The organism is Leucobacter manosquensis (genome assembly GCF_018304845.1).
GTDB lineage: Bacteria > Actinomycetota > Actinomycetes > Actinomycetales > Microbacteriaceae > Leucobacter > Leucobacter alluvii.
This window is the reverse complement of the sequence record NZ_JAFEVO010000001.1, coordinates 2,703,396-2,760,112: the sequence shown is the minus strand read 5'-3', so window position 1 is coordinate 2,760,112 and position 56,717 is coordinate 2,703,396. Positions and strand designations below refer to the sequence as shown.

55 protein-coding genes (2 of these 55 cut by a window edge) are annotated in these 56,717 nt (G+C 67.2%); 15 read left to right on the top strand and 40 right to left on the bottom strand.

Annotated features, from left to right (window positions below; translation table 11 throughout):
• From JSQ98_RS12910 to JSQ98_RS12880, 7 genes are all read right to left on the bottom strand, one after another.
• Nucleotides 1-228 carry the 5' portion of a cupin domain-containing protein gene (locus JSQ98_RS12910; RefSeq protein WP_211650029.1) on the bottom strand. The gene continues 135 nt to the left of window position 1, outside the view, so the window shows 228 of its 363 coding nt (coding positions 1-228); its start codon is at nt 226-228; the stop codon falls past the left edge of the window.
• 26 nt (nt 229-254) lie between these two features.
• On the bottom strand, nt 255-1,625 hold the full coding sequence (locus JSQ98_RS12905; protein ID WP_211650027.1) for an NAD(P)/FAD-dependent oxidoreductase: 1,371 nt from the start codon (nt 1,623-1,625) through the stop codon (nt 255-257).
• A 67-nt stretch (nt 1,626-1,692) separates the two neighbouring features.
• Nucleotides 1,693-2,709: an ATP-binding cassette domain-containing protein gene (locus JSQ98_RS12900; RefSeq protein ID WP_090146577.1), complete on the bottom strand. Its 1,017-nt coding sequence runs from the start codon at nt 2,707-2,709 to the stop codon at nt 1,693-1,695.
• On the bottom strand, nt 2,693-3,499 hold the full coding sequence (locus tag JSQ98_RS12895; RefSeq protein WP_090146575.1) for an ABC transporter permease: 807 nt from the start codon (nt 3,497-3,499) through the stop codon (nt 2,693-2,695). Before JSQ98_RS12895 ends, JSQ98_RS12900 begins: the two co-directional genes overlap by 17 nt.
• The gene (locus JSQ98_RS12890) at nt 3,499-4,380 is read right to left on the bottom strand and encodes an ABC transporter permease subunit (RefSeq protein WP_090146573.1); all 882 of its coding nucleotides are present in this window, start codon (nt 4,378-4,380) and stop codon (nt 3,499-3,501) included. Before JSQ98_RS12890 ends, JSQ98_RS12895 begins: the two co-directional genes overlap by 1 nt.
• Before the next feature lie 11 nt (nt 4,381-4,391).
• Entirely contained in the window at nt 4,392-5,510 is a 1,119-nt protein-coding gene (locus tag JSQ98_RS12885) for an ABC transporter substrate-binding protein (protein ID WP_090146571.1), read from the bottom strand.
• 49 nt (nt 5,511-5,559) lie between these two features.
• On the bottom strand, nt 5,560-6,138 hold the full coding sequence (locus JSQ98_RS12880; protein WP_090146569.1) for a helix-turn-helix domain-containing protein: 579 nt from the start codon (nt 6,136-6,138) through the stop codon (nt 5,560-5,562).
• Between the two features lie 369 nt (nt 6,139-6,507).
• Here JSQ98_RS12880 and JSQ98_RS12875 point away from each other — a divergent pair, with 369 nt between their 5' ends.
• Entirely contained in the window at nt 6,508-7,806 is a 1,299-nt protein-coding gene (locus JSQ98_RS12875; protein WP_090146567.1) for an MFS transporter, read from the top strand.
• Between the two features lie 60 nt (nt 7,807-7,866).
• On the opposite strand, the gene JSQ98_RS12870 is transcribed toward JSQ98_RS12875, so the two are convergent.
• From JSQ98_RS12870 to JSQ98_RS12855, 4 genes are read right to left on the bottom strand one after another with little or no spacing between them, the layout of a single operon-like run.
• The gene (locus JSQ98_RS12870; RefSeq protein WP_090146566.1) at nt 7,867-9,048 is read right to left on the bottom strand and encodes an ABC transporter ATP-binding protein; all 1,182 of its coding nucleotides are present in this window, start codon (nt 9,046-9,048) and stop codon (nt 7,867-7,869) included.
• A 5-nt stretch (nt 9,049-9,053) separates the two neighbouring features.
• Nucleotides 9,054-9,839 carry an ABC transporter permease gene (locus tag JSQ98_RS12865; protein ID WP_090146565.1) on the bottom strand — a complete coding sequence of 262 codons (786 nt, stop codon included), beginning with the start codon at nt 9,837-9,839 and terminating at the stop codon, nt 9,054-9,056.
• On the bottom strand, nt 9,839-10,756 hold the full coding sequence (locus tag JSQ98_RS12860; protein ID WP_090146563.1) for an ABC transporter permease: 918 nt from the start codon (nt 10,754-10,756) through the stop codon (nt 9,839-9,841). Before JSQ98_RS12860 ends, JSQ98_RS12865 begins: the two co-directional genes overlap by 1 nt.
• Before the next feature lie 5 nt (nt 10,757-10,761).
• Nucleotides 10,762-11,892: an extracellular solute-binding protein gene (locus JSQ98_RS12855; protein ID WP_090146561.1), complete on the bottom strand. Its 1,131-nt coding sequence runs from the start codon at nt 11,890-11,892 to the stop codon at nt 10,762-10,764.
• Between the two features lie 305 nt (nt 11,893-12,197).
• Here JSQ98_RS12855 and JSQ98_RS12850 point away from each other — a divergent pair, with 305 nt between their 5' ends.
• Together JSQ98_RS12850 and JSQ98_RS12845 are read left to right on the top strand one after the other, a co-directional pair.
• Nucleotides 12,198-13,433, top strand: coding sequence for a flavin monoamine oxidase family protein (locus tag JSQ98_RS12850; RefSeq protein ID WP_211650026.1), 1,236 nt, complete (start codon nt 12,198-12,200; stop codon nt 13,431-13,433).
• A gap of 64 nt (nt 13,434-13,497) precedes the next feature.
• Entirely contained in the window at nt 13,498-14,658 is a 1,161-nt protein-coding gene (locus JSQ98_RS12845; RefSeq protein ID WP_211650025.1) for a PucR family transcriptional regulator, read from the top strand.
• A 21-nt stretch (nt 14,659-14,679) separates the two neighbouring features.
• Here JSQ98_RS12845 and JSQ98_RS15565 read toward each other — a convergent pair whose 3' ends face one another.
• Nucleotides 14,680-14,799, bottom strand: coding sequence for a hypothetical protein (locus JSQ98_RS15565; protein WP_488153839.1), 120 nt, complete (start codon nt 14,797-14,799; stop codon nt 14,680-14,682).
• Nucleotides 14,800-15,028: 229 nt separating this feature from the next.
• Here JSQ98_RS15565 and JSQ98_RS12840 point away from each other — a divergent pair, with 229 nt between their 5' ends.
• Both JSQ98_RS12840 and JSQ98_RS12835 read left to right on the top strand, forming a co-directional pair.
• Nucleotides 15,029-16,789: a phospho-sugar mutase gene (locus JSQ98_RS12840; RefSeq protein ID WP_211650546.1), complete on the top strand. Its 1,761-nt coding sequence runs from the start codon at nt 15,029-15,031 to the stop codon at nt 16,787-16,789.
• On the top strand, nt 16,786-17,709 hold the full coding sequence (locus tag JSQ98_RS12835; protein ID WP_211650024.1) for an ADP-dependent NAD(P)H-hydrate dehydratase: 924 nt from the start codon (nt 16,786-16,788) through the stop codon (nt 17,707-17,709). Before JSQ98_RS12840 ends, JSQ98_RS12835 begins: the two co-directional genes overlap by 4 nt.
• Nucleotides 17,710-17,761: 52 nt before the next feature.
• On the opposite strand, the gene JSQ98_RS12830 is transcribed toward JSQ98_RS12835, so the two are convergent.
• Nucleotides 17,762-19,069: a thymidine phosphorylase gene (locus tag JSQ98_RS12830; protein WP_211650023.1), complete on the bottom strand. Its 1,308-nt coding sequence runs from the start codon at nt 19,067-19,069 to the stop codon at nt 17,762-17,764.
• 71 nt (nt 19,070-19,140) lie between these two features.
• Nucleotides 19,141-19,383 carry a hypothetical protein gene (locus tag JSQ98_RS12825; RefSeq protein WP_211650022.1) on the bottom strand — a complete coding sequence of 81 codons (243 nt, stop codon included), beginning with the start codon at nt 19,381-19,383 and terminating at the stop codon, nt 19,141-19,143.
• 293 nt (nt 19,384-19,676) lie between these two features.
• Between JSQ98_RS12825 and JSQ98_RS12820 the strand changes: the two genes are divergently transcribed.
• Nucleotides 19,677-21,470, top strand: coding sequence for a sigma-70 family RNA polymerase sigma factor (locus tag JSQ98_RS12820; protein WP_211650021.1), 1,794 nt, complete (start codon nt 19,677-19,679; stop codon nt 21,468-21,470).
• Here the strand turns inward: JSQ98_RS12820 and JSQ98_RS12815 are convergent.
• The 6 genes from JSQ98_RS12815 to kdgD all read right to left on the bottom strand — a co-directional run bounded on the left by JSQ98_RS12815 (nt 21,436) and on the right by kdgD (nt 27,200).
• Nucleotides 21,436-22,419: a YihY/virulence factor BrkB family protein gene (locus JSQ98_RS12815; RefSeq protein WP_211650019.1), complete on the bottom strand. Its 984-nt coding sequence runs from the start codon at nt 22,417-22,419 to the stop codon at nt 21,436-21,438. The two genes, JSQ98_RS12820 and JSQ98_RS12815, sit on opposite strands and share 35 nt — an antisense overlap.
• Nucleotides 22,420-22,456: 37 nt before the next feature.
• Complete coding sequence (locus tag JSQ98_RS12810) at nt 22,457-23,224, bottom strand: succinate dehydrogenase iron-sulfur subunit (protein ID WP_090146545.1); 768 nt, start codon at nt 23,222-23,224, stop codon at nt 22,457-22,459.
• A gap of 3 nt (nt 23,225-23,227) precedes the next feature.
• Nucleotides 23,228-25,060: a succinate dehydrogenase flavoprotein subunit gene (sdhA, locus tag JSQ98_RS12805; protein ID WP_200330208.1), complete on the bottom strand. Its 1,833-nt coding sequence runs from the start codon at nt 25,058-25,060 to the stop codon at nt 23,228-23,230.
• Nucleotides 25,061-25,105: 45 nt separating this feature from the next.
• On the bottom strand, nt 25,106-25,549 hold the full coding sequence (locus tag JSQ98_RS12800) for a succinate dehydrogenase hydrophobic membrane anchor subunit (RefSeq protein WP_090146540.1): 444 nt from the start codon (nt 25,547-25,549) through the stop codon (nt 25,106-25,108).
• 17 nt (nt 25,550-25,566) lie between these two features.
• A complete protein-coding gene (gene sdhC / locus JSQ98_RS12795) occupies nt 25,567-25,983 on the bottom strand; it encodes a succinate dehydrogenase, cytochrome b556 subunit (protein WP_336662772.1) in 417 nt (138 codons plus the stop codon).
• A 287-nt stretch (nt 25,984-26,270) separates the two neighbouring features.
• Nucleotides 26,271-27,200, bottom strand: coding sequence for a 5-dehydro-4-deoxyglucarate dehydratase (gene kdgD, locus JSQ98_RS12790; protein ID WP_090146537.1), 930 nt, complete (start codon nt 27,198-27,200; stop codon nt 26,271-26,273).
• Nucleotides 27,201-27,386: 186 nt separating this feature from the next.
• Between kdgD and JSQ98_RS12785 the strand changes: the two genes are divergently transcribed.
• On the top strand, nt 27,387-28,280 hold the full coding sequence (locus tag JSQ98_RS12785; protein WP_200330213.1) for a LysR substrate-binding domain-containing protein: 894 nt from the start codon (nt 27,387-27,389) through the stop codon (nt 28,278-28,280).
• A gap of 11 nt (nt 28,281-28,291) precedes the next feature.
• On the opposite strand, the gene JSQ98_RS12780 is transcribed toward JSQ98_RS12785, so the two are convergent.
• From JSQ98_RS12780 to JSQ98_RS12765, 4 genes are read right to left on the bottom strand one after another with little or no spacing between them, the layout of a single operon-like run.
• Complete coding sequence (locus JSQ98_RS12780; RefSeq protein WP_211650017.1) at nt 28,292-29,944, bottom strand: M24 family metallopeptidase; 1,653 nt, start codon at nt 29,942-29,944, stop codon at nt 28,292-28,294.
• Nucleotides 29,945-29,979: 35 nt separating this feature from the next.
• Nucleotides 29,980-30,762, bottom strand: coding sequence for an ABC transporter ATP-binding protein (locus JSQ98_RS12775; RefSeq protein ID WP_211650016.1), 783 nt, complete (start codon nt 30,760-30,762; stop codon nt 29,980-29,982).
• 25 nt (nt 30,763-30,787) lie between these two features.
• Nucleotides 30,788-31,831 carry an ABC transporter substrate-binding protein gene (locus JSQ98_RS12770; protein ID WP_211650015.1) on the bottom strand — a complete coding sequence of 348 codons (1,044 nt, stop codon included), beginning with the start codon at nt 31,829-31,831 and terminating at the stop codon, nt 30,788-30,790.
• A gap of 55 nt (nt 31,832-31,886) precedes the next feature.
• The gene (locus tag JSQ98_RS12765; protein ID WP_211650014.1) at nt 31,887-32,756 is read right to left on the bottom strand and encodes an ABC transporter permease; all 870 of its coding nucleotides are present in this window, start codon (nt 32,754-32,756) and stop codon (nt 31,887-31,889) included.
• Nucleotides 32,757-33,123: 367 nt separating this feature from the next.
• Between JSQ98_RS12765 and JSQ98_RS12760 the strand changes: the two genes are divergently transcribed.
• The 3 genes from JSQ98_RS12760 to JSQ98_RS12750 all read left to right on the top strand — a co-directional run bounded on the left by JSQ98_RS12760 (nt 33,124) and on the right by JSQ98_RS12750 (nt 36,372).
• Nucleotides 33,124-33,615, top strand: a complete 492-nt coding sequence (locus JSQ98_RS12760; RefSeq protein ID WP_211650013.1) for a RidA family protein — start codon at nt 33,124-33,126, stop codon at nt 33,613-33,615.
• Nucleotides 33,616-33,713: 98 nt separating this feature from the next.
• A complete protein-coding gene (locus JSQ98_RS12755) occupies nt 33,714-35,237 on the top strand; it encodes an aldehyde dehydrogenase (NADP(+)) (protein WP_211650012.1) in 1,524 nt (507 codons plus the stop codon).
• A gap of 4 nt (nt 35,238-35,241) precedes the next feature.
• Nucleotides 35,242-36,372 carry a mannose-1-phosphate guanylyltransferase gene (locus JSQ98_RS12750; protein WP_211650011.1) on the top strand — a complete coding sequence of 377 codons (1,131 nt, stop codon included), beginning with the start codon at nt 35,242-35,244 and terminating at the stop codon, nt 36,370-36,372.
• Between the two features lie 13 nt (nt 36,373-36,385).
• Here the strand turns inward: JSQ98_RS12750 and JSQ98_RS12745 are convergent, their stop codons facing one another.
• A complete protein-coding gene (locus JSQ98_RS12745) occupies nt 36,386-37,126 on the bottom strand; it encodes a PDC sensor domain-containing protein (protein ID WP_211650010.1) in 741 nt (246 codons plus the stop codon).
• 36 nt (nt 37,127-37,162) lie between these two features.
• Nucleotides 37,163-37,969: a GntR family transcriptional regulator gene (locus tag JSQ98_RS12740; protein ID WP_090146520.1), complete on the bottom strand. Its 807-nt coding sequence runs from the start codon at nt 37,967-37,969 to the stop codon at nt 37,163-37,165.
• Nucleotides 37,970-38,144: 175 nt separating this feature from the next.
• On the opposite strand from JSQ98_RS12740, the gene JSQ98_RS12735 reads away from it, so the two are divergent.
• From JSQ98_RS12735 to JSQ98_RS12720, 4 genes are all read left to right on the top strand, one after another.
• On the top strand, nt 38,145-39,206 hold the full coding sequence (locus tag JSQ98_RS12735; protein ID WP_200330228.1) for an ABC transporter ATP-binding protein: 1,062 nt from the start codon (nt 38,145-38,147) through the stop codon (nt 39,204-39,206).
• Nucleotides 39,207-39,256: 50 nt separating this feature from the next.
• A complete protein-coding gene (locus JSQ98_RS12730) occupies nt 39,257-40,432 on the top strand; it encodes an extracellular solute-binding protein (RefSeq protein ID WP_200330230.1) in 1,176 nt (391 codons plus the stop codon).
• Between the two features lie 84 nt (nt 40,433-40,516).
• On the top strand, nt 40,517-41,401 hold the full coding sequence (locus JSQ98_RS12725; protein ID WP_090146515.1) for an ABC transporter permease subunit: 885 nt from the start codon (nt 40,517-40,519) through the stop codon (nt 41,399-41,401).
• 22 nt (nt 41,402-41,423) lie between these two features.
• Nucleotides 41,424-42,233, top strand: a complete 810-nt coding sequence (locus tag JSQ98_RS12720; protein ID WP_200330232.1) for an ABC transporter permease — start codon at nt 41,424-41,426, stop codon at nt 42,231-42,233.
• Between the two features lie 36 nt (nt 42,234-42,269).
• On the opposite strand, the gene resB is transcribed toward JSQ98_RS12720, so the two are convergent.
• From resB to JSQ98_RS12665, 11 genes are all read right to left on the bottom strand, one after another.
• Nucleotides 42,270-43,937 (bottom strand): cytochrome c biogenesis protein ResB, encoded by a 1,668-nt coding sequence (gene resB / locus JSQ98_RS12715; protein WP_211650008.1) that lies wholly within the window; start codon nt 43,935-43,937, stop codon nt 42,270-42,272.
• Nucleotides 43,921-44,694 (bottom strand): cytochrome c biogenesis CcdA family protein, encoded by a 774-nt coding sequence (locus JSQ98_RS12710; RefSeq protein ID WP_211650007.1) that lies wholly within the window; start codon nt 44,692-44,694, stop codon nt 43,921-43,923. The genes resB and JSQ98_RS12710 overlap by 17 nt, the downstream gene beginning before the upstream one ends.
• A 2-nt stretch (nt 44,695-44,696) precedes the next feature.
• The gene (locus JSQ98_RS12705; RefSeq protein WP_090146505.1) at nt 44,697-45,323 is read right to left on the bottom strand and encodes a TlpA family protein disulfide reductase; all 627 of its coding nucleotides are present in this window, start codon (nt 45,321-45,323) and stop codon (nt 44,697-44,699) included.
• A complete protein-coding gene (locus JSQ98_RS12700; RefSeq protein WP_200330244.1) occupies nt 45,320-45,964 on the bottom strand; it encodes a histidine phosphatase family protein in 645 nt (214 codons plus the stop codon). The genes JSQ98_RS12705 and JSQ98_RS12700 overlap by 4 nt, the downstream gene beginning before the upstream one ends.
• 85 nt (nt 45,965-46,049) lie before the next feature.
• Entirely contained in the window at nt 46,050-46,976 is a 927-nt protein-coding gene (locus JSQ98_RS12695) for a carbohydrate ABC transporter permease (protein WP_090146500.1), read from the bottom strand.
• An 11-nt stretch (nt 46,977-46,987) separates the two neighbouring features.
• A complete protein-coding gene (locus JSQ98_RS12690; protein ID WP_346728795.1) occupies nt 46,988-47,854 on the bottom strand; it encodes a carbohydrate ABC transporter permease in 867 nt (288 codons plus the stop codon).
• A gap of 217 nt (nt 47,855-48,071) precedes the next feature.
• Nucleotides 48,072-48,983: a phosphodiesterase gene (locus tag JSQ98_RS12685; RefSeq protein ID WP_249290833.1), complete on the bottom strand. Its 912-nt coding sequence runs from the start codon at nt 48,981-48,983 to the stop codon at nt 48,072-48,074.
• Nucleotides 48,984-49,007: 24 nt separating this feature from the next.
• Nucleotides 49,008-49,775, bottom strand: coding sequence for a tyrosine-protein phosphatase (locus JSQ98_RS12680; protein WP_211650004.1), 768 nt, complete (start codon nt 49,773-49,775; stop codon nt 49,008-49,010).
• Complete coding sequence (locus tag JSQ98_RS12675) at nt 49,775-51,133, bottom strand: extracellular solute-binding protein (protein ID WP_211650003.1); 1,359 nt, start codon at nt 51,131-51,133, stop codon at nt 49,775-49,777. The genes JSQ98_RS12680 and JSQ98_RS12675 overlap by 1 nt, the downstream gene beginning before the upstream one ends.
• 76 nt (nt 51,134-51,209) lie before the next feature.
• Nucleotides 51,210-52,373, bottom strand: a complete 1,164-nt coding sequence (locus JSQ98_RS12670) for an ABC transporter ATP-binding protein (protein ID WP_211650002.1) — start codon at nt 52,371-52,373, stop codon at nt 51,210-51,212.
• A 135-nt stretch (nt 52,374-52,508) separates the two neighbouring features.
• Entirely contained in the window at nt 52,509-53,372 is an 864-nt protein-coding gene (locus tag JSQ98_RS12665) for a MurR/RpiR family transcriptional regulator (RefSeq protein ID WP_211650001.1), read from the bottom strand.
• Nucleotides 53,373-53,498: 126 nt separating this feature from the next.
• Between JSQ98_RS12665 and aspS the strand changes: the two genes are divergently transcribed.
• Nucleotides 53,499-54,842 (top strand): aspartate--tRNA(Asn) ligase, encoded by a 1,344-nt coding sequence (aspS, locus tag JSQ98_RS12660; RefSeq protein ID WP_336662759.1) that lies wholly within the window; start codon nt 53,499-53,501, stop codon nt 54,840-54,842.
• Nucleotides 54,843-54,897: 55 nt separating this feature from the next.
• Here the strand turns inward: aspS and JSQ98_RS12655 are convergent, their stop codons facing one another.
• The 3 genes in view from JSQ98_RS12655 to JSQ98_RS12645 are tightly spaced (at most 24 nt apart) and all read right to left on the bottom strand, a layout consistent with a single transcriptional unit that may run on beyond the window.
• The gene (locus JSQ98_RS12655) at nt 54,898-55,479 is read right to left on the bottom strand and encodes a hypothetical protein (RefSeq protein WP_211650000.1); all 582 of its coding nucleotides are present in this window, start codon (nt 55,477-55,479) and stop codon (nt 54,898-54,900) included.
• Entirely contained in the window at nt 55,479-56,660 is a 1,182-nt protein-coding gene (locus JSQ98_RS15145) for a signal peptidase I (RefSeq protein WP_249290832.1), read from the bottom strand. Before JSQ98_RS15145 ends, JSQ98_RS12655 begins: the two co-directional genes overlap by 1 nt.
• A 24-nt stretch (nt 56,661-56,684) precedes the next feature.
• Nucleotides 56,685-56,717, bottom strand: the 3' portion of a protein-coding gene (locus JSQ98_RS12645; RefSeq protein WP_211649998.1) for a SipW-dependent-type signal peptide-containing protein. It continues 642 nt past the right edge of the window; only the last 33 of its 675 coding nucleotides appear in the window; the start codon falls outside the window, past its right edge; the stop codon is at nt 56,685-56,687.

Sequence of the window (56,717 nt, the reverse complement as noted above, 5' to 3'; positions counted from 1 at the left end):
GCGACCCGAGAGGATGGTGCAGATCTCGGTGTACCCGAGTCGCTCGGCGGTGAAATCACCGACGGTGCACTCCCACAGTCCGGTCGAGATGCGCCCGTCGTCCCAGACCTCCGTCGAGGCCTCGGTCTGGTCGGGCGTGAGCGCGGTCGGTTTCGGTCCGTGCGGGCCGAGCACGAGCGCGTCGGTGCCGTGTGCTGAGTAAGTGCGGACAGTGCTGGTGGTGCTCATGGATGATGCTCCAAACGTGTGCTGCGTCAGTGCCGGCCGGTGACGACGTCGGCGATGTGGGCGATGGGCGAGGTCTGCTTGCGGCCTGCGAGTTCCGAGCGGTCGGCGAGTCCGTACGCCGCGTACAGCCCCTTGGTCGCGAGCCAGCGCAACGGCTCCGGCTCCCACTTGCGCACGCGGTGATTGACCCACGGAAGCCCCGTGATCTCGCTGTCGTTGCCGAGAATCAGGTCGGCGATCGTGCGGCCCGCGAGGTTCGTCGAGGTGACTCCGGTGCCGACGTAGCCGCCGCCCCAGGCGATCCCCGTCGAGCGGTCGAGCCCGACCGTGGCCGCCCAGTCGCGCGGCACCCCCAGAACCCCCGACCACACGTGGTCGATCGCCGCCCCGCGCGTCAGCGGGAAGAAGCGGTGCAGGATCTCGCTGAGCGTCTCCACCGTCACCTCGGGCGTGCGGCCATCCGTGTCGGTCTTCGACCCGTACTGATAGGGCACCCCGCGCCCGCCGATCGCGATGCGGTCGTCTGCGGTGCGCTGGGCGTACATGTAGACGTGCGCGAAATCGCCGAGCACCTCGCCCTGGTTCCAGCGCAACTCGTCCCAGACCTCGGAGCTGAGCGGTTCGGTCGCGATCAGCGACGAATTCATGGGCAGCCAGAGCCGGTGCAGGCCCTTGAGGTTCGCGGTGAAGCCCTCGGTCGCGCGCACCACGTATTCCGCGGAGACCGTGCCGTGCGTCGTGTGCACCCGGTGCGGAGCGATCTCGACGACGCGGGTGCGCTCGTAGATCTCCACACCGAGGCGCTCTGCGGCGGCCGCGAGACCGGCGACGAGCTTGGCGGGCTGGATACGGGCCGCGTGGGGATGCCAGACGGCTCCCAGCGTGTGGGCGACGTTGATCTTGGCCTGCGCCTCCGGCCGTTCCAGGAGCTCGAGATCAGTGTGCTTCCAGCGCTGCTCGGACGCGGCGAACGCCCGCATCCGGGCCTCCTGCGCCGGGGTGTAGGCGACCCCGAACTCGCCGCCCCGCTTGATGTCGGCGTCGATCCCCTCGGCCTCCGTCACACGGATCACCTCGTCGACCGTCTCGTTCATCGCGCGCTGGAAGCGCTCGACGGCGTCACGGCCGTGGGTCTTCTCGTACTGCTCCCGGCCCCCGGTGATGGAGTTCGTGAGCCAACCGCCGTTGCGACCGGATGCGCCGTAGCCGGCGTGCCGCTGCTCGACGACCACGACACGGAGCTCCGGACGCTGCTGCTTCAGGTAGTACGCGGTCCACAGTCCGGTGTACCCGGCCCCGACGATCGCGACGTCGGCCGTCAGGTTGCCGGGGAGTTCCGCTCGCGGCGTCGGTGCGCCGATCTGCTGCCACCAGTGGGAAACGTTGCCGTTGATCATGAATATCGGTCTTTCTGCCTCGTCGGGCGATGGGGTGCGTGATGTGGCGGCCGCGGCCGCGGGCTTGTCAGACGGCGAAGACCGAGGCCGCTCCCGGGTTCCAGCTCAGCCAGGCCGACTCGTTCTCTCCGTGCAGCCAATCGAGCCCTCGCGTGCCGCGGACGACACCGGTCGAGCCGTCGGGCAGCACGACCTCGTACTTCCAGCCGGACCCCAGGTAGATCGCCTGGCGCACGGTGACGGGGACCGTCGGGTGACCCGCGCTCGCGCCGTCGGGCGTCGCGTGGAGCTCGCCGTGCTCGGGGCGCACCACGGTGATGTTCCGCCCATCGTCGCTCACGACCTTCGTGGATTCGCCGATGAAGCCGGCGACGAAGAGCGACGCCGGGCGCTCGTACAGATCCTCGGACGTGCCGACCTGCTCGATCCGCCCCTCGTTGAACACGGCGATGCGATCGGAGAGGGTGAGCGCCTCCTCCTGGTCGTGGGTGACGAAGACGAAGGTGCGCCCGACCTCGCGGTGCACGCGGCGCAGTTCGAGCTGGAGGCGCTCCCGCAACTGCTTGTCGAGCGCGCCGAGCGGCTCGTCGAGCAGGAGCACTTTCGGTTCGAAGACGAGTGCTCGCGCGAGTGCGACGCGCTGCTGCTGACCTCCCGAGAGCTCCTTGGGATGGCGATCCTCATATCCCTCGAGACCGGCGGTGACGAGCGCCGCTCGAGCGCGCTCGGCCGCATCGGCCCGAGCCACCTTGCGCTGCTTGAGCGGGAAGAGCACGTTGTCGAGCACGGAGAGGTGCGGGAAGAGCGCGTAGTGCTGGAACACGATGCCGAGTCCCCGCTTGTGCACCGGCACATCGTCCATGCGGCGGCCGTCGATCTCGACATAGCCCTCGGTGAGATCGGTGAACCCGGCGATGAGGTTGAGGGTCGTCGTCTTCCCGGATCCCGACGGGCCGAGGAAGGTCATGAATTCGCCGGCCTCGACTCTGAGCGAGACGTCGTCGAGGGCGATGGACTTCGGATAGTGCTTCGAGACCCCTGCGAGCAGGATCTCGGCACCGCGCTGGTTACGCTCGTCGGGCACGATTTTTCCTTCCGGTCAGCACCAGCGCGCCGATGACGAGCACGGTGGTGAACACGAGAATGACGGTCGCGGCTGCGGCGAGCGTCGGGTCGGTATCGCGAGTGACACTCGCGTACATGAGCACAGGGAGGGTGTTGAGGTACGGACTCTTGATGAACAGCGAGAGCACGACCTCGTCGAACGACGTCACGAACGCGAAGAGCGCCCCCGAGACGATGCCGGGGATGATGTTCGGCAGCGTCACCGTGAGGAAGGTCTTCAGCCGGCTCGCGCCGAGACTGAGCGCCGCCAGTTCGAGTCGATCGTCGAAGCCGGCAAAACCAGCGGTGATCGCGATGACGGTGAACGGCAGCGCGAGCACCGTGTGGGCGAGCACGAACCCGACGACCGTGCCGACGAGCCCGAGCTTCAAGAAGACGGCGTAGATGCCGATGGCGACGACGATGCCGGGCACCACCATGGGCGCGAGCAGACCGATGCGAAGCGTCGTCGACATCCGCTTGTTCGTCAGCGCCCGCAGCCCGAGAGCCGCGAGGAGACCGAGCACGGTTGCGAGCAGCGCGACCAGCAGACCGACGAGCAGCGAGTTCGAGAGCGCGGAAGTCCAGGCGCGGTTCGAGAAGAACGACTCGTACCACTGCAGCGACCACGTCTCCGGGGGGAAGGCGAAGGACGCCTTGCCCGTGAAGCTCAGTGGAATCACGACCAGGGTGGGCGCGATGAGCCAGAATGCGACGAGCACGCTGAACGCCCAGAGCACCACGCGGGTGACAGGGTGGATCTTGATCATCAGAACACCTCCACGGCAAGGCCTTTACGGCGCGCTGAGCGCACGATGAGTCCCACGATCGCGAGGAGGAGGAACGTCGCGACCAGCAGGATCACGCCGAGCGCACCGCCTCTGCCCCATTCGAGCAGGCTGCTCACCTGCGCGTAGATGGCTTGCGCGAGCATGCTGTCGGACGGCGAGCCGAGCAGGGCCGGGGTGACGTAGAACCCGAGCGACTGGATGAACACCATCAGCGAACCCGCGGCGATACCCGGGATCGAGAGCGGCAGGAAGACCCGGAGGAACGCGATCGACGGGCGGGCGCCCAGTGAGCGCGCTGCGGTGACGAGCCTGCCGTCGATCCCGCTCATGACCGCGTAGAGCGGCAGCACCATGAACGGCATCAGCACCTGGCTCAAGCCGATCAGCACCCCCGTGTTGCTCCGGAGCAGCTGGAAGGGCCCGAGACCCAGGAACTCGAAGAACGAGTTCACGACGCCCGAATCCTGCAGCAGCACGATCCACGCGAACGTGCGGATCATCAGCGACGTCCAGAACGGAATCAGCGAGATGACGACGAGTACGACGCGGGCGCGCGGCCCGACCACCGTCATCAGGAAGGCGTACGGATACGCGAGCAGCAGGCAGATGACGGTCGCGAGGAACGCGTTGCCGAACGTGCGGCCGAGGATCTCGAGGTTCTGGGGGTTCTGCAACGCCCAGGTGTAGTTGCCGAAGCCGAGCTCGGGCTCGGTGACGCTGCGCCACATGCTCTCGAACACCGGATACGCGAAGACTCCGACGAGCAGGGCGTAGGCGGGGAGCAGGAGCAGGAGCGCCCGGGCGGGTGCGCGCCGCGAGGTGTTCGCGGCGCGCACCACGGGGAGATTCGTGGTGGTCACGGGGTATCAGCTCATCCCTGCAGCCACGCCATCCAGCGCTCGAGCTCCGCGTCGTAGTTCTCCGCCCACCAGGCCGCGTCGGTCGGGACCATCTGGTCGGCGATCGCGGGGTCGGTGACGAGGAACTCCTGTCCGAGTTCGTCGAGCGCGGGCTGCGCCTCATCGTGGACGGGCGAGTAGGAGGTGAGCTCGGTGAGCTTCTCCTGCTGTTCCTTGCCCAGGTAGTAGTTGAGGAAGGCCATCGCAGCGTCGGGGTTCGCCGCGCCCTTCGGCACGCCGAGCGCCTCGACGATCTGCAGCGACTCGTTCCAGATCGGCTTGTAGTTCGCGCCGTTCTCGACGGCCGCGTACCCGCGACCAGACCAGACGAGCGCCATGTCGGCTTCACCGGACTCGATCATCTGCTGCGACTCGGCTCCGGTCTTCCAGTAGATGAGATCGTCGCGGATCGTGTCGATCCGGTCGTACGCCCGGTCCATGTCGAGCGGGTACAGCTCGTCGGCCGCGACGCCGTCGGCGAGCAGTGCGCCCTCGTAGACCCCGGGTCCGACATCCTCGAAACCGGCGATGGCGCGCTTGCCGGGGAACGCCTCGGTGTCGAAGAAGTCCTTCCACCCGGTCGGCGCCGTCGGGTATGCGTCGGCGTTGTAGAGGATGACGTAGCCGTACTGCATCGCCGGAACGTAGCAGTCGCCGACCAGGCCCTCCGGCACGTGGGAGGTGTCGACGATCGATGTGTCGATGTCCATCAGCAGGCCGTCTTCACCGCACTGCTTCTGCGCCCAGATGATGTCGGTGTCGACGACGTCCCACGTCACGGCGTTGTTGTCGACCTGCGCCTTCACCTTCGCGTACTCGGTGGGTCCGTCCTCGAGCACATTCGCGCCCGACTCCTCGGCGAACGGCGTGCCGATGGCCTCCATCTGGCCCTCCTGGAACACGCCGCCCCAGGAGACGAAGGTGAGGTTCAGCCCGTCGAGCGCGCCCTCCTTCACGACACCGGCTTCCGCCGGGCCGCTGCCCAGGTCGATCTCCGCGGCGGGTCCTGCTGCCGAGCAGCCTGCGAGCAGCGCCCCGGCCCCCAGGAGTGCCAGGCCCGACGTCAGTGTGCGGGCGGTTCGTCTCTTCATGATGCGTCCTCTCCATTGATGGTCAAACATGATGCGATGGCGGGTTCGGTCAGCCGACGTGGACGTCTTCGACCGGGGTCGGCGGGCTGTTGATCCACATCACGCTCGCGGGTGCGTCCGATTCGTTCGCCACCCGGTGCGGCACCGAGCTCAGGAACTCGATCGAGTCGTCGGTGCGCAGCGTGTAACGGTCGTCGCCGAGCTGGAGCATGATCTCGCCCATCGTCACGACGAGCATCTCCTGCGATTGCCCGTGCGTGTAGAGATCGGATCCGGTCGAGCCTCCGGGCTCGAAGTGCCCGGCGTACACCTCGAGATTGCGCAGCGGCGGCAGCGACAGCACGTACTTGTCGGCTCCCTCGAGTGGCAGCGTCGGCCGATCGGCAGCGCGGAGCACGCCCCTCGTGTGCACGAGCTTGTCGTCGAGCAGCTGCGCGGGCGAGACGCCGAGCGCGACGGCGATCTTTCGCAGCGATGCGACGCTCGCATTCGTGCGGGCGTTCTCGAGCTGGCTCAAGAAACTCGAGCTCACGCCCGCGGCTGCGGCGAGCGCGCGCAGGCTCATCCCGCGCACCTCGCGAAGCGCGGCCACCCGGCGTCCGAGTTCCAGCGCATCATCTGCCGACATGGGTTCCTCCTCGAACCGCTGTACCGCACGAGTGCGGATACTGAACAAAGTGTTCAGTGGATGTAGACCCACCGTACAGTTGCCGCTTCGATCCCGCAACGAGCGATACATGTTCGTGACCTTTCCTCTCGAAGCTCCCGCACGAGATCATGGTGGTCGGGCGCTCACACATGATCCGCGCCCGAAGTGAAATCGGCGCGGATCCTGCGTATTATTACGGGGTCTGCCACAAGCGGTCACGCCCGACGTCGCGCACTGAGCCCGATCCGGGTTTGAGTTGCTCGCACACACGCAATCCTTTTCGAAAGCCGCACTGTGTCAGCCACCACTTCCCTCCCATCGACTCAGCCTCGCAACTCGCGCTCACGCGTGATTCTCGCGAGCCTCGTCGGCACGACCATCGAGTTCTACGACTTCTACGTCTACGCGACCGCAGCCGTGCTCGTCTTCCCTCACCTCTTCTTCCCCTCTGAGAACGAGACGACCGCGCTACTCGCGTCGTTCGCGACCTTCGGCGCTGCCATGCTCGCGCGACCCGTCGGCGCGATCTTCTTCGGCCATCTCGGCGATCGCCTCGGCCGCAAGACCACGCTCGTCGCCTCGCTCCTCACGATGGGCATCGCGACCTTCGCGATCGGCCTATTACCGACGCATTCGCAGATCGGCGTGTGGGCGGCCGTGTTGCTGCTCGTCATGCGACTCGCGCAGGGCTTCGCACTCGGCGGAGAGTGGTCCGGCGCCGCGCTCGTCGCAACCGAGAACGCTCCGGCTGGCAAGCGCGCCTGGTACGGCACGTTCCCGCAGCTCGGCGCCCCCATCGGCTTCATCATCGCGAACATGCTCTTCTACGTGATCAACCACGTGCTGGCCGATCCGGCGAACCCGGGTCAGCCTTCGGCGGCCTTCCTCGAATGGGGATGGCGCATCCCGTTCCTCTTCTCAGCGCTGATGGTGATCGTCGGCCTCTGGGTGCGTCTCAAGCTCGTCGAGTCGCACGCCTTCGAGCAGGCCAAGCAGTCGGGCGGAGTGAAGCGCATGCCGATCGCGGAAGCGTTCCGGTTCCACTGGAAGGGTCTGATCCTCGGCACCTTCGCGATGCTCGCGACGTACGTGCTGTTCTACCTCATGACCTCGTACACGCTCACGTACGGAACGCGTCCGACCGACGCGGAGGTGCCCGGGGCCGGCTACACGTACAACGCCTTCATCCTGATGCTGGTCTTCGGCGTCGTGTTCTTCGGCATCTTCACGCTCGTCTCCGGCCCGCTCGCCGACCGCTTCGGCCGCCGCAAGACCCTGCTCGTCGTGACCGGCGCGATCGTCCTGTTCGGTCTGCTCTTCGTGCCGATGCTCGGCGGCGGCAGCACACCGATGGTGATGTTCTTCCTCGCGCTCGGCTTCACGCTCATGGGCCTGACGTTCGGACCGATGGGCGCGTTCCTCCCCGAGATGTTCCCGACGAACGTGCGCTACACCGGCTCGGCCGTGGCGTACAACGTCTCGTCCATTCTCGGCGCCGCGCTCGCTCCGATCGTCGCCGTGTGGCTCTGGGGCCTCGCCGACGGCAGTCCGCTGCTCGTCGGCCTGTACCTCTCAGGTGCCGGCCTCGTGACGTTCGTGTCACTGCTGCTCACGAAGGAGACGAAGGACGTCGACATCGACGCCTGACGCTCGCTCGTCGACGCCCGCGCGCACCCGGTTTCCCGAGTGCGCGCGGGCGTTCGCGATTCATGTCGTCGATTCGCCGGCATCCCCCGTGTCGATGAGGAGGACGCCAGAGGCGACCTCCCACATCATCGCGACCTCGTCTCCGCGATTGTGAATACGCGCCTCCTGCCCGAGCCGCACCGCGCCCTCGCTCCCGTCGGGCAACCGAACACTGTATCTCCGCGAGGCGCCGAGGTACGTCACATCGATGATCGTCACCGGAATCGCGTTCTGCGACTCTCCGGGAACCGTGCCGACGGGCTCGAGCCGGAGATTCTCGGGTCGGATCAGGATCGCGAGATCCTCGTGTCGCGATTGCCCGTCTGCGACGACACGATGGCCGGCGACCTCGATCGCCGTCTGGCGCTCCCCCACCGCGATCCCCTTGCCGAGCAGCACGGTCGATTCTCCGAGAAAGCGACCGACGAAGAGCGTCTGAGGCGCCTCGTAGAGGTCTTCCGACGTGCCCACCTGCTCGAGCCTGCCGTTGTTGAAGACCGCGATGCGATCCGACATCGACAGCGCCTCCTCCTGATCGTGGGTGACGTAGACGAACGTCGACCCGACCTCGCGATGGATGCGCTTGATCTCGGTCTGCAGCCATTCGCGCAGTTTCTTGTCGAGCGCGCCGAGCGGCTCGTCCATCAGCAGGACGCGCGGCTCGTAGACGAGCGCTCTCGCGAGCGCGACACGCTGTTGCTGCCCGCCTGAGAGTTCCGACGGATAGCGGTCGCCGAACTCCCCCATTCTCACCATTCCGAGCGCCGCGGCGACCTTCTCCTTCTGCTGCGCTTTGCTCAGCTTGCGTCGTTGCAGCGGATAGGCGATGTTCTCCTCGACGGTCTTATGGGGGAACAGCGCGTAATTCTGGAACACCATGCCGATGTCGCGTTTATGCGGCGGCAGCTTCGCGACCGGTTTGCCGTAGATGTGCAGGTGCCCCTCGGTGACGGAGGTGAACCCCGCGATCATGTTCAGCGTCGTGGTCTTCCCCGAGCCCGACGGGCCGAGAAAGGTCATGAATTCGCCGGGTTCGATGACGAGGTCGATCTCGTTCACCACCGTGCTCTCGCCGTAGCGCTTCGTCACGCGATTCAGACTGATGCCCGCCTCGCCGATCGAGTGGATCGCCGAGGTGTTCAAACCGACGGCGCGCAGCTCCTGCTCGTGCCCGTCGGGCACCGGGATCTCACTGTGGGTCATAGCGTTCACGAGACTGGTCGCTTTCTCTTCCGTGTGGCGAATTGAGCAATGAGCATCACGATCACCGACGTGAGCATGGTGATCACGGCGACAGCGGCCACCGTCGGGTCGTTGGTCTGCGTGACGCTGTTGAAGATCTTCACCGGCAGCGTCTGCAGTGAGGGGGATTGGATGAACAGGGAGAGAATCACCTCGTCGAAGGAGGTGACGAAGGCGAACAGGGCGCCGGCTGTCACTCCGGGAGCGATCAACGGCAGGATGATGCTGAAGAACGTGCGCATCTTGCCCGCGCCCAGGCTCGCGGAGGCTTGTTCGAGCCGCGGGTCGAGCCCTTGCAGCGACGCCATCACGTTCGTGATGACGAGCGGCATCGAGACGATCGTGTGCGCCAGCACGAAGCCGGGCAGGGTGCCGAGCAGGTCCAGGCGCAGGAACAGCGAGTAGAGGCCGACCGCGAGCACGATTCCGGGCACGATCAGCGGGAGCAGGAAGTACCCCTCGACGAGACCCTTTCCGCGGAAACGCACTTTCGAGAGGCCGAGTGCGGCGAGCACTCCCACCGCCGTCGCCACGATCATCGTGATCACCGCGACCTGGAGCGAAGAGAACAGCGCCTTCAACCAGCTCGGATCGGTGAAGAAGTTCTCATACCAGCGAGTCGAGAACCCCTTGGGCGGGAAGTTGAACGAGGAGGCCTCGTTGAACGACATGGGCACGATCACGAGCGTCGGCACGATCAGCCAGATCACGATCAGCACGGCGAACACGCCGAGAACACGCTTCGAGGTCATCAGCGGTCCACCCCCGGAAACAGGCTGCCGTGCTTGTTGAACCGCGACACGATGACGAGGATCAGAATGGTGCAGAGCAGGAGGAAGACACCGAGCGCGGTGCCCTGTCCCCACATCAGGAACACGCTGATCTGCTGCTGGATGAGCGCGGAGATCATGATCTCTTTCGACGATCCCAGCAGCGCGGGGATGATGTAGAAGCCGAGGCCGAGGATGAAGACCGTGACGCTGCCGGAGAAGATGCCCGGCCGCGAGAGTGGCAGGTACACGGTGAAGAACGCCGTGACCGGATTGGCGCCCAGGTTCGCTGCGGCGGGCAGCAGGCGCTTGTCGATCTTCGCCATCGAGGAGTAGAGCGGCAGCACCATGAACGGCAGCAGAACCTGCGACATGCCGAGGGCCACGCCGAACGTGGTGCGGATCAGCGGAATCGGCCCCAATCCGAAGAGCGATTCCAGCAACCCGTTGATGGGGCCGGTATCTTGCAGCAGCACCATCCACGCGAGCGTGCGCACGAGGATGGAGGTCCAGAGCGGCATCATGATGAACAGCTGCAGCAGATTGCGCGTGCGGTCGGTCACGATGGTCATCAGGTAGGCGTAGGGGTACGCGAGGAGCAGGCACACGAAGGTCACGAGGATCGCGGTGCCGAAGGTGCGCATGACGACGTTCAGGTTCGCTTCGGTCGTGAAGAGCCACTGGTAGTTCTGGATTCCCGGCACCGGGTCCGTCACCGAGCGGATGAACACGTCGACGAGCGGCGCGAGGAAGAAGAGCGTGACGATCACGAATGCCGGGACCAGCAGCAGCAGCGGGCGCCAATTTCTCGGCCCCCGCTGCTTCGGCCCGTCGACATCCGCGCCGGGGGCGGCGGTCAGCGCTGCTGCGACGCCCCCGGCGACGGTGGTTTCAGTCATGATGATCAGTTACCGGTGGCCCAACCGGCCCAGGCGGCCGCGAGGGCGTCGTAATTCTCGACCCAGAAATCGACGTTGGGGGCGATCCCCGTATCGAGATGCTCGGTCGTCATCCACTCCGCCAGCTGATCGTCCACCTCGGGCTTGGCGTCGATGTTGACGCCGCCGTAGGAGGTGAGCTCGGTCATCTTGGCCTGCTGCTCCGCGCCGATCGAGTAGTTGACGGCGGCGAAGGCAGCCTGCTTGTCGGTGACGCCCTTCGGGATCCCGTTCGAATCGACCATGATCATCCATTCGTCCCACATCGGGGCGACCGGGGCTCCTGCGGCAGCCGCTCCGTATCCGCGGCCCGACCAGACGAGCCCCATGACGGCTTCACCCGCTTCGAGCTGCTGCTGAGCCTGGGCGCCCGTGGTCCATCCGATGCCGTCGTCGCCGAGCTCGCGATACATGTCGAACGCGCCTTCGATGTCTTCGGGGGTGATGTTCTGCACATCCTTCCCCTGTGCCGTGAGCGCGAATTCGACGGTTTGCGGATCGACGTAGGTCGACTGGCTCACGGTGCGCTTGCCCGGATACTTCTTCGTGTCGAAGAAATCGGCCGCGCTGGTCGGAGGATCATCGCCGAATTCGTCCGTGTTGTACACGACCACGAGGCCGTACAGGATTTGAGGCACCATGCACTTGTCGGTGATCGTGCCCTCGGGGATCTTCGAGATGTCGATCTGGTCGTAGTCGTACTCCTCGTAGAGCGTTCCGCACCCGCGCGCAGTATCGAACTGGGTCGTGTTCACGATGTCCCAGCTGACGTTGCCGCTGTCGACCATGGCCTTCAACTTGCCCGCGTCGAACGCATCTTGATTGACCGTGGCTCCCGACGCCGCGGCGAACGGGTCCCAGAGCGCCTCGGTCTGACCGTCCTGGAACACACCGCCCGACCCTGCGAACGTCAAAGTGGCGCCGTCGAGCGCGCCCTCCGCGATCTCCCCCGCAACCGGAGTACCGAGGTCCCGCTCCGGCGGGGGCTCCTGGTCGGCGCCGCCGCCGCTGCACCCGATCAGTGCGAGTGCGAGCGCGGCCGTACCCGCGACGACGGCGACTCCTCGCCGCGTTCGGGCATTCTTCAGAATAGTCATTTCGTTCCTCACTTCATCGTGACGGGTCCCCGCGTCCGAAGCATGTGCTTCCGAATCGTGCGAGTCGTGCACGAATCCGGGCTCGGCGGGTCTTCCCGAAGGTAGCCGCGGCGGTGCGCCGATGACGCTTGCTGTTACCCCTTCGTTACCGCGATCGCGAAGTTTCATAGCATCGTACGGATCGGCGCATCTGCATCGTACGAACCTAAGGAGTTGGCCTGATTCCGCTGCTCGACTTCGCATCTTCGAAGGCTCGATCCTACGATGGGGGAGGTACATCGCTCGCTGTTCAAGGAGGAACGCGCATGGACGTCGTCGTCATCGGAGCTGGGCTCGCCGGTCTCACCGCCGCTTGGGAGCTCGGCAAGGCCGGGCATCGGTGCACCGTTCTCGAGGCCCGAGACCGGGTCGGCGGCCGCACCTGGTCGCAACGGCTCGGCAATGGCGAGATGACCGAGCGCGGCGGCGAGTACATCTTCCCCACAGAGTTCCCCATCCGCCGACTCTCGGCGGAAGTCGGGGTGCCGATCATGTCCCACAACGTGCGCTACGGCCGACGCACGGTGAATGGCCGGGTCATCACCTTCGCCGAGCTGAACGACACCGTCGCGCGGGTGCAGGAGGTATTGCGCTCCATGCTCGCCGATGGCGAAGTCGGCGTATCGCTCGAGCGCGTGTTCGCGGAAACCCTGGGAACCGGCTACCGGCTCGATCCGGTGTATCGGCGCACCACCACGTCAGCCGCTGCGGATCCGAGCCTCGTGAGCGCGGAGGCCGTGCTGCTCCACGAATCGTCGACCGCCAACGGGTACATCGAAGACGGCGGGCGATTCGTCGGGGGCAATCAGTCACTGTCGATCGAGCTGGCGCGCAGGCTCGGCGATCGCGTGCGGCTCGAGCATCCGATCACCGGTGTCGACCAGTCCGGGATGGGCGTGCAGGTCCACTTGAACGATGGCTCTCGCCTCGACGCCGACGCGGCCGTCATCGCGGTCCCGCTCCCGCTCCTGCGGGAGCTGGACCTCGGGTTCTCGCTGCCGGAGCAGCAGCAGCGCGCGCTCGACCACCGGTTCATGGGGGTCGCCGCGAAGCTGGGGGTGCCGCTCGCTCGCGTCGATGCAGACATCGCGTTGCAGAACGCCGATCACACCTGGTGGTCCTGGCGCTCTCTCTCCGTCGACGGTGAGCATCGCATCAATGCGCTGTCGTCCTTCGCCGGCGGGCCCGCCGCACTCGGCGCGTTGAACGTCGCGGACGGGCCAGAGGGATGGACGCGCGCGCTGCGCGGCATGAGACCGGAGCTCGAGATCGACGGCGAAGTTCTCCTGACCACTTGGGCCGACGATCCGTGGGCGCGCGGTTCGTACTCGGCCGCGAACCTGGATTGGGAGACGGGCGACGCCCGGGCGTTCGAGCAGCCGGCCGGACGCGTCGCGATCGCGGGCGAGCACACGGGGACCGCGCAATCGCTGTCGGGCGCCGTCGCGTCAGGGTACCGAGCGGCAGAGGCGATTCTGACCGCCATGATCCCTCCGAGATGATGCCCCGGTCGCGAGCTGCTGAACGAGGGCCGGGCTCGCCCTCGCCGAGGTGCGAGCAGACGCCATGACATTCACGGTCGGGTCTCTCCTTGCGCTTCGGGCGATCGGAACGTCGTCGCTCACGCCGGGTGTCGGAGAAGATCGGCCGGTGTCATGGGCCCACGTCTGCGAGTTGGCCGACCCCTGGCGCTGGTTGGGCCCGGACACTCTCGTCATGACGACCGGCATCGCAGTTCCCGGCGGTGACACCGAGCAGTGCGCGTACCTCGACGGCATGTACGCCGCGGGTATCGCCGCGATCGCCGTCGATGCCACGATGATGCGGGCGCCGTTCAACGCTGCTGCCCTCGCGCACGCCACCCAGATCGGCTTCCCGGTGCTCGAGACCGCGCACGACGTGCGATTCAGCATGGTCGCCCGGGTCGTCGCGAGCGCCGCCCTCGGCCTCCCCGCAGCGGATTCCAAGCAATTCGAGCAGTTGCACGGAGCGCTCCTCCTCTCCGAGCTCTGCGACGGGACGGTGCCCTCGACGGCCGCAGCGCGCCTCCTCTCCGGCTTCGGGGTGGGAGCGCCGTTCATCTGCGCCGTTGCACAGCCGAAGGATCCGCGGGCTGCGCTCGCCGAAGCGCAGTCGCTCTTCGCCGCAGCCGAGACCGCGATGCTCGCCATCGTGCGCGATGGCCAGCTGCTCCTCCTCGTGGAGTCGGGTCCCGAACCGCGCGCGGTGCTCGAGGCCCTCGCAGAGCGCAATGGAGGGATCGGTGCGAGCGCCCGCTTCCATCTGATCGACGAGCTTCCCGTCGCCGTGCAGCAGGCTCGCCGCGCGCTGATCCGCAATCATGAAGCCGGTCGGCTGCTCGCATACGCCGAGCACGACGCGACGTCGCTGTTCTTGCCGAGCGACCCCGATCAGCTCCGACGCATCGCGCGGCAGGTACTCGGTCCGCTGCGCACCTACGACGAGCAGCGCGGCACGGCACTGACGCAGACGCTCAGAACATTCCTCGAGGAGAACCGAAGCTGGGTCCGCGCGTCAGAGCGGCTCTACGTGCATCGCCAGACGCTGATCGCGCGCATCTCGCGCATCGAGAAGATCATCGATCGCAATCTCTCCTCGATGGAGGACGCGGCGGAATGCTGGCTCGCGATCCAGGCAGCGATCGGGTGCGGTGATCTCGAGCCGTCCGACGACTCGATCAGCGAGCCCAGCGCCGACCTGACGTGAGCGAGAGCAGACGCGCGACCGTTACCGCTCGCAGGTGCAGAGCTGATCCTTCTCGAACCCGGCGAGCGCCTCTTCGATGTGCAGGCCGCACCCGGTCCACGTCACTCTGTTGCACGTGGAACAACGAACCGGTGAGCACATAGGACTTTCCCCTCGACGCAGGTGCATTCGCAGTTCGAACGCGCACACCATCATCGCACGGCGGCATGGCTCCAGCCCGAGAGTGGTAGCTTGAAACGGGCATGACCAGGGGAAGGGAGACGCCGCGATGGCATCATCCGAAACACACTCTCCGCGGAGGGCGCGCGCAGCCGATGCTGCGCGGAATGCGCGCGACGACGAGAAGCTGACCACCGCCGACCTGGAAACGATGATCGCCGAGGCGACGGCCTGGGCGGACGCCGACATCGACGCGAGCACGCGCGCCGAGGCCCGAGCGCTGATCGAGCGAGCAAGGCGCGGTGACGAAGCGGCCATCGGCGAGCTGTCGGCGTCCTTCGGTGGCCGTCTCGCGTTCGGCACGGCGGGCCTGCGCGGGCGGATCGGCGCCGGCCCGATGCGCATGAACCGCGTCGTGGTGTCGCAGACCACCGCCGGCTTCGCCGCATACCTCTGGGAAGCGGCGAAGCGACGTGCGTCCCGCGATGCACCCTCCGTGGTGATCGGATACGACGGGCGCATCGGCTCCGCGACGTTCGCGCGCGACGCGGCCGAGGTCATGAGCGGTGCGGGCATCTCGGCATACCTGCTCCCCGAAGCGGGCCCGACTCCGCTCACCGCCTTCGCCGTCCGGCACCTCGATGTGTCGGCGGGCATCATGATCACTGCGAGCCACAATCCCCCGCGCGACAACGGGTACAAGGTGTATCTCGGCGATGAGGACGCGGGCTCCCAGATCGCTCCTCCGACGGACGCCGCGATCGCCGCTCACATCGAACGCATCGCCGCCACCCCGGTGGGGCAGATTCCGCGTGCGCACGGGTACTCGGTGCTGGGCGGCGGTGTCGCCGACGCCTACGTGTCGGAGACGTCGGCCGCCGTGCTCGCCGGTCTGCCCGAGCGACTCGACGCCCCAGGCGTGTCCATCGGCACCGACACCGATATCCGCGTCGTCTACACCGCCATGCACGGGGTGGGGGCCGACCTCGCCCAGCGCGTCTTCCGCTCCTCAGGCCTCCCCCGAGTGATCCCCGTGCGGGAGCAGCTGCTGCCCGACGGCCACTTCCCCACTGTCGACTTCCCGAACCCAGAGGAGCCGGGCGCACTCGACCTCGCATACCGAACGGCGCGCGCCGTCGACGCCGACCTCATCGTGGCTCATGATCCCGACGCGGATCGCCTCGCCCTCGCAGCCCCGCACGGTGCCGAGGCGTCCGGCTATCGGCGTCTCACGGGCAATGAGCTCGGCCTGCTGCTGGGCTGGCGCGCAGCGGAGCGGGCCGTTGCACGCGCGAAGCAGCGCCAGGTGGCCGTGAGCGGTGCCCTGGCGTGCACCATCGTCTCCTCCCCTGCGCTCCGTGCCGTCGCCGAGGCGTATGGCTTCACGTATACGGAGACGCTCTCTGGCTTCAAATGGGTATCGCGCGTACCGGGCCTGGTCTTCGGATTCGAAGAGGCGCTCGGCTATCTCATCCATCCGGCGGTCGTGCGCGACAAGGATGGGATCTCGGCGAGCGCCGATGCCGTCGCCATGGTTCGGGAGCTCGCCTCGCAGGGACGCACGATCTGGGACCGTCTCGACGAGGCGAGCGAGCGCTTCGGTCACTTCGCGAGCGGCCAGGTGACGCTCCGGCTGCCGTCGATGCCGGCGGCCTCCGCGCTGTCGGCTCGCGTGCGGGAGGACCCGCCGCGGGAACTCGGCGCGTCGCCGGTCGTCGAGACCCGCGACCTGCTCGTGCCCGGCGCAGCCGAGGTTCCCGCAGATGTGCTTCGCTACGATCTCGCGAACGGTTCGAGGGTCATGATTCGGCCGAGCGGCACCGAGCCCAAGCTGAAGGTGTACCTCGATACGTTCAGCGACGTCGGCTCCGCCGCAGAGCGACGCGCGGCGGCAGAGCACTCCCTGGGCGACCTCGAACGCTCGGTTCGCGAGTATCTGGAGGGATTGCAGACGGGAGCGCAGTCGGCATGATCGCACGCTGGACCGAGCGCGACGCGGCGGAGATGCTCCGAGCGCCCGGCCCGCATGACGACAAGTATCGGCGGGGCGTGCTCGGCATGCGCACCGGTGCCGCTCACTATCCGGGTGCCGCTGTGCTCGGTGTGAGCGCCGCGTGGCGCACCGGGGTCGGAATGGTGCGCTATGTTCCGCCCGATGACGAGTCCGCGCCACCGTACGGGCTGCCGACAGCCGCGGCGGCAGTGCTCGCGGCGCGGCCCGAGACGGTGATCGGCCCGCCGGTCGGCCGTCCCTGCGATGCCTGGGTCATCGGTTCGGGCACCGATGCGACGTCGCGTTCGGTTGCAGAACTCGCCCAGTTGCGCGGCCTGCTCGCTGGCGACGCAGCCGTGGTGGTCGATGCGGGAGCACTCGACCTCGTCGTCGACGATTCGGTCCGCGCCGCGCCCCTGATCCTCACGCCCCACGGCGGCGAATTCGAGCGGCTGTGGCGATCCGCGAGGCTCGGTGACCTGCCAGAAGGATGGGATCCGCGCGGCATCGAGCCGGGGCCCCGGGCACGAGCCGCTGCGCAGCTCGCGTCGGCAGTTCGCGCGACGGTGCTGCTGAAGGGATCGGTGACCATCTGCGCCTCCCCCGACGGCTGGGTGCGGCGCTCCGGCCCGGCCACGCCGTGGCTCGCGAGCGCGGGAACGGGTGACGTGCTCGCCGGGCTTCTCGGCGCCCTCGTGGCTGGTCGGAGCGCAGATGCGCGCTCTGATCCCGGCCTCCTGGCGCGCCTCGCGGCCACCGCAGCGGTGCTGCACGATCGCGCGGCACGCCACGCTTCCGGTGATGAATCGGCCGATGGTTCAGGCCGCCCGGTCACAGCCCTCGAGATAGCCGCCGCGATCCCTCACGTGTTGGGGGAGCTCCTCGCTCGACGGGCCTGATCGCCTGCGTCCTCATTCGTCGCAGTCACCGGTCGCAATCACCCCTCCGCAGTCACCCGTCGGCGATGATACGACCCGCGACGAGCGGACGAGGATCTGGAACGGTACTCCCGAGCTCGACCGCACCGCGGAGCACTTCGAGACCGCGAGCCATCCTTCCCGCATGGTCGCATCCAGCGATGAAGAGCGCATCGCCCGCGACGACCCGGTCGCCGGGGCGCACGAGCACCTCGACCCCCGCCGCATGATCGACCGGATCGCCGGGCCGAGCTCGCCCCGCGCCGAGCCGCCATGCGGCGACGCCCACCGCGCGGGCGTCCACTCGCTGCACGATCCCGTCCGAGCCTGCCCGCACGACCTCGTGCTCGTGCGCTTCGGGGAGCGTGGCCTGCGGGTCGCCGCCCTGGGCGGCCACGAGCCGCCGCCAGGAGTCCATCGCCCGGCCGTCTCGCAGTGCGGGAGCGGGATCGACGTCGGGCATGCCGGCCAGTGCGAGCATCTCCCCGGCCAGCGCAAGGGTGAGCTCGACGACATCATCCGGGCCACCCCCGGCGAGCACATCGATCGACTCGCGCACCTCGTTCGCGTTGCCGACGGCGCGCCCCAGGGGCGCATCCATGTCGGTGAGCAGCGCAACCGTCTCGAGCCCGGAGTCGGCGCCCAGGTGCACCATCGTGGTCGCGAGTTCCCGCGCGTCCGAGAGCCCGGGGAGAAACGCGCCCGACCCGAACTTCACGTCGAGCACGAGCCCGCCGGCGCCCTCCGCGATCTTCTTGCTCATGATCGACGAGGCGATGAGCGGCACCGCGGCCACCGTGCCCGTGACGTCGCGCAGAGCGTACATCTTGCGATCCGCCGGGGCGAGTCCTGAACCGGCGGCGCAGATCACGCCTCCGATATCGGTGAGCATCGCTATCATCTCCTCAGTGCTGAGCGAAGCCCGCCAACCGGGAATGGACTCGAGTTTGTCGAGGGTCCCTCCGGTATGGCCGAGTCCCCGTCCCGAGAGCTGCGGCACTGCGACTCCGAGCGATGCCAGCAACGGGACGAGCGGCAACGTGATCTTGTCGCCGACGCCGCCGGTGGAGTGCTTGTCGATGGCCGGTCGCCCGAGGGCCGTGAAGTCCATTCGCTCGCCGCTCGCGATCATCGCCTCGGTCATGGCTCGAATCTCGTCACGCCCCATGCCCTGGATCACCACGGCCATGAGCAATGCACTCATCTGCTCTGGAGCGACGACGCCGCGCGTGAACGCGTTGATGAGCCAGGCGATCTCCTCAGGATCGAGGGCTCGCCCGAACCGCTTGGTCGTGATGAGATCGACGACGTCGTACGGCTCCACCGCGCGCTGCTGCTCCATGTCTCCAGCGTAAACCGCCGTGCGAGAGTTCAGGGCCGGCGATCCGCCGCCGCTCCCTGGCGCGGGCCGATTCAGGGTCGGTGCCGTCGCCTGCGCGCCCCGACTCTGGTGAGGAGTGCGGTGCCGAACGCGCCGATTGCGCTCATGCAGATCAGGGTCTCGGCGAATGAGGCGCCGGGGGCCGCGTCGGACGAGCGAGTGCGTTCCGGCACCCCTATCGCAGCATCGATCCACGCTCCGGCGATGGTCACCGCAGCCGCAGCTGGCACTGCCATCAGTCGCAGGTGCCGGGTGATCGGAGAGGCGGTGCGCATCAGTCTGCTCCAGAACGGGATCGAGGGGTGGGCCGGAGATGAGCGCTCGGCTCCCGCCCCGGGGGTCCCTGGGGTTGGGGAGACGGGAACCGAGCTCGGACGTATAACGGGGAGATCGGCGGATCATGACGCTCGCTTGGAGAAAACCTCGAAGAATGTTTCACGTTCGAGATTTGCGCGAGTGCGGCGCATACTAGAAGCGGGGGTTTTCCGCGAAACGGTCGCGGTGATCAGAAGGTGGCGCTCGCGCAGCTTTCATTCACAGGGGTAGCCGGATCGTGAGGAGACCCCGAATGCCAGAATCAGCGCACGCGGAGCGTTCCGACGCGGAGTTGCTCGACATCGTCAGGGCGGGCGACACGTCGGCGTTCGCGGTGCTCTGGCAGCGGCACTCTCGAGCTGGTCTCGCGGCTGCTCGCCACTTCGGAACCAGCTCTTCTGCAGAGGACATCGTCTCAGAGGCGTATCTGCGCATCCTCGAGCTCATTCTCGACGGCCGCGGCCCGCACGGGGCCTTCCGGCCGTACATGTACCGAACGGTTCGCACCATCGCCGCAGACGTCTGGCGCCGGCCGGAGGACACGAGCAATGAACTGGAGCGCATTCCCGAGTTCGCCGAGTCCGGCCCCTGGGAAGACCACGCCTTCGACCGGAACGCGGCTGCACGAGCATTCGAGAGCCTCAATGCGCGGTGGCAGGCCGTGCTCTGGTACACCGAAGTCGAGGGAATGCCTCCGCGCGATGTCGCCAGGATTCTCGGGCTCTCAGCCAACGGCGTCTCGGCGCTCGCGAAACGGGCGCGAGAAGCGCTCCAGTCGGCATGGGTGGAGGCTCACATCGATCGCGAGCTTCACGATGCAGCATGCGGCACCACGCTCGATCATCTGCAGCGATACCAGCGCGGAAAGCTCACCGCAGCGGCGAGCCGGGCCGTGTCGGCTCACCTCGACACGTGCGAGAGCTGCGCAGGTGTTGCCGCGGAGTACACCGTCCTCAATCGTCAGCTGGCTCTCGTACTCGTCGGCGTCCTGCTCGGAGGGGCCCCGACGCTCGGCTTCCTGAGCGGTGTGGGCGGGACGACACCCGCCACTGCGGCTGGGTTGGCCGCGGATTCCGCACGGGGCTCCGCGGGGAGCATCCCGCACGGCGCGACTGGCGGGGCTTCGCCAGTCACTCCTGCCGGCGGCGGCTCCGGGTCTGGCGCTGGCGCAGCGGGTACTGCGACCGGCGGCATCCTGAGCGGCCTTTCGGGCACCCTGCTGATCGCCGCGGCCACTGCGGCTGCGATCGTCATCGGCGGCGGAGCGCTCTTCCTGTCGCAGTCCGACGGGCCGAGCACGCCGGCGCTCGCCTCCGAACCGACGAGTGAAGCGGACGAAGCGGGATCGGACGGCGAAGACGAAGACGGATCGGAGCCGGGAACCGGGGACGGCGCCGACCGGTCGAGCAGCGAGTCGGCGGAGGGCGACGCCGGCGCGATGCTCGAGGACCGGGCGTACGACGAGGGCGCAGCAGACACCGAGGCGAACGGTTCGCCGGTCGTCGAAGCGACGCCGGCCGACACCGATACCCCTCCGAGCCAGGGACCCGATGCCGATGCGAAACCGGGCACCGATATGGGCCCGGGGGCCGAACCGCAGCCGTCTCCGGAGCCGAACCCGCGGCCCGATCCGGCCCCTGAGCCGCAGCCCGAGCCCGGCCCCGATCCAGTTCCAGATCCCGATCCCGTTCCGCAGGAGACCGGCGATCCGTCGCTGACTCCGTTCGAGCCCCGCTGGGCGCGGTGCGGAGATGGGCGCGTCTACATCGAGGGTCGCTCATCGCTGCACGGCGCACTCGTGTTCGCGCGCGTGATCGATCATGGGCAGACGAACGAGCACCCTGAGCAGATGCAGGTCCTTGGCGATGCGCGGTGGTACACGAGCACGCCGATCCCTCTGCGAGCATCATCGGTCGGAGACCCCACCGCGGCGATCATCGAGATCCAGCTGCGCCTCGCCGACGGGCGAGCGTCTCCGTGGACGCTGTTCCCGCTCGAAGCGAGCAATGAGCTCAGCGGTGCCCCGGCGTACTGCGCGACTCCGTGAACTGATCGTTCGGGAGACCGAGTTCCGGATTGATCCCCGTCACGATCCAGGACGATGTCAGCAGCAGCGTGCGGCAGATGAGGTTGAACCAGAGCAGGAGGCCGGCGAACACCGCGAAGGTGGCGAGGAGGGGATTGCTCGTGGCGCCGCCGATGAGCACGCCGCCCAGCGCTTTGAGTCCGAGCATCACGAGGGCGCCGAGGCCGCAGCCGACGATGAGGCGCCACCGCGGCACTCGGACCTCGGCGAGGTAGCGATGCATGGCGACCAGCAGCACGAGATCGAACACATAGACCGCGGCATATCTCAGAACGGTGCCGAGCGTGCCCACGAACCAGTTCGCATGATCCGCACCGATCCACGAGAGAAACTGATCGGCCACATTGGAGCTGAGCACGGTGAGCGCCGCTGATACGAGGATCGCGGCGAAGAAGATGATCGCGAGCACGAAGTCCCGCAGTTTCAGCAGTACGGGGTTCCGATAGAGACGCACCTCGAGTCCGAACATGATGCGGATCGACCGGCGCGTGCCCGTGAACCAGTTCAGCGCGACCCACACGAGCACCAACCCCGCGATGCCGCTCGACCAGTCGAAGGCGCGTGCGCTCATCAGCTCGTCGATCGAGACGGCTCCTCCGCTCCCGACGAGCCCGGGAATGAAGAGGTTGATCTGGGCGACCAGCGTTTCGAGCAGTTCCGGTCGGCCCCGCAGCACGATGCCGAAGATGCCGAAGCCCAACCAGAGCGCCGCGAAGACGGCGAAGAGGGCCTGGTAGCTCATGCCTCCGGAGAGCACGATTCCGCCGACGTCGGAGAAGTGCATGTACGTGCGCACGGGTCGCAGCTGCTGGGCCCATCGCCATCGCCGTCTGCCGCGTTCGACGACCTCGGAAACGCGCGTCGCCCCGGAGCCCTCCACTCGTGTGGAGGAACTCCGGGGCGACGTCATTCAGCCACTGTAACCGAGGAGCGAACCTCGGCGTGCCCTACGCGGTCTTCCCGGTGCGGATCGCGGCCTTGACCTCGGCGATGGCCTTGGTGACCTGGATGCCGCGCGGGCACGCATCGGTGCAGTTGAAGGTCGTGCGGCAGCGCCAGACGCCCTCGGTGTCGTTCAGGATGTCGAGTCGCACCTCCGCGTTCTCATCGCGCGAATCGAAGATGAACCGGTGGGCGTTGACAATGGCGGCGGGGCCGAAGTACTGCCCATCCGTCCAGAACACGGGGCAGCTCGTCGTGCACGCCGCGCAGAGGATGCACTTCGTGGTGTCGTCGAAGCGCTCGCGGTCCTCGATGGTCTGGAGACGCTCCTTGCCGCCCTCGGGAGCCGAACCCGAGACGAGGAACGGCTGCACTTCGCGGTAGGCCGCGAAGAACGGCTCCATGTCGACGATGAGGTCCTTCTCGAGCGGGAGCCCTTTGATGGCCTCGACGTAGATCGGCTTCGAGATGTCGAGGTCCTTGATCAGTGTCTTGCAGGCGAGACGGTTGCGGCCGTTGATCCGCATCGCGTCGGACCCGCAGATGCCGTGCGCGCACGACCGGCGGAACGAGAGCGTGCCGTCCTGATCCCACTTGATGCGGTGCAGAGCGTCGAGGATTCGATCCGTCGGGTACATCTCGACGTCGAAGTCCTCCCAGAACGCCTCGCGACCCGATTCGGGGTCGAATCGGCGGATCAGCAGGGTCACCGTGAAGGGCTTCGGTGCTTCCGGAGCTTCGGCGGTGGGAGCTTCAGCAGTTGCAATGCTCATGACCTAGTACTTCCTCTCCAGCGGCGGGTAGCGCAACTCGCCCTGCTCGTTCTTGGTGACGACGACCGGCTTCCAGTCCAGGCGGATGTGATCCTCTGGGTCCGCCGAGTGGGGATCTCCGGAGAGATACGCCATGGTGTGCTGCATGTAGTTCTCGTCATCGCGGTTCGGATAGTCGTCGCGCATGTGCCCGCCACGGCTCTCCTTGCGGTTGCGGGCCGTGTACGTGAGCACCTCCGCCAGGTCGAGCAGGAACCCCAGCTCGATCGCTTCGAGGAGATCCGTGTTGTACCGCTTGCCGCGATCCTGGACTCCGACGTTGATGTACCGCAGGCGCAGGTCGTTGATCACGCCGAGCACCTCGGTGAGCGACTCCTCGGTGCGGAACACCTGCGCACCGCGGTCCATGGCCTCTTGCAGCTCGCGGCGCAGATCGGCGACGCGCTCGGTGCCCGTGCCGTTGCGGAAGCCCTCGACCATCTCGCGCACCATCTTCGCCGGATCCTCGGGAAGCGGGACGAAATCGACGGTCTGCGCGTAGTCGGCCGCATTGTTGCCGGAGCGCTTGCCGAACACGTTGATGTCGAGCAGCGAGTTGGTGCCGAGGCGGTTCGAGCCGTGCACCGAGACGCAGGCGCACTCGCCCGCGGCGTAGAGGCCGGGAACGACCGTGGTGTTGTCGGAGAGCACCTCCGCGTCGTTGTTCGTCGGGATGCCGCCCATCGCGTAGTGCGCGGTCGGGAACACGGGGACGGGCTCCGTCACCGGGTCGACGCCCAGGTAGGTGCGCGCGAATTCCGTGATGTCGGGGAGCTTCGTCTCCAGCACCTCCGCACCGAGGTGCGTGCAGTCGAGATAGACGTAGTCCTTGTGCGGGCCAGCGCCGCGTCCGTCGAGCACCTCTTGGACCATCGAGCGGGCCACGATGTCTCGCGGCGCCAGGTCCTTGATGGTGGGGGCGTAGCGCTCCATGAAGCGCTCGCCCGACGCGTTGCGGAGGATCGCGCCCTCGCCGCGCGCTCCCTCCGTGAGGAGGATCCCGAGGCCTGCGAGGCCCGTCGGGTGGAACTGGTAGAACTCCATGTCCTCGAGCGGCAGACCCTGCCTCCAGACGATCCCGACGCCGTCACCGGTGAGGGTGTGAGCGTTCGAGGTCGTCTTGAAGATCTTGCCGAACCCGCCGGTCGCGAACACGATCGACTTCGCCTGGAAGACGTGCAGGTCGCCCGTCGAGAGCTCGTACGCCACAACGCCGGAAGGCTTGCGCACGCCGTCGACCTCGGTCATCACCAGATCGAGCACGTAGTACTCGTTGAAGAAGTTGACACCGAGCTTCACGCAGTTCTGGAACAGCGTCTGCAGGATCATGTGGCCCGTGCGGTCCGCGGCGTAGCACGCACGGCGCACCGCCGCCTTCCCGTGATCGCGCGTGTGGCCGCCGAAGCGACGCTGGTCGATCTTGCCCTCCGGGGTGCGGTTGAAGGGCAGACCCATGTTCTCCAGGTCGATGACCGCGTCGATGGCTTCGCGGGCCAGGATCTCGGCCGCGTCCTGATCGACGAGGTAGTCGCCGCCCTTGACCGTGTCGAAGGTGTGCCACTCCCAGTTGTCTTCCTCGACGTTCGCGAGCGCCGCGGCCATACCGCCCTGCGCCGCGCCCGTGTGGGAGCGCGTGGGGTAGAGCTTCGTGATCACGGCGGTCTTGGCCTTCGGCCCCGCCTCGATCGCGGCGCGCATGCCCGCGCCACCTGCGCCGACGATGACGACGTCGAACTGGTGATAAATGACGCCGTCCTTGACGGTGACGTCTTCGCCCTGGTGGGTGTCTGTGGTCACGTGAATCCTATTCTTCGTTTCGAAATCCGTTGCTGCGCGCGGGGGTTACGGCGTCGGGCAGAATGACGCGACGAGCGCCGGGTCCGCTCCCGCGGGGCAGGGGTCGAGGGTGTAGATCACGAAGGTGCCGAGCAGGATGAGCAGGGCGGCCGACAGGAACAGCGCGACCTTGAATCCCTGGGCGAGACGCGGACGGGTCACGTAGTCGTTCACGATGGTGCGCATGCCGTTCGCGCCGTGGATCAGCGCCAGCCAGAGGAGCAGGGTGTCCCACACCTTCCAGAACGGCTGCGAGAGCTTGCCGCCCACGAAACCGAAGTCGATGGCGTGCACGCCGTCGCCGATCATGAGGTTCGAGAAGAGGTGGCCGAACACGAGCACGATCAGCAGCACGCCCGAAACGCGCATGTAGACCCAGCCCCACTTCTCCCAGTTGGTGCGCTTCTTCGCCGGCGTCTTCGCGCGCGGAGCATCAATCGTCAATGACATGTCTGTTCTCCTCGCGCTCAGTGACCGAATACGTTCATCAGGTGGCGGGGCAGGAAGCCGGCCATGGTGACCGCCCAGAGCCCCATCACGACCCAGAACATGGTGCGCTGGTATTTTGCGCCCTTGCTCCAGTAGTCGACGAGGATGATGCGGATGCCGTTGTAGGCGTGGAAGACGATCGCCGCGACGAGCACGGCCTCGCCGAGGCCCATCACCGGAGTCTTGTACGTGCTCATGACGGCGTTGTACGCCTCTGGGCTGACCCGCACGAGGGCGGTGTCGAGCACGTGCACGAGCAGGAAGAAGAAGATGGAGACACCCGTGATGCGGTGCAGCACCCAGGACCACATTCCCTCGTTACCGCGGTAGAGGGTGCCGCCAGGGCGGACCTTCTTCCTCGCCACCGGTGCGGCTGCTGCCGTTTGGGCTGACACGGGCTTCCTCCTTCGTCGGGCTTCGCCGAGAGTCACCCGGCGGCTGACATAGCCATCTCGCCATGTGCGGGAACCCCCGTCACCAAGCATGGCTGAGAATCCACTGCGGAACCATTATGACACCTTTCGTGAGCGCTCCTGCACGCGCCCGATGGCCGGGAGACGCCTGTGCTCGTCTGATGATGCAGCCTCGTGTCGCGGTCGTCCGCTGCAGAGACGAGACGGAGCCGGGCGCGCTCCGCACGCCCGGCTCCGTGGTTCGCACCGCGAACGATGATTCACGCGGCTCAGACGAGCGCGGGAACCGCCGCTCGCTCGATGACCTGCGCCAGATCCCTGCGATCCTCAGGGGTGAGCTCCTGCAGCGGTGGGCGCACGGGCCCTCCGGTCCGACCCACGGCATCGAGACCGGCCTTGACGATCGACACCGCGTATCCGGGAACGCGGTTGCGCACGTCGAGATACGGGTGGACGAAGTCGCGCAGCGCTGCGAAGACGGATGCGTGGTCGCGACGGCGCACGGCGTTGTAGAAGTCGATGGCGAAGTCCGGGACGAAGTTGAACATCGCCGACGAATAGGTCGTGACGCCGAGCTCCAGGTACGGCAGGGCGAATGTCTCTGCTGTGGGCAGCCCGCCGACGTAGGTGAGCCGATCGCCCAGCGTCGAGTAGATCTGGGTCATCTGCTCGATCGATCCGACGCCGTCTTTGAAGCCGATGAAGTTCGGCAGCCGATCCGCGAGGCGCACGAGGGTCTCGGCGGAGTACTGGGCGTTCGCGCGGTGGTAGACGATGACGCCCAGCGTGGTGGCCCGGCACACGGCCTCCACGTATGCCGCGAGACCTTCCTGCCCGGCTTCGGTCAGGTAGGGCGGGAACAGCAGGATGCCGTCTCCGCCTGCCGCTTCGACGGCCCGCGCCTGCTCGACTGCCGCGCGCACCGAGCCACCCGCCGGGCCGAGCACCGCGGTGCGGCCTCCGACCTGCTGCACGGCGGCGGAGACGACGCGTGAGACTTCGTCGAGTGTGAGCGAGAAGTACTCGCCCGTTCCGCCTGCGGCGAAGAGCCCGGCGACCGGGTAGGCGCTCAACCATTCGATGTGCTCGCGGTAGGTCGCCTCGGCGAACTCCTGCTCCGCGTCGAAGTGGGTGACCGGGAATGAGAGCAGTCCGGATCCGATCTGACTCGCGAGTGCAGCGGGTTCCAAATTGGGCACGACGTTCAACCTCCGAGAATGTGGGAAACGCACCGTCGCAGCGGGCGATCAGGATGCTGGGGATCCGATGCCTTCACGCTAGGTTGGAGAATAGATACCTGTCCAACATCCGTTATGGATCATTTCATGCACGGAAGGTATGGTTACCAGGACGGCGATCGGGCCGCGGTGAGCGAAGGAGAGCACGTGTCGTACACGCTTGATCAGGTGCGCGCCCTGGTGGCCGTCGCCGAGGAACTGCACTTCGGCAGAGCCGCCGAACGGCTCCAGATGACCCAGCCGCCGCTCAGCAGGCAGATCCAGCGCCTGGAGGCGATCGTCGGCGTGCAACTGCTGCGCCGGAGCAACCGCCGCGTCGAGCTGACCGACGCCGGTCGCGCGTTTCTCGATGAGGCCCGCCGCATCCTGGCCATCGCCGACGGGGCCCCGCAGATCGCGCGCACGGTCGCTGCGGGGCTCTCGGGCGTCGTCCGCATCGGGTTCACCGCGTCGAGCGCGTTCACGCTGCTCGGCCCCCTGCTCGCGCGCCTCTCCCACGCGCTTCCCGACGTGACCATCGAATTGCAGGAGATGGTCACCACCCACCAGCTCGACGCGCTCACGAAGAGCGAGATCGACGTCGCGATCGGTCGACCGCCCTTCGACCCCGCCCATTTCGGTTCGAGGCGCATCCATCGCGAGCGGCTGCTCGTCGCACTGCCGGAGGGCCATCTCCTGTCGCGCCGCACGAGTCCCATCGGAGTCGAGGACCTGGCGAACGAGGACATCATCATGCACTCGCCCGTCGAGGCGCGCTACTTCTACGACATCGCGACGCGCATGATGCCGATCTCCCGGTGGAAGCACCGGTTCACGGTCAGTCAGGTGTCGACGATGGTCGCCCTGGTCGGCGCAGGCACCGGTGTGGCCCTGGTTCCGGAATCCGCGGCCACGCTCGGCATCGCCGGCGTCACCTACGCGCCGCTCGTCACGAGCGAACCGCGGCCCATCGAACTGCACGCCGTCTGGCGCGAGGACGACACCCGGCCCCTGACCCGGCGAATCGTCCACGAGCTCCGCGAGGCGGCTGAGGCCCAGTAGCCCTCGGAGTCCTACTGCTCGCGCAGCGTCAGGTTGTAGGTGCGGTCGCGCCCGATGTACCAGAGGTCCTCGGTGCCGATCGCATGGCGGTCGTAGCGCCACGGGATCTCGGCCGCGCCGTACGAGCCCTCGCGCAAGACGAACCGGTATCCCGGTCGCAGCTCGTTCGCGAATGACTCCTGCTTGCCCATGAGGTGGCCGACGTTGCGCTTGCTGTACTCGACGTCGAAGTCGACCTCGTCGCCGAGCAGACCGATCTCCTGCATCCTCGGCCGCACCGTCGCGAGGTGCTCGAGGGCTCTCGCATGGACGTCCTCGCAGATCACGCCTGGGCGCAACTGCGGAATGATGACTTCGCGCACCGCGTGCGTCAGGATCTCGTAGGCCTCCCGGCCCTCGGGAGTGCGCAGCACTGAACGCGCCATGTCGCTCGTCGCGACCACCACGCCGTCGATCACGATCTTCACGCCGGCGTCGAGCTGGATGCACGTGGTGGATGCGTCGAGCGGGAACTCCGTCGGCGGACCGGGGAAGAGCATGCGCTGCGACGAGTGCAGGTTGGTGAAGTAGGGCTCGATGCCGAATGGAATGCGCTGCTCGTTGCGGAAGCGGTCGAGATACTCCAGGTAGCGGGCGTAGAGCACGTTCTCGGTGAAGGTCTCGCCAGCATCGAGGTGCTCGTGGGCCCAGGCGACCGTCTGCTCGATCGCCGTGGTCGAGGCGCGGGCGGCGATGACCTGGAACGGCAGGTCTTCGGCGTCGCGCTCATCGCGCCACGAGCCGAGCGCCCGGGAGGCGGAGACCAGCACGGAGCCGGCATCGGTGAGGCGGATGCCGAGCGCGCACTGCTCCCACTGCTCCTCGAAGGCGATCCGGGGACCGGTCGCGACCGCCGCGATGGCCTCGGCCGTCGAATCGTAGGCGCCAGCGGGCGTTCCCGCGATCCCGCGCAGCTGCTGCTCCGCGATCACGAATACGCGCCCGTCGGCCCACAGCGCGACGGTTCCCGGCTGCCAGACCGTACCCGTGACCTCCGAGTAGTTCGGAGCCGAAGACAGCAGGATCGCGTCGACCCCCAGCTGGTCCGCGACGTCGGACAGCGCGGAGAACCTGGTGTCGGCATCGGCCGAGAGCTCGCGTTCCAGGCCGACGAGGTGCCCGACCTCCGAGATGAGCCGCTCGGCGACGGGAATTCCTGCAGCGCGCCAAACCGCGAATCGGGCGAGCACCGCCGCCTGATCGACCTCGTACACGTGCACCGGTCGCGCTCCGGGCAGGTCGACGCGCACGTCGACCTCACCGCTGAGCTTGAGGTAGTGCGTATACGGAGCACGGGGATCGAGGTCGACCGGCCGTTCTCCCACGAGCTCCTTGACGAGAGCCGGAAGACTCGCGGCAGCCGGGAAGTCGGCGACCGGCCGGGGATCGATCGTGACCCAGGGCTCGTAGAAGCGGATCCGCTCGGGGTCGACGCCGCCACCGGTCACGATGTTGCCCTGCTCCTGCTGACGGGCGAGCATCAACTCGGTGCCGGCGTCCTCGAAGATGAGCGGCGTGACGAACGGGAACGAGTCGAGGCGAATCGCAGAGAATAGGAGGCGATCGTTCGGGACGAAACCGTAGCGCTCGGTGACTGCCTGCGGGTCGCAGATGATTCTTGCCATAGTGCGTATCTTCCTAACTGCTTCGTGATTGTCGGTCAGCTGATTCCGGCTTCGACGCCGAGAAGCCCCTCGACCTGCGAGACGAGTTCCGCGAACTCGTCGGCGTATCGTGTGTCTTTGGTGCGGGGCCTCGCCAGGTCGACCTTGATGTCGGCGATGATGCGGCCGGGCCGATCCCCGACGACGAGCACGCGATCCGCGAGCCACACCGCCTCTGGGATGCTGTGAGTGACGAACAGCACACTGCGCTTCGTCTCCTGCCAGATGCGCTGCAGCTCGAAGTTCATCTGGTCGCGCGTCATGGCGTCGAGCGCGCCGAAGGGCTCGTCCATGAGCAGGATCTCGGGGTGCGAGACCAGGGCTCGGCAGATCGAGACGCGCTGCTGCATGCCGCCGCTCAGCTCGTACGAGTAGTTCTTCGCCTTGTCGCCGAGACCCACGAGCTCAAGCAGTTCGAGTGCGTGCGCCTTCGCCTCCTTGTTGGAGCGCTTGCGGAACTCCATCGGCAGCAGCACGTTGGCGAGATTGTTGCGCCATGGGAGCAGGGTGGGGCTCTGGAAGACCATCGCGATGTCGCGCAGGGCCTCCTTCACTCCGCGTCCGCGCACGAGCACCTCCCCCTCCGTGTTCTCGAGGAGCCCGGAGATGATCTTGAGCAGCGTGGTCTTGCCGCCGCCCGACTGGCCCACGATGGAGACGAACTCGCCCGGGGCGATGTCGAAATCGCAGCCGCGCAGTACGGTATTGCTCGCGCCGCCCCTGGCGGTGTAGGTCATCCCCACATCTCGGACGCTGATGACCGGTTCGGTGATCGTCATGATCGGTGTCCTTTCCGCCACCCGCTCACGCGGTCGGCGCCTCGATCTGCTCGTCGGGTCCGAGGGGCTCGAGGAATTCGTTCGTGTAGATGTCGGCGGGCGAGATGTCGTCGGGATTCTCGAGTCCGAGGTACTCCGCGGCGAGATCGATCTGCTTCTGCACCCCCGCATCGCTCATGGTGCCGAACCCGTTCTCCGTGTTCTCGTCGTCCCACATCAGATCGCACTGGCCCGAGATCGCGTCGGCGACGGCGGCCTCGTCGAAGCCCGGCACCTTCGCGTCGAACGACTTCGCGGTCTCCTCCTGGTTCTGGCATGCCCAGGCGAACCCTCGCTGCGTCGCTCGGTTGAAACGCTCGACGAGCTCCGGGTTCTCGTCGATGGTCTGGTCTGAGGTGATGACGCCGTTGCCGTAGTAGAGCAGCCCGAGATCAGCCCAGTTGAGGATCACCGGGTCGTAGCCCTCCGCGATGAGCGTCGGCCCGTCGGAGACGGAGAGCGCGAGGTTCGCATCCCACTGGCCTGCGATGAGGCCCGGGATCTTCGCCTCCCCGGCCGCCGAGACGATCTCGACGTCGCCCTCGCTCCACCCGAGCTTGTCGAGCACCGCTGGCCACATCGCGACCATGGCGCCGTTGCCCTCGGTCGCGACGGTCTTTCCTTTGAGATCGTCCCAGTCCGAGATTCCGGAATCGGGCAGTGCCAGCGCGGCGTAGGCCGACTTGCCCTGCACCAGGTTGATCTGGCGGATCGATGCGCCCTGGGCCCGATTCAGGATGGAGACGTTGTAGTCGGCCCATCCGAAGTCGACGCGGCCGGTGTCGACGGAGGCCACTGTGTTCGCCGATCCCGAGCCCGGCATGATCTCGACCTCGATGCCCTCGGCCTCGTAGAACCCGGCATCCACTGCGGCGTAGAAGGGGGCGTGCTTCGGGAGTACGGCGACGTCGAGCATGAAGTTGACCTGGTCGGTGCCGCTGTCGCCGGCTGCGCCGGAACCGGCGCAGCCGGTCACGAGGAGCGCGGTGGCGGCGATCATTGCCGCGACCGTTGATTTCTGTGCGCGCATGTGCGGGCTTCCTTTCTAGAGCGGAGATGCTGCGGAGCGGTGCGGATCGAAAGCGCTACTTGACGTGATTGCGCCACGGCAGCAGTCGAGCCGCGATCACGGTGATGAGATAGAAGAGCAGGAGCGAGATGGCGGCGAGCACCATGAACGCGGCGAACATCGTGGCGAGATCGCTCTGCGCGTTCGCTCGGAGGATCACCTGGCCGAGTCCGTCGGTGCCGGCGATGAACTCGCCGACCACGGCGCCGCCGACCGCGAGGGAGATGGAGATCTTGGCACCGGAGAAGATTGACGGGAGCGCGTACCAGAACTCGATCTTCCGCATGCGCATCCAGGCGCTCGCGTTGTTGATGCGCGCGAGCTCCTTCAGCTCGTTCGGCACGGCCGAGAGCCCGTCGAAGGTGTTGATGACGAGTGGGAAGAAGGCGATCGCCATCGCGACGAATGCTTTCGACTCGAACCCGAATCCGAACCAGACGATGAACAGCGGCGCGAGCGCCACCTTGGGGATGGTGTCCACTGCGATGAGCGCCGGATACAAGAAGTGGCGCACCGCCGGGATGTAGAAGAGCGTCGCTCCGCAGAGCACCCCCAGCCCCGTGCCGAGCGCGAAGCCGGCGAGCGCCTCGGTCACGGTCACCCAGGCGTGGTGGGCGAAGTAGTCGGGCTGAGCGAAGAGCTTCTCGAACGCGGCGATGGGCCCGACGAGCAGGTAGGTCGGTATCTGGAAGACGCGAACGATGAGTTCCCAGATGGCGAGGATCGCGAGCATGCCGATGGCCGCCTTGACGGCTTTGTCGACCCCGCTGGGCAGGACGCGCTTGCGCGCGGCCGGGGCGATGGAGATGGTCTCTGTGAGACTCGAGGGAGCGGCGATGCTCTGCTGATCCCCGACCGACGTGTGCTTCGAAGTATCGATGTTCATGGCCTTCCCAATTTCGACGTGTGGCGACCAGCTCTGGGCGAGTCGTTTCGGAAGCGCATCCACTCTCGACGAGTCCTCGACGATGAGGCGGACGAAGCATGACCATCAGTATTGAAGCCGTTCAAGATACCTGTCTAACACTCTTTCAGCATCCATTAAGTCCGTGGAGGCATCGACCAGGCAGTGATTGGGAATTTCTGCCGACAATACCAATACCGCATCGCTCCAGCTAAAAACGATACTGGACGCGACACAATGTCCAGGGTTTCACTGGCAGAGGCCGCATGTTCCGCCCCAGCCCGCGCCGACGCGTCGGCGCACCGGACTGCACCACTCCATCCGCTCCCCGAGGAACAGGAGCTCAGTGATGAGCGCATCGCCCACTCACCCCACCACTTCCGAGCAGCGCCTCACCGCCCTCGGGCATCGGCTGCCGCAGGTCGCAGCCGGCTCGTATTCGTACGACCCCGTACTCGTGCGGAACGACATCGCCTACGTGTCGGGTCAGATCCCCAAACGCGATGGCGGGGTCGCATTCACCGGGGCCGTGCGATCGGGAGAGGACGCCGCACGCGGTCGACAGGCTGCGGAACTGTGCGCGCTCAACGCGCTCGCCCAGATCGAGCAGTCCGTCGGACTCGACCGCGTCGCGCAACTGCTGAAGCTGCAGGTGTACGTCGCGAGCGGCGACGACTTCGACGACCAGCCGGCCGTCGCCGAGGGGGCGTCGCAGCTCCTCCGAGCGGTACTCGGTGAAGCCGGCCGTCACGCGCGAACCGCGCTCGGCGTGCCCCGGCTCCCCAAGAACGCCACCGTGGAGATCGATCTCACCGTGGCGCTCCACCCCACCGGTGACTGAGCGCGAGCCCGTCCGTCGGCGCCGGGCGTCCCGCTCAGGCACCGCCGAACCCAGCAGCAGCACCAGCACCACCACTCAGCAGTGAAACGGAGATCATCGTGCACACCTCACCCGAAGCACTCGAACAGATTCTGAGCCGTGCGGCGTCCGCGGCGCCCGTTCTGGCGGCCCTCCCTCCGCGGTCGCGAGCCGCACTCCTCACCGCACTGGGCGATGCGCTCGATGCCGAACGCGATCGTCTCATCACGATCGCCGAATCGGAAACCGGGCTCACCCCTGCTCGCCTCGGCGGAGAAGTCACGCGCACCGCGGTGCAGCTCCGGCTCTTCGCCGACGCCGTCGTCTCCGGTGCGCACCTGGACGCGCGCATCGACGAAGCCGATCCCGAGTTCGTGCTCGGCGCGCGCCCCGACCTGCGTCGCACGCACATTCCCGTTGGGCCGGTCCTCAACTTCTCGGCGTCCAACTTCCCGTTCGCGTTCTCCGTGCTCGGGGGCGATTCAGCGGCGATTCTCGCCGCCGGATGCCCGGTGATCGTCAAAGCTCATTCAGGGCATCCCGAGTTGTCGGAGGCGACGGCAGCGCTCGCCCAGCGCGTCATCGCAGACCGCGGGCTGCCCGCAGGCACGCTCCAGCTCATCCACGGACAGCAGACCGGAGTCGCCGCGCTGCGCGACCCCAGAGTCCGCGCCGGGTCGTTCACGGGTTCGACGCACGGAGGCCGCATCCTCGCCGGCGTCGCGGCGGCGCGCCCCGCGCCGATCCCGTTCTACGGCGAGCTCGGCAGCGTGAACCCGGTCTTCGTCACCTCCGAGGCGCTCGCCTCGCGCGGTCCGGCACTCGCCTCCGAGTATCTTGCGAGCGTGGCGGGATCGGCAGGCCAGTTGTGCACGAAGCCCGGACTCCTGTTCGCCGCAGTCGACGACGCGTTCCTCGAAGCGCTCGCGGCCGCGGGCGCCTCGGAACTCGGCACGAGCGAGCATCGGCTCCTCGGTCCGCGCATCACGGACACCTACCTCGAGGACGTGGATCGCGTGCTCGCGGTCGACGGGGTGCAGCCGGTCGTCATCGGCACGAGCCGCGTGGACGAGGCCGGGAACGGATGGGTCACCCCGACGATCGTGCGGGTCACCCTGGAGACGCTGCGCGCCAACAGCGAGGTCCTCGCAGAGGAGCACTTCGGCCCGTTCTCCGTCATCGTGGAGGTGCCGGCTGGCACGCCGCTCGCTCCGCTCGTCGGCGAGTTCATCACCGGGTCCCTCACCGGCACCGTCCACCTGGGCGAGCACGAGCGAACGGCCGCGGCCGGAGCCGACGCCGCGCTCTCAGACTTGGTCACCGAGCTCTCCAAACATGCGGGCCGGGTGCTCTTCGACGGCTGGCCGACGGGCGTCGCGGTGACGCCCGCTCAGCAGCACGGCGGGCCGTGGCCGGCGACGACGAACGACGCGAGCACCTCGGTCGGCACCGCAGCACTCGGGCGATTCCTCCGCCCGGTCGCCTTCCAGAATGCGCCGAGCGCATACCTGCCCGCTGCGCTGCTCGACGAGAATCCGCTCGGCGTTCCACAGGAGCGCAGTGCCGCAGGCGAGTCGATCTCCTGGGGCCGCGCAGTAGGCTGAGCGCATGACCGAGAGCTCTGCGCGCATCCCAGCCATTGAACGCCTCACGTGCGTGATTCCGGCGGGCGGCGTCGGCTCCAGGCTCTGGCCGCTATCGCGGGCGAACGCCCCCAAGTTCCTGCTCGACCTCACCGGGTCCGGCGACTCACTGCTCCGGGCGACGTGGGATCGGCTCGCCCCGCTCGTGCCGGCGGAGCGCACCATGGTGGTGACCGGCATCTCGCACCGGGATTCCGTCGCCGAGCAGCTGCCCGAACTGCTCGGCGAGAACCTCGTCACCGAGAGCGAGCCGAAGGACTCGTCGTCGGCCATCGGTCTCGCGGCCGCGATCCTGGAACTGCGCGACCCCGACGCGATCCTCGGCTCCTTCGCGGCAGACCACGTGATTCGGGGGGACGTGCTGTTCCAGCGCGCCGTGACCACGGCGGTGCAGGCCGCGGATCAGGGATACATCGCCACGATCGGCATCCACCCCTCGCACCCCGCGACCGGCTTCGGGTACATCTCGACCGGTGACGCGCGTCGCGATCTGGCGCCCTTCGACGTGTACGACGTGACGGAGTTCGTCGAGAAGCCCGACGCCGCGCAGGCGGAGGGATACCTCTCGAACGGCGGATACCTGTGGAACGCCGGAATGTTCATCGCACGCGCGTCGGTGCTGCTCGAGCAGATGGCCCTCCAGCAGCCAGCGCTCGTCGAATCGCTGCGCGAGATCGCTGCCGCATGGGACACGGAGCGCGGCGCCGACGTTCGCGAGCGCCTGTGGCCCACCCTTCCGAAGATCGCAATCGACTACACCGTCGCAGAGCCCGCGGCCTCCGCCGGCAAGATGGTCTGCGTCGCGGCCCACTTCGACTGGGACGACGTGGGCGACTTCGCCTCGGTCGCGAACCTGCTCACCCGGGGTCGCGGCAGTGATCTGGCGGTGCTGGGCGATGGCGCGCAGGTGCTCTCGGATGCGTCGAGCGGCATCGTCGTCTCGGAGAGCAGCCGGCTCGTCGCACTCGTCGGGGTCGAGGATGTCGTCGTGGTGGACACCGCGGATGTGCTGCTCGTGACATCGAAGAGCCGAGCTCAGGATGTGAAGAACCTCGTCAGCCGCATGAAGGTGACGGGCGGAGGGCACCTGCTGTAGCGCGCGTCCCCTCTCAGGAGGTGACGAGGAGCGAGAACGGGTAGCGCTGAGACGAGAGCACCCGCACGTCGACGTTCGAGCGATCCAGCTCGCTCAGCCCGCCCTCGGGGTCCGCTCCCGGGTACCGGTCGCCCGTTTCGAAGTCGGGATCGTTCGACAGCACCACGCGGCCGTTCGCGTTCACGAGCGTGGAGCCCCGATGCCCGTCGAACACCGGGAGCAGCGCGTCCTCGAGCGACGACACGAGGACATCGGCGCAGACGACTCCCCAGAAGTCACCCCCGACGAGCACGGGAACCGCCGACGTGATCGTCACCTCGTTCGAGCACAGGTAGTCGACGAAGGGGCCCGCGACGTGCCGGTCCCCCGTCGCCTCCGGCACCCGGTACCACTCGAGCCGCATGAGGTCGATCGCCGCCTGGCCCGGGCCGAACGTGGACGAGGCGAGCAGCGCGCGCTCGGGCCCCTGCCACCACGCCAGCGGGTTCCCCTCGCTGACGAGCTCTTCACTCGCGCAGAATCCTGCGCCGTAGAGCGGACGCCCCTCGGTGTCGAGCACCTGGTGGGCGCCGGGCTTGGCGATCGCGGCGAGCTGGGCGCCCGTCAGCGGGCCCGCCTCGGATTCGCGGCGCAGGGCCGATGCCAGCGACGGCACCCACCGGTCGAGCGGAGCGAATACTCCATCGAAGAAGTCATCGACGTGGCGCAGGGCCACCCGGAGCGGGGCATCTGCAATATCAGGCGCGGCGGTCACGGCACTCTCTTCCTCTTCTTTGAGGTCGCCGGAGAGTCACCCCTCCCGACGACGCGCTTCCAGTGTGCCACGAAGATCGGCATCGCGCGGCGCCGCGATCAAGTCTGTTCGGAGGCTCACGAGCCAGCGGGTCGAGGCGCGCACCGATGCGCGGATGGCGGATCGCGCAGCGTCGATGTCGCGCGCACGGGTAGCGCGGATCTGCGCGAGCAGCGCACGTTGCGTTGCCAGTCGCGCTCCCTCGTCGAGGTCTTGGAGCGCGAGGAGGGGCGTGAACTCGGTCTGCACGCGCACGTGTTCCTTGGTGAGGCGCACGGACTGGCTGAGCGCCGCGAGCTCCAATTGGATCTCGGTGACGCGGCGTCGCCAGGCGACGCGATCGAGGTCGCGAGCGCGTTCGATCACGGCGGCCACGACGTCGATCTCCTCCGGCGTCGAGCGTTGGCACGCGTATTCGGCGCAGGCGCAGCAGACGGCCTCGTAGTGCACGGCGAGGTCGGCGAGCGCGACGCGCGGCATCGCCTGCAGTGCGCGCGCATTGACCTCCTCGACGGAGCCGTGACTCGGGCGCACGAAGCTGCCGCCGTTGCGACCGCGCCGGGTTTCGATGAGGCCGCGGTGGCGCAATCCGCTCAGCGCTTCGCGAACTGTCACCACGGCGACTCCGAGCAGGGCCGAGAGCTCGGTCTCGCTGGGGAGCCGCTCGCCTTCGGTGAAGGCGCCGACCGAGATCGCCTGGACGATCCTGGATTCGACCAGCTCGATGCGGCCCTCGTCGCCGATCGGCGCGAGCGCTGCCGTGCGGAGCCGGCTCGGGGGCGCGGACGGCATTTGAGCGCTCACCGTTCTCCTCCGATTCTCGCGAACGTACCGAGTGTGTCACGAGCGAACTGAGATTTCGCCGCCGCCACTCCGTGATCAAACCGTGATGCGGAGAACTCCGAGCGCGCTCTAATCCTATAAACCCATATGTTATGTTTCATCTATCGGGCCGACAGCGACGTTGAGGAGCAACCGTATGACACACCACGCCCCCACCCCAGTACCGCAGGGGGACATCGCCGTATCGGTGCGCGGCGTTCGCAAACAGTTCGGCGACCTCGTCGCCGTGAACGACCTTGACATCGAGATCGGCGCCGGCGAGTTCTTCTCGATGCTCGGGCCTTCGGGATCCGGGAAGACGACCGTGCTCCGCATGATCGCCGGCTTCGAGGAGCCCACCGCAGGCTCGATCCTGCTCCACGGAACCGACGTCACGAAGTCGGCGCCGTTCGACCGCGACGTCAACACGGTCTTCCAGGACTACGCGCTCTTCCCGCATCTCACCATCGCCGAGAACGTCGCGTACGGACTCAAAGTCCGCGGCGTCTCCGCCGCCGAGCGCCGTCGTCTCGTGGCGGAGTCGCTCGAGCAAGTGCAGCTCGCGCACGTCGCCGACCGCTCGCCCGCGCAGCTCTCCGGAGGCCAGCGCCAGCGCATCGCCCTCGCTCGCGCCCTCATTCTGCGCCCCAAGGTGCTCCTGCTCGACGAACCCCTCGGCGCCCTCGACAAGCAGCTGCGCGAGCAGATGCAATTCGAACTCAAGCAGATCCAGCGCGAGGTCGGCATCACGTTCGTGTTCGTCACGCACGATCAAGAGGAAGCGCTCACGCTCTCCGACCGAGTCGCCGTGTTCAACAACGGGAAGATCGAGCAGGTCGGCAGTCCGCGCGAGGTGTACGAGTTCCCCCGCACCGAGTTCGTCGCCAGATTCCTCGGCATCACGAACCTCCTCGCGGACGACGCAGCGCAGCGCATCCTCGGCGAACGCACCCCTCACAGCGTGCGCCCCGAGCGCGTGCGGCTCGTCGACCCGACCGCCCCACTCGACCCTGCAGACATCGCGCTCCCCGGCACCATCCTCGAGACCGTCTACGCCGGCGCGCACACGCGCTACCTGGTCGAGACCGCCAGCGGCACCCGCTTCATCTCAGAAGCGCAGAACACGCACACGCCGCGCACCAGCCCGAGCATCTCGCGCGGAGACGCCGTGAGCCTCCGGTTCGCCCGCGATCACGCGGTCGTCGTGCCCAGCGCCTGACCCGCACCCAGACACCCCCGCAATACCCAATCGCCTACGAAGGAGTAACGATGCACAAGAAACTCGCCATCCCGGCGGCGCTCGTCGCGGCCGCCGGACTCGCCCTCTCGGGCTGTTCCAGCAGCGGCGGTGAGTCCGCACCGGGAGAGATCTCGATCGACGTCCCCGACCTCCCCGCGCTCGAGTCGCTCGGAGACATGGAGTCCGAGCTCAACATCGTCGCCTGGTCCGGATTCGTGGAGCCCGCGTGGGCCGACGAATTCACCGCCGAGACCGGGTGCAAGGTCAACCGCAAGGTGGCGGCGACGAGCGACGAGATGGTCCAGCTCATGCGCACCGGTGAGTACGACCTCGTCTCGGCCTCCGGCGACGCGAGTCTGCGACTGATCGTCGACGGCAACGTGCAGCCGCTCAACACGGAGCTGATTCCGAACTTCGGCGACGACATCGTCGAGGGGATGAAGGGCCAGCTCTACGACACCCTCAACGGCAACGTCTACGGCATTCCGATCGGCCGCGGCGCGAACATCCTCGAGTACAACTCGGACGTCGTCACCGAAGAACCGACCAGCTGGGACGTCGTGTGGGAGGAGGACAGCCCGTACGCCGGCAACATCGCCGCCTACGACAGCCCCATCTACATCGCAGATGCGGCGATCTACCTCATGGCGACGCAGCCCGACCTCGGCATCGAGAACCCGTACGCCCTCGACGAAGAGCAGTTGGCGGCAGCGGTCGAGCTGTTGCAGCAGCAGAACACCATGGTCTCCGAGTACTGGTCGCCCGCCACCAACGTGACGTCGTTCACCGGCGGCAACTCGGTCGTCGGCACCTCCTGGGAGGTGCTGCGCAAGGCCACGCAGGATGAGAAGTTCAAGAGCGTGCTCCCCGAGGAGGGCTCGACGGGGTGGTCCGACGCGTGGATGCTCGCGGCCGAATCCGAGAGCCCGAACTGCGCGTACGCGTGGATGGACTACACGAGCAGCCCGGAGGTGAACGGGCAGATCGCGATGAACTTCGGCATGGCGCCCGCCAACGCCGCGTTCTGCGAGACCAGCGACGAAGCCCGCGAGCACTGCGAGTACTTCAATGCGACCGACGAGGAGTACTTCGAGCAGGTGTGGTTCTGGACCACCCCGATCGACCAGTGCCTCGATGGCCGCACCGATGTGCAGTGCACCAACTACCAGGACTGGACCAGCGCCTGGGCAACCGTCAAGGGCTGACCGCCCGACGGCGGGTGACCGGGGCACGCCGCCCCGGTCACCCGCCCCACCCGCCACACCACGACCCGTCAGTGAGGAACCATCGTGTCGAACCAGCCGACCCTCGAGCGCCGCACCAAACCGGTGTCGACAGCGCTCTACCGTCACCCGCGCGGCCGACTCGCATCGCTGCTGACGCTGCCGATGGCGTGGCTGCTCGGCGTGTACATCCTGTCGCTCGTGCTCCTGCTGATGACCGCATTCTGGACGACCGACCCGTTCACCTCGCGGGTGAAGCCGGGGTTCACGCTCGAGAACTTCGAGCAGCTCGTCACCGTTCCGGCCTACCTGTCGACGGCGCTGCGCACACTCGGAATCGCCCTCGCGGTCACCGCGATCTGCGCCGCCGTATCCATTCCGCTCGCCGTGTTCATGGCGAAAGTCGCGGGGCCGAGACTCCGGGCCGCACTCGCCGTGCTCGTCACCCTGCCGCTCTGGGCGGGCTATCTCGTGAAGATCATCGCCATGCGCCTCGTGTGGACCGATGAGGGATTCTTCAACTGGGCGCTATCGCCCTTCGGGATCACGGGCCCCGGCTTCGGCACCCTGACCGTCATCCTGACCCTCGTCTACCTCTGGTTCCCCTATATGGCGATTCCGGTATACGCCGCCGTGTCGCAGATCCCGACCAATCTGTTCGACGCTTCTTCCGACCTGGGCGCAAGCGGCGCCCGCACGATCCGCACCATCGTCGCCCCGCTCCTCCTCCCCGCACTGATCGCCGGTTCCGTATTCACGTTCTCACTGAGCCTCGGCGACTACATCGCGGCGATGTACGTGGGCGGCTCGACGCAGATGATCGGCAGCATCATCGCGCAGAACATCAATCTGAATCCGCCCCTCGCCGCGGCATTCTCCTTCGTGCCGATCGTGCTCGTCATCATCTACCTGAGCGCGGTGCGCCGCACCGGCGCGCTCAACAACCTCTGACCGAGATTCGCAGGAGACCGCCATGCTTCGTCTGAACCGCACCACGCGCGTCGCGCTCGCCGTCATCACGGTGATCGCGCTCGGGTTCATGTACATTCCGCTGTTCGTGATCGTCATGAACTCGTTCAACTCGGGCCGCGTCTCGGGCTGGCCGATCCCCGGCTTCTCGCTGGAGTGGTGGGGCAAGGCCCTCACGAATCCCGCCGTGCACGCCGCCCTGCTGAACTCGGTGATCGTGGCCTCGGTCGCGACGGCGTTCGCCCTGCTGCTCGGCACGCTCGCCGCGTTCGCGCTGCAGCGCTTCAACTTCTTCGGCAAGCACACCGTCAACCTGCTCATCGTGCTGCCGATCACCCTTCCCGGCATCGTCACCGGTGTCGCGCTCTCGAACACGTACTTCCAGGTGCTGAAACCCATGGGCATCAACGTCGGCTACTGGGGCATGATCATCGCTCACGCCACCTTCTGCGTCGTCATGGTCTTCAACAATGTGATCGCCCGCCTGCGCCGCATGCACCCGAACCTCGACGAGGCCTCGATGGATCTCGGAGCCGGCATCGGGCAGACCTTCCGGCTCGTCACGTTCCCGCAGTTCCGCAGCGCGTTCATCGCGGGCGGCCTGCTGGCGTTCGCACTCTCGTTCGACGAGATCGTGGTGACGATCTTCACCGCTCCCCCGGGCGTCGAGACCCTCCCCCTCTGGATCATGAACCAGATGGCGCGGCCCAATGAGGTGAACCAGGTGAACGTGGTGGCGACCGTGATGATCCTCCTCTCACTGATCCCGGTCTACTTCTCGCAGAAGGTCTCGGCGGTCAACGACGCGAAGTAGTTGGCGGCGCCCCGCGCGCGGCACGGGAGGCTCCCGCTAGAGGCGGTCGCGATGCTTGTCGCGCAGCTCCTCGACCGCCCGCTCGAGCGCAGGGTCGTCTCCGCGGGCGAGCGCCGCGTACTGGAGCACCAGGCCGTCTTCGGTGGGAACCGCCTTCACCCACATGCGACGACGCGCGACGAACAGCGACCACACCAGGCCGCCGAGCGCGAGCAAGGCGAACACGAGCACGTAGGTCTGCGCCGGATTGCGCATCACGTCGAACGACGCGTAGCGCGGCACGTCGTCGAGCGTGATCGTGCCCATCCCGTTCGGCAGCTCGGCGGTCGAGCTCGGCACGAGCTCGATCGATTCCGCGTCGATCGCGCGCCCGGTGAGCTGCTCCATGTTCGACGTGTCGAGTGAATACACGGAGCGCGGCACACCGTCGTCGATGCCGAGGTCGCCGACGAACACGTCGAGTGTGAGCACCGGATTCTCGAGGTCGGGGTAATTCGATGTATAGGCGCCCGTGTCGAGATCGGCCTTGGTCGGGTAGAAGAAGCCGCGCAGGCCGACCTGCACCTGATCCCCCGCTGCATCGGTGATGCCGTACGGCACCTTCACGACGCCGAGCGAGGTCATCGTCATGTTGTCCTGCGGAATGAACGGCATCGCCTCGCTGTAGACGACGGTGCCCTCCGCGTTCTTCACGGTGATCCGCGGAGCGTACCCATTGGCGATGAGGTATATCGGGGAGCCGTGCACGCGCAACGGGTGATTCACCTGAATCGTCTCGTCGCTGACACTTCCGTCCTCGGGGTCGATGAGTTCGAGGTTCGCCGTGTAGTCGCGCACCTGACCGATCGCGTGCGTGTTGCCGTCATCGGGCGTGACGTACGTGACGTCGAGCGAGTCGAGCTTCAAGCCGAACGGGTCGAGGCTCGTCGAGTCGAACGCCCGGCCCGTGTTCACCGTGTCGTAGTCGATGAGCTGGTTCACCATCGTCTCCCCTTCGACGAGCACCTTCTGCCCGTTGAAGGTGAAGATCCCACCGACGCCCACGCTGATGAGCACGCCGAGCAGGGAGATATGGAAGAGCAGATTGCCGGTCTCACGCAGGTACCCGCGCTCGGCCGAGACCGACACGGTCTCCACGCCGCGACGCGAGACGCGCTGGATCTCGGTGCGGTAGCGCATCTTCTTCAGGAGGTGAGCGGCCTCCTCGACGGCGCGCTCGGCGAAGGCCGCGCGATCCTCGTCGCTGGCCTCGGGATTCACCAGACGCACCTCGGAGAAACCGGCCATGCGTTCGAGGCGAGCCGGCGTCTTCGGGGGTCGGCCGCGCCACGCCTTCCAATGGTGCGTGATGCGCGGGATGACGCAGCCGATCAACGAGATGAAGAGCAGCAGGTAGATCGCGGAGAACCACACCGATCCGTACACGTCGAACGCCTGGATCGGGAAGGCGTCCAGAATCGGGAAGAGCTTGGGGTGATCGGCCTGGTACTGCACCACGCCGTTCGGGTCGGCGCTGCGCTGCGGCACCAGTGAACCGGGGATCGCCGCGACGGCGAGCAGCAGGAGCAGCACGAGCGCGACGCGCATGCTCGTGAGCTGCCGCCAGAACCACCGCATCCAGCCGGTGAAACCGAGCTCGGGCGATTCGGCGCGAAGCGACCCGCCCGCGCCGGTTCCGTCGTCGTAATCAGAGGGGCGTGACATAGCCGCCAATCACCGCCTGCAGTGCGTACATCATCTTGCTCCAGAGGCCGGTCACCATGAGGAGACCGATGAGGATCAGCAGCCCGCCGCCGATCAGGTTCACGACACGAATATGCCGTTTGAAGAATGTCATGGTCCGCGTGAGCCACCCGAAGCCGAGCGCGGCGAGGATGAAGGGGAGGCCGAGACCGATGCAATAGGCGATCGCCAGCACGACCGATCGAGCCACCGAGCCCTGCTGCAAGCTCAACGTCATGATCACGCCGAGCGTCGGGCCCATGCAGGGCGTCCATCCGACGGCGAACACCGCGCCCAGGAGCGGCGCCCCAGCGAGCCCGAGCTTCGGCTTGATGCGCATCTTCTTCGTCGTCTGCATCCGATTGAAGAGCCCGACGAACACGAGCCCCATCACGATGATCACCGCGCCCATGACTCGAGTGATCACGGACTCCCACTCGAGGAGCCACACTCCGACCGTTCCCGCGGCCGCGAGAAACGCGACGAGCACGACGGTGAAGCCGAGCACGAACAGCACCGAGCCGAGCAGCACCCGACCGCGCGGCGCGCGCGCTCCAGGGACAGACCCGGCAGTCGCCACCCCGCGCTGCGCTCCGTGGGCTGCCGCGGTCGCGCCAACATACGCGAGGTAGCCGGGGACGAGCGGCAGCACGCACGGGGAGAGGAACGAGAGCAGCCCAGCGGCGATTGCGACGAGCGATGCGACGAGCAGTTGTCCGTCGGCGACGATGTGCTCCACCGCTACTGCTCGCCGGCGGTGTCGCTCGATTCGGCGAGCGTCTCGTCGATCAAGGTGCTCAGTTGAGAGGCGCTCGCGAGCTGCCCGAGCACGCGGTGCGCCACTCGGCCCTCGCGATCCAGCACCAGGGTCGTCGGCACCGCGTTGAGCGGCACCTGGCCGGCGAAGGCGCGCTGCACGGACCGGCCGCCCGCGTTGTCCATGATCGACGGGTACTCGATGTCGAACTCCTGCGAGAACTGCTGCGCCTGAGCCACCTGATCGCGCGTGTTCACACCGACGAACTGCACGCCAGCATCCGAGTACTCATCGAATGCGGTGACCAGATCGGGGGCCTCGACGCGGCACGGAGCGCACCCGGCGTACCAGAAGTTCACGACCGTCACCTCGCCGGCCGTGTCATCGGAGCCGAACGTCTCGCCGCTCTCGTCCACACCGGAGAACTCGACAGGATCGGTGCGCTCCGACACCGGGATGCTCAGCGCGGAGCCGTCTCCGGAGACGTAGCCCTTGTCGCTCCCTTCCTGGTACTGCGAGGCGAGGTCGGCGCCCTCGCTGCTGCAGCCGACCAGCACGAGTGCGGCCGAGAGCGTCAGGGTAACAGCGGTTGCGGTGCGTCGCAGGCTCATACGGCTCCTACATCTACGGCGTCGTCGATCAGACCGGCGGCGGGGGTACGGTAGTCGACCTCGAACCAGCGCTCGCCGCGCTTCTCGAAGGTGGTGATGCTCGACAGGTCGCAACGTCGCGATGATGGATTATGGAACAGGGGTTTTCCGGTGATGTCGAGGTGCGCCATCCAGATCGGCGACTGGTGCGACACCATCACGATGTCGCCATCGCGCGTCGAATCCCAGGCGTCGTTCATCGCCGAGCGCACGCGATCCGCGATCTGCCGGTACGGCTCGCCCCAACTCGGACGGAACGGATTGAGGTAGCGATACCAGTACTGCGGCTTCGTGAAGGCGCGGTCGGCGCCGGAGCTGACCATGCCCTCGAACGCATTGGTCGGCTCGATGATGCGTTCCTCGGTCGCGATCTCGAGGCTCAGCGCGCTTGCGATCGGACGCGCCGACTGCTGCGCGCGCTCCAGCGGCGAAGCGAAGAGCTTGGTGACGACCCGGTCGCTGCCCGCCAACTCGAGTGCTGCGGCCTCCGCCATCTGATGACCGCGTTCTGACAGGCGGAAACCCGGAAGGCGGCCGTACAGCACGCGATCCGGGTTGTGCACCTCGCCATGGCGCACCAAATGCAGCAGTTTGTCGCTCACGTCTCCATTGTACGTTCGGGGTGTCTGGGAGTTCGGGGCCGAGCGCGGGCGCGTGTGGACGTGGACGCGCCCGCGCACGGACCGGCTACTTCAATCCAGAGCGCACGAAGGCGTCGACGACGTAGCGCTGGAGGAAGAGATAGATCATGAAGATCGGCAGGCACGCCATCGCGCTCGCGGCCATGACCGCTCCCCAGTTGTTGCCTTCGGCCCCGAGGAACCCGCGAATGCCCACCTGGATCAGGTCGTTCGACTGCTGCATGATCAGCGAGGGCCACAGGTACTCGTTCCACGCATTGATGAACAGCATGATCGCAAGCGCGGCGAGCGCAGGACGCAGGTTCGGCACGACAACCTCCCAGAGCGTCCGCCAGGGGCCGCGACCGTCCATGTCGGCCGCATCGAGCAGCTCGCGCGGAAAGGACTCGAGGTGCTGGCGCAGCAGCATGACCGCGAACGCCGCTGCGAGTTGGGGCACCATGACGCCGACGATCGTATTCAGAAGACCGAGCTGGGAGATCAGTACGTAGTTCGGAATCATCGTGACCTGAAACGGTACGAGCCACGAGCCCACGAAGAGCAGGAAGAGGATCTTCTGCCCGCGGAAGCTCCAGCGAGCGAACCCGTAGGCGGCGAGGATCGCGATGAGCAGCTGCCCGACTGCGAGGAGCAGCGCCATGCCGAACGTGTTGCCCAGCATCCCGAGAATCGGGATGGTCTGCTGCACGTACTCGAAGTTCTCCAGACTGAAGGGCCCTGGTAGCGGGTTCGTCGAAAGCATCTGATCGGCAGGCCTGAATGCGGTGACGAACATCCAGTAGATCGGGAAGATCGACACGATTGCGAGCACCGTGAGGATGACGTAGGCAGGGATACTCCCGATGCGGCGGCGCGATCGGGATCGTGCACCTGCACGAGTCGCGGAGTCGCGGGCGGAGCCACGGGACCTGCGAGCCGCGAAGGGCGTTTCGTCGACCTCGGCATGCTGCGGGGCGACCAGGGAGAAGCTCATGCGATGGATCCTTAATTGTCGTGGAAGCTCAAGCGCTCGGACAGCTCGACGAAGAGGAGCGCGATGAGTCCGAACCCGATGAAGAAGACGGTGCCGGCGGCGGCGGAGAGGCCGGCGTCGAAGTTTCGGAAGCCGAACTGGTACAGGAGGTAGTAGATGTTCGTCGAGGATCCTGCCGGCCCGCCCTGCGTCGCGAGATCGATGATCGGAAACGTCCACTGCGCGGACAGCAGGATGGTCATGAGGCCGAGGAAGACGAGCGACGGCGAGAGCAGTGGAAGCGTGATCCTGCGGGTGATCTGCCCAGCACGCGCCCCATCGGTCGCGGCGGCATGGCCGTAGTCAGGGCTGATTCCCGCGAGCCCGGCCGAGACGACGAGCATGCCGAATCCGAGCATTTGCCACCCCACGATCACAACGACCGCCCAGAGCGACGAGTCGGGCTCGCGGAAGACGTTGCCCATGTCGAAACCGAGCGAACGCGCGATGGCCGGGATCGTGCCGCCTTCCGGGGCGAACATCCATCGCCAGATCGCGCTTGTGGCGACGGGTGTCACGAGGAACGGCACGAAGATCAGTGCTTGGTAGACCGTCTTGGCCCGCCCATCGACTCTCCGAGCGATGAGCGCGAAGACGACGGGAAGCGCCACCGAGATCACGAGGAACGCCAGGGTGTAGACGAGGGTGTTCCACAGCGCCTGATGCAGCTCGGGCAGTGAGAGCACTGTGGTGTAGTTCTCGAACCCGACGGGAGTCTTCGGCACCGTCGGAATCAGGTTCCAGTCGTAGAACGACAGCTCGAACGTCTGCATGAGCGGGGCATACGTCCAGATGATCAGCAGCAACGTGGCCGGCAGCACGTACAGATACGGAGCCACCTCGAATCGTCGGCGGCGAGCGCGTTTCGCCGGCATGGGCGCTGAATCGCGGGGCGCGTGTGCGGGCGAACCAGCGATGGCGGTCTCGACTGCTGCCGGGAGCACCTGCGGAGGGGGGACCTGGATGAACAACGGGAATCCGTTTCTCTCTATGGGCGGTGCAACGGTGACGGGGCGGGAGCGCCGATGCGGCGTGGCCGCCCCGTCACGAATCGATTCAGACGGAGGTCGGTTCAGGCTGATCGGCTGTGCGCGCCATCTCCTCGCTGACTTCGTCGAGCGAGAGCTCGGACCACGCCAGCATCTGCTCGGCGGTGATCTCGTACACGGTCGAGAACTCGCCGATCGGAACGACGGTGTGCATCACGCGATCGTCGTACAAGTGCACGAGGTTGAACCCCTGTGCGCCATCGCGGCCGCGCATGCCACCGGCGGGTACGTTGAGGTCCTGGGTGTAGCAGGTCGCCGAGGCCACTGACACCGGAACACCCCCGATCTCGCTGAACGTGTTGAAGTGCAGATGTCCACCGAGCACCCCTCGAACGTCGGTGCCGGAGATCGCCTGCGCAAAGCGCTGCTGGTCGCGGAGTTCGACGAAGGAGATGGGCTCGAGCAACGAGGGCACGGGTGGATGGTGCAGCGCGATCAGCGTGCCGTGCGGCGCCGGCGTTGCGAGCACCTCCGCCAGCCAGGCGTACTGCGCATCGGTGATCTCGCCGTAGTGCTCGCCCGGCACGGTGGAATCGAGCGCGATGATCCGCAACCCGTTCACGTCGTGCACCATGTCGACGCTCTCCTCCCCAGCGTCGGAGTCCAGGAGGTGCTTGCGGAAGGGGGTGCGGGTGTCGTGGTTGCCCATGACCCAGATCACCCGAGCGCCGATGGCTGCCGCGGCGGGTTCGACGAGCGCCCGCAGGCGCCGATAGGCGTCTTCACGACCGGTGTCGGCGAGGTCGCCGGTGAAGACGATCGCCTCAGGCCGCGCCTGGGTGCGCGCGAAGTCTTCGAAGAGCCGCTCGAGATTTGCGTCGCTGTCGATCGCACCGTGCAGCAGTTCTGAGTCGCCGACGAAGTGGGTGTCACTGAGGTGAAGGATGAAGTGCTCGACGGGTGGGTGCTGGGAGGTCATTGCGGGGAGTCCTTTCATGGGTGGTCAGTCGAGGAGACGAGCGCGCAGTCGCGCGAGCTCGGTCTCGGTGAAGCCGTGCGCACTGAGCATCGGCACGATGCCGCCGAAGCGGGCGTCGATGTGATCGAGCGTGGCCTCGAGAGCGTCAGCGGGGCTGGCGAGCAGCAGCTCCTGCACCGCCGAGCTCAGATCGCCGAAACGCTCAGCGGTAGCGGCGAGGATGCGCTGCGACCACTCGCCCGCGAGATTGTCGCCGCTCGCGGCGTAGTCCGCGACGACCTGGTCTCGCTCGACGCCCACGGCCAAGAGAGCTGCGGCGACCACGAGGCCGGTGCGATCCTTGCCGGCGGTGCAGTGCACGAGTACGCCGCCCGCTGGAGCATCGACGATCAGGCGCAGCGCACCGGTCAGGCGCTCGGTGCGCTCATCGATCATGTGGCGGTAGAGCTCGGCGAGCGTGATGCTCCCGTTCGCCAGTGGAACGCCCGCGCTGCCGAAGATCGGATGGTGCACCGTTTCCACGCCCGCGGCGACGAGCGCGCTCGGGGCTTCTGCGAGCTCCTCGGTTGTGCGCAGGTCGATGATGCGCACGATGCCGTGCTCGACGAGTTGCCGGCTGCCGGCATCACTCAGCCGGTGGAGTGCGTCCGAGCGGAAGAGGCTTCCCGGACGGATCGCTCGCGTCGACGCCGCGTACCCAGCAGTACTGCGGAAGTTGTGGGTGCCCTCCACGGCGAGCACCGCGGTGGCGATCGGAGCGAGCGCGATGGTGTCGGTCGGAGTCTGCAGCATCAGTCGATCAGCTCCTGGGCGCGCTCCGCGGCCTCGGTCATCGTCGACTCGGCAGGCTTGCCGTAGTAGACAACGTCTTCGATCGCGGTCGCGAGGAGGTCGTCGACCTGCACATAGCTGTTGCCCGGGTAGGAGAGCCACGGTTCCATCCGCTCGAGCTGATCGAGATTCGGTTCGATCAGTGGATTGCTCGCCGCCCAGTCAGCGAGCGCGCCGCCTTCCTCTACGAGCCCGGTGCGCAGCGGCAGGTAGCCGATCTGGCTCGAGATGAGCTCGTATGCGCGGTCACTCGTGAGGAATTTGATGAGTTCCCACCCGGCGCGCTGCTTCGCCGGATCGTCGCTCAGCACGAAGAGCGCCGAGCCCGAGTTGGTCGGCACGGCCTCCTGGCCCTCGAAGGCCGGCATCGGAGCGGCCGCGAGCGTCCATCCGCCGGCTTCGGCGGCCTGCATGAACATGCCCTGGAGAGCCGAAGTGATCAGGATCATCGCGGTGTCCCCCTTGGCGAGGCCCTCCATCTGCGCAGAGGCGTCAGCGCTCCGTAGTACGCCGGCGTCACTCATCTCGGCGAAGCGTTCGACCGTCGCCACCGCCGCGTCAAACCCGAAGCCGATGGTGCTGCGATCCTCGGAGAGCACCTCGCCGCCATTCGATTTGAAGAGGCCTTGCATGCACCAGCTGCCCCCCTTGACGGTGCACGAGATGTCGAGCGACGGCTTGCCCGTCTCGGCGCTCACCTGAGCCGCGACCTCCTCGACTTTGTCCCATGTGCTCAGATCGGGGGTTCCGGTGATGCCTGCATCAGCGAGGGCTGTGGCGTTGTAGTACATCACCGGCGTTGAGAACACATACGGCATGCCGTACGTCTTGCCCTCCCAGTCGGCGAGCACTCGAGCGTTCGGGTGCATCGGGTTCTCCCCGCCGAACGCCTCCTCGAGCTCCGCTTCGCTCACGAGGTCGGAGAGCGGTTTCGCACCGAGCTGCGTCGCGGTGTACTCGAGCGCGTCGAAGGTCAGTTGGGCGACGTCGGGCGGATCCCCCGCGAGCAGTTGCGTCTGCACGCTGCCGACGTAGTTGCCCGCCGCAGCCGCGGCGCCCTGAGTCGGCTGCGCGGTGACGGAGATGTTCGGGTGCTGCTCCTCGAACTCCTCGATGAGCTGCGTGACCGTGTCCGTCCAGACACCGGCTTGGGTGAGGTTGTAGCTCTCGAACACGATTTCGACCTGCTGGTCTTCGGCCAGCTCGGGAACGACGGATGCTGCAGGGTCGGTCGCACTGCTGCCGGTGGCGCAAGCCGCCAATGGGAGACTCGCGGCGAGCGCGAGGGCGCCACAGGCGGCGAAACGTCGGAGTCGCATGATGATGGATCCTTTCGGGAGGAGAATGGGGAGGAGTGCGTGCGGATGGGAAGCGAGAAGCAGACGGAACCCGGCGTCACCCGGGAACTGAAGCGGACAGCTCGGCGCGCGGACGATGAGTCGGCGCTTCTGGCTCGGCGTCCGGTTGCCATTCCAAGCGGCGGCCACTCGCCCGGTCGAAGAGATGGACCCGCGCGGCAGGGGCGGCGAGCACGACCAGATCGCCCGCGCGCCAGGTCTCCGCTCGATCGCATGAGACGGTGACGCGCTCGTCGCCGATCCGGCAGTGCACGAGTTGCTCGCGCCCGAGGTTCTCGACCAGGTCGACCGTGCCGCGGAGCGCTGCACCCGCAGTCGGCACTGCTGCAGCGTCGGCACCATCGTGCACGCTGAGGTGCTCGGGACGGATGCCGACGACGATGTCCCGGTCAGGCGAGGCGCCCTTCCAGAGCAGCGCCTCGACACCGGGCGCGAATATGGCGATCGAGCCATCGGCGGTGGTGAGCGTGGCGTCCAGGAGGTTCATAGCCGGTGAGCCGAGGAATCCAGCGGCGAATATCGAGCTCGGGGTGTCGTAGAGCTCTTCAGGCGTGCCGTACTGCTCGAGCCGACCGGCGTTGAGCAGGGCGATCTTCGTCGCCATCGTCATCGCCTCGACCTGGTCGTGAGTGACGTACACGAAGGTCGCCCCGAGCGTGCGGTGCAGCGCGGCGAGCTCCTGGCGCGTCGCGGTACGCAACTTCGCATCGAGGTTTGAGAGCGGCTCGTCCATCAGGAATGCCCGAGGCTCCCGCACGAGCGCACGCGCGACCGCGACCCGCTGGCGCTGACCGCCCGACAGCTCCTTCGGCTTCCGCTCGAGCAGGTGCGCGATGTCGACGGACTCCGCGGCTGCGAGCACCCGGCTCGTGATCTCCTGTTTCGATGCCCCGCGCACCTTCAACGGGAACGCCAGATTCTTCGCGACGCTCAGATGCGGGTAGAGCGCGTAGCTTTGGAACACCATGGCCAGGTCGCGCTTGCGCGCGGGCATGCCCGTGATATCGGTGCCGTCGAGCTCGATGCTGCCGCCGGTCGGGTCGAGCAGCCCAGCGATCATGCGCAGCAGTGTCGTCTTGCCGCAGCCCGACGGGCCGAGCAGCACGAGGAAGTCGCCGTCCGCGATGTCGAGGGAGATGCGATCCACCGCCGTCACGTCACCGAATGCGCGGGTGATCTGATTGAGTACGAGCCGTGCCACCGAGACCTCCAGGGAATCTTGTTTCCTGCGTTATCCGATTGAGGAAACGCTTGATTCCTAGAGTGGGCGATCAAGGTGAACCGGTGGGGGCCAACCCGAGAACGGACGGGGCAGCCTTCGCGAACTCCGTGTTTCTCAGACCTCGTCGGGGCGAGTGACCATGGTCAGCACCTCGTCGTACACCTCTGCTCGCGCGGCCATCGCACCCGGTGCGTCGCCCAGGGCGGCGGAATGCAGCGCAGAGAGCAGCAGCATCTGCACGATGTTGCCGGTCACCGTCTCATCGTTCCATCGATGGAAATCGGCGCCGGCGACGAGGGGGAATCGCGCGATCTCGGCAAGCTCCGACTTCGCATAGCTGGTGATCGCCACGACCGTGGCTCCCGCCTCCGCGGCGAGTTGCGCCGATCGCAGCGTGAAATTGTTCATACCGCTGTCGCTCACGGCGAGACACACGTCGCCCGGCTTCAGGAGCTTCGCTGCGACGTGCTGCGAGATGATGTCGACCGGGTTCTCGCACACCTTCCCGCTGGTGAGAAAGTGCAGACCGATCGATTGCGCGGCCGCGAGCGATGCACCGTTGCCGACGATCAGTAGCCGCGACGACCCGCGGATCTCCCGCGCCGCTCCGTCGAAGGCTTCGAGATCCAGCGCGCCGAGAGCCCCCTGGATCCCGGCGATGGCACGCTCGAAGACCCGCTCGACCGGGTGGCGGTGCTGGGCGGGCGAGCCCGTCTCGTCCGCCACAGCCGCATCCCTGATCAGCAGCTCCTTCAGTTGCTGGTACCCCTCGAACCCGAGCCGCTGGCAAGCCCGCACCACGGTGGCTGGCGACACCCCCGCACGGCTCGCGAGTTCGGCCACCGACATCGACGCCACGCGATCCGGCTCATCGATGCACGCCTGCACGACGCGCCGCTCACTGGGCACGAGCGAGGGTACGAGCGATTGCAGGAGAGCCCGAGTGCCGCCGACGGGGGGAGCGATTGAGGAGTTCATACCCATGTAGCTAGCACTGCAACATGGACGGCAGGTAGCCGGGTGCGCGTTTCCGTCGATTCCGCGGCGAATTCTCGTGAGACGGCCCCGTACGGCGCCTCGTGGCGCGACGGCTAGACTGTCCGGGTGACTGAGCGTGTATTGATCAAGGACCTGGCCGCCCGCGAAGACGGCACCGTGCGAGTCTCCGGGTGGGTGGAGAAGGTTCGCGACCAGAGGTACGTGCAGTTCGTCGTGCTGCGCGACGAGTCGGGAGCCGTCCAGCTCGTCAACGGCGGCGTGCTGCGCGAGCCGGATCCCGAGAACCCCCGCTCGGACGTGCTCGTGCCCCGCACCACCACCATCTCCGAACTGACCCAGGGGTCGTTCGTGACGGTCACCGGAGAGCTGCAGCACAACGAGCGCGTGAAGCTCGGCGGCGTCGAGGTGCAGATCGAGGAGATCGAGGTCGTCACGGCTTCGCTCCCCGACAACCCGGTCGCCGGCGACTCGAACATCGACGTGCGTCTCGACTGGCGCTTCCTCGACCTGCGCCGACCCGAGCAGAACCTCGTCTTCCGCGTGCAGACCGCGTTCCTGCACGCGCTGCGCCAGGTCTGGGTCGATCGCGGTTTCATCGAGATCCAGACTCCGAAGCTCATGGCGAGCGCCTCCGAGTCGCGCGCCGAGCTCTTCGAGGTCGAGTACTTCGAGGGCAAGGCGTTTCTCGCCCAGAGCCCCCAGTTCTTCAAGCAGATGGCTCAGGCCGCGGGCTTCGGCGGCATCTTCGAGGTGGGGCCCGCCTTCCGCGCCGACCACTCGTTCACGTCACGGCACGCGACCGAGTTCACCTCGATCGACACCGAGCTGAGCTGGATCGACTCCCCGGAAGACGTGATGGAGCTGCATGAGGAGCTGCTCGTCGCCGGCCTGACCGCGGTCAAGGAGCAGCTCGGCGCTGAGATCGAGAAGCTCTTCGGCATCGAGGTCGAGGTGCCGTCGCGCCCGTTCCCGCGCATCCCCCTCGCCGAGGCGAAGGAGATCGTGAAGGCGGAGGGCTACGAGGTGCCTCGCGCCGACGCCGATATGGACCCGGAGGGCGAGCGCCGCATCGCGGCTCACGTCAAGAAGAAGTTCGGCCACGACTTCGTGTTCCTCACGGACTACGACGCGTCGATCCGCCCGTTCTACCACATGCGCAACGCTGAGAACCCGCAGCTCACGCAGAGCTACGACCTCATCTACCGCGGCACCGAGATCTCGACGGGCGCGCAGCGCGAGCACCGCATCGAGGTGCTCGAAGCTCAGGCCGTCGAGAAGGGCATGGATCCGAAGGAGCTCAGCTTCTACCTCGACTTCTTCCGCTACGGCGTGCCCCCGCACGGCGGCTTCGGCATGGGCCTCAACCGTGTGCTGATGCTCCTGCTCAAGCAGCAGTCGATTCGCGAGGTCACGTATCTCTTCCGCGGGCCGAATCGCCTGCTCCCGTAACCGCGTGCACACCTCGATGGCGCCCTCCGCTCCGGCGGATGGGCGCCATCGTCGTTCACGCGGCCGGCGTCATGCTGCACGTCGCGGTCCCGAGACCGAGCAAGGGCCAGTTTCCGACGACCGTTCGGGCCGGGGATATCCAGCCGCTCGGGTGTGCGATCTGCACTGAGACGCTTCTCGACGCCCCGAGTACGGCGTTGAGCAGCGCGCCGCTGAGCACAGTGGTGTAGACGCCGTTCGATTGCGTCGTGCGCAGCGAGGTGCCGAGGAGCGTGTCCACCGCCGGTACGAGTCCGTTCGAGCCGGTGTAGCTGATTCGAGCATCGGCGAGGGCGTAGCCGGCGGGGAGCCGCCACCGTATCGTGAGCGTCGACTGGCCCAGGTTCAGCAACGACCCCACGATTCCGCAGTCACCGCCGTACGGCGCGATGGGCACGGTGAGTGCCGTGAACGTCGCCCGCCCCGACTCGCCGTCGGCCCACAGCGCTTCAGTCTCCTCCGGCGGCTGCGACAGGCCCGTGGCCACGACGCCCAGGGCGATGACGCCCGCGGCGATCCGGGTACGAAGCCGCGCACGGGGGTCCGCACTCAGCGCCCTCCTCTCACGGGAGCGACGCGGGATCACGGGGCGCTGCATCACTCCTCCACCGCCCGTCGTCCGCGGGCGAGGGAGGCGGCGCCTGCCACCGCCAGCCCGGCCGCGATGGCGATGAAGCCGAGCGTCCACGCCGGCTCCCCACCGGTGGTCGGCAACGGTGCGACCGGGCGAGGGCTCGTCGTCACGGCTTCGCCGCCGCCGGCAGCGCGTACGGTGAGTGCGACCATGCCCGATGCCTGCTCGGGCATCACCGCCGTCAGCAGCAACCACCGCTCCTCCGCAGAGCGCAGCGCGGTCAGCGAGATCGCATCCGCTCCTCCATCGATGCGCTGCCGGCTCTCCAGCAATGTCTCGTCCCCCGCGCAGGCGCCGTCCACCCAGGCCGTGTCGCAACTGCGCACGTCGAGTGCCAGCCCGAGTTCACGCGATCCCGCCGCCTCCAGCGAGACCTCCACCGTTCCCGGTTCCGGCGCGGTCACCCGCACCCCCACCTGCCAGGTGACCGGCACTCCGGGGCGCATCGTGCGCATGGCGTCCGCATCGCCGATCGAGGTGAGCGTGATGTGCTCGCTCTGAATGACGGCCTGAGCGTGCGACGAACCGACGGCCTGCGCTCCGGTCGGGGTCAGCGCCAGGGAGCCGGCGCCCATCGCGATCGCGCCCAATGCCAGTACTGCGGATGCGTGATTGTTCGCCGGCGCTCCGCGGGCGTGCCGCGGAGCGCCGGTATCGCTTCGTCGCCTGGGCCAGAACGCCCAGGTGACGAGCGCGGAGGCCGAAAGCGTGAGCCCGCCCAGCACCCAGGGGTTCGAGAACCACACCACGGCCTTCGCCAGGTGCGGCACCGACATCATGACGACGCGCGCGTCGGTCACCGTGTACGGGAGCGGATCCTCGGCCTCATTCGCATCGCCCCGCATCGTGATCGTACGACTCTCCCCCGTTCCCTCGACGGAGGTGACCCGGTGGGTCACGGGCAGTTCGCCGGGCCGATCGACGGTGAGCACGTCGCCGACCTCGATCTCCGTCGCGGGTATTTCGCGGACGACGGCCAACGATCCACTCGGAATGGTCGGCGACATCGATCCGGTCTTGAACATGATGAGCGAGACGTTGCAGAGCGCGGACACCAGCACGAGCACGATGCAGACGAGGCCGCCGAGCGCCGCCACGTTCAGCAGCGTGTTCGCCACAGCCCGGCCCGCATTTCCCCGCGTCATCGTCTCCCCTTCACGCGCGCCCGATTACGAGGTGGACGTTCCCGTTACCGTCCACGT

Bases quoted from the DNA above. Each gene is read 5' to 3' on its own strand.
- JSQ98_RS12905 (WP_211650027.1), bottom strand. From the start codon at position 1,625: ATGATCAACGGCAACGTTTCCCACTGGTGGCAGCAGATCGGCGCACCG.
- JSQ98_RS12895 (WP_090146575.1), bottom strand. From the start codon at position 3,499: ATGATCAAGATCCACCCTGTCACCCGCGTGGTGCTCTGGGCGTTCAGC.
- JSQ98_RS12885 (WP_090146571.1), bottom strand. From the start codon at position 5,510: ATGAAGAGACGAACCGCCCGCACACTGACGTCGGGCCTGGCACTCCTG.
- JSQ98_RS12880 (WP_090146569.1), bottom strand. From the start codon at position 6,138: ATGTCGGCAGATGATGCGCTGGAACTCGGACGCCGGGTGGCCGCGCTT.
- JSQ98_RS12870 (WP_090146566.1), bottom strand. From the start codon at position 9,048: ATGACCCACAGTGAGATCCCGGTGCCCGACGGGCACGAGCAGGAGCTG.
- JSQ98_RS12865 (WP_090146565.1), bottom strand. From the start codon at position 9,839: ATGACCTCGAAGCGTGTTCTCGGCGTGTTCGCCGTGCTGATCGTGATC.
- JSQ98_RS12860 (WP_090146563.1), bottom strand. From the start codon at position 10,756: ATGACTGAAACCACCGTCGCCGGGGGCGTCGCAGCAGCGCTGACCGCC.
- JSQ98_RS12855 (WP_090146561.1), bottom strand. From the start codon at position 11,892: ATGACTATTCTGAAGAATGCCCGAACGCGGCGAGGAGTCGCCGTCGTC.
- JSQ98_RS12850 (WP_211650026.1), top strand. From the start codon at position 12,198: ATGGACGTCGTCGTCATCGGAGCTGGGCTCGCCGGTCTCACCGCCGCT.
- JSQ98_RS12845 (WP_211650025.1), top strand. From the start codon at position 13,498: ATGACATTCACGGTCGGGTCTCTCCTTGCGCTTCGGGCGATCGGAACG.
- JSQ98_RS15565 (WP_488153839.1), bottom strand. From the start codon at position 14,799: ATGTGCTCACCGGTTCGTTGTTCCACGTGCAACAGAGTGACGTGGACC.
- JSQ98_RS12840 (WP_211650546.1), top strand. From the start codon at position 15,029: ATGATCGCCGAGGCGACGGCCTGGGCGGACGCCGACATCGACGCGAGC.
- JSQ98_RS12835 (WP_211650024.1), top strand. From the start codon at position 16,786: ATGATCGCACGCTGGACCGAGCGCGACGCGGCGGAGATGCTCCGAGCG.
- JSQ98_RS12830 (WP_211650023.1), bottom strand. From the start codon at position 19,069: ATGGAGCAGCAGCGCGCGGTGGAGCCGTACGACGTCGTCGATCTCATC.
- JSQ98_RS12825 (WP_211650022.1), bottom strand. From the start codon at position 19,383: ATGCGCACCGCCTCTCCGATCACCCGGCACCTGCGACTGATGGCAGTG.
- JSQ98_RS12820 (WP_211650021.1), top strand. From the start codon at position 19,677: ATGCCAGAATCAGCGCACGCGGAGCGTTCCGACGCGGAGTTGCTCGAC.
- JSQ98_RS12815 (WP_211650019.1), bottom strand. From the start codon at position 22,419: ATGACGTCGCCCCGGAGTTCCTCCACACGAGTGGAGGGCTCCGGGGCG.
- JSQ98_RS12810 (WP_090146545.1), bottom strand. From the start codon at position 23,224: ATGAGCATTGCAACTGCTGAAGCTCCCACCGCCGAAGCTCCGGAAGCA.
- JSQ98_RS12800 (WP_090146540.1), bottom strand. From the start codon at position 25,549: ATGTCATTGACGATTGATGCTCCGCGCGCGAAGACGCCGGCGAAGAAG.
- JSQ98_RS12780 (WP_211650017.1), bottom strand. From the start codon at position 29,944: ATGGCAAGAATCATCTGCGACCCGCAGGCAGTCACCGAGCGCTACGGT.
- JSQ98_RS12775 (WP_211650016.1), bottom strand. From the start codon at position 30,762: ATGACGATCACCGAACCGGTCATCAGCGTCCGAGATGTGGGGATGACC.
- JSQ98_RS12770 (WP_211650015.1), bottom strand. From the start codon at position 31,831: ATGCGCGCACAGAAATCAACGGTCGCGGCAATGATCGCCGCCACCGCG.
- JSQ98_RS12765 (WP_211650014.1), bottom strand. From the start codon at position 32,756: ATGAACATCGATACTTCGAAGCACACGTCGGTCGGGGATCAGCAGAGC.
- JSQ98_RS12760 (WP_211650013.1), top strand. From the start codon at position 33,124: ATGAGCGCATCGCCCACTCACCCCACCACTTCCGAGCAGCGCCTCACC.
- JSQ98_RS12750 (WP_211650011.1), top strand. From the start codon at position 35,242: ATGACCGAGAGCTCTGCGCGCATCCCAGCCATTGAACGCCTCACGTGC.
- JSQ98_RS12735 (WP_200330228.1), top strand. From the start codon at position 38,145: ATGACACACCACGCCCCCACCCCAGTACCGCAGGGGGACATCGCCGTA.
- JSQ98_RS12730 (WP_200330230.1), top strand. From the start codon at position 39,257: ATGCACAAGAAACTCGCCATCCCGGCGGCGCTCGTCGCGGCCGCCGGA.
- JSQ98_RS12720 (WP_200330232.1), top strand. From the start codon at position 41,424: ATGCTTCGTCTGAACCGCACCACGCGCGTCGCGCTCGCCGTCATCACG.
- resB (WP_211650008.1), bottom strand. From the start codon at position 43,937: ATGTCACGCCCCTCTGATTACGACGACGGAACCGGCGCGGGCGGGTCG.
- JSQ98_RS12705 (WP_090146505.1), bottom strand. From the start codon at position 45,323: ATGAGCCTGCGACGCACCGCAACCGCTGTTACCCTGACGCTCTCGGCC.
- JSQ98_RS12695 (WP_090146500.1), bottom strand. From the start codon at position 46,976: ATGAGCTTCTCCCTGGTCGCCCCGCAGCATGCCGAGGTCGACGAAACG.
- JSQ98_RS12685 (WP_249290833.1), bottom strand. From the start codon at position 48,983: ATGACCTCCCAGCACCCACCCGTCGAGCACTTCATCCTTCACCTCAGT.
- JSQ98_RS12680 (WP_211650004.1), bottom strand. From the start codon at position 49,775: ATGCTGCAGACTCCGACCGACACCATCGCGCTCGCTCCGATCGCCACC.
- JSQ98_RS12675 (WP_211650003.1), bottom strand. From the start codon at position 51,133: ATGCGACTCCGACGTTTCGCCGCCTGTGGCGCCCTCGCGCTCGCCGCG.
- JSQ98_RS12665 (WP_211650001.1), bottom strand. From the start codon at position 53,372: ATGAACTCCTCAATCGCTCCCCCCGTCGGCGGCACTCGGGCTCTCCTG.
- JSQ98_RS12655 (WP_211650000.1), bottom strand. From the start codon at position 55,479: ATGCAGCGCCCCGTGATCCCGCGTCGCTCCCGTGAGAGGAGGGCGCTG.
- JSQ98_RS15145 (WP_249290832.1), bottom strand. From the start codon at position 56,660: ATGACGCGGGGAAATGCGGGCCGGGCTGTGGCGAACACGCTGCTGAAC.